Source organism: Enhygromyxa salina, from assembly GCF_002994635.1.
GTDB lineage: Bacteria > Myxococcota_A > Polyangia > Nannocystales > Nannocystaceae > Plesiocystis > Plesiocystis salina_B.
This window is the reverse complement of the sequence record NZ_PVNL01000028.1, coordinates 1-44,445: the sequence shown is the minus strand read 5'-3', so window position 1 is coordinate 44,445 and position 44,445 is coordinate 1. Positions and strand designations below refer to the sequence as shown.

The following is a 44,445-nucleotide window of genomic DNA, read 5'->3' as shown; positions in this document are numbered from 1 at the left end:
AGGCGGAGCGGCTCGCGCAGGACATTGTGGCGGCGACGATCCGGCTCGAGATCGCCGAGCGCGAGCTCGACAACCACGCAAAACAAGTCGAGCACGCCCAGGCGGTCGACGCGTACATGCGCACGAAGTTCAGCAATCGTGAGCTCTACGACTGGATGAGCAGTCAGCTGGCGACGCTGTACTTCCAGACCTATCAGCTCGCGTTCGACCTGGCCAAGCGGGCCGAGCGGGCGTATCGGCATGAGCTTGCGATCGATCCGGCCGAGCCGCCGATCATCGAGTTCGGGTACTGGGATAGCCTGCACAGGGGCCTGCTCGCGGGCGAGCGGCTCGGGCATGACCTCGAGCGGCTTGATTTGGCGTACATGGATCGGGACATCCGCGAGCTCGAGCTGCGCAAGAGCGTGTCGCTGGCCGAGGTCGACCCGGAGCAGCTGCGATCGCTCCGCGAGACGGGGCGCTGCGACTTTGGGATCCCGGAGGTGCTGTTTGACCTCGACCATCCGGGGCATTACCTGCGACGGATCCGAGCCGTGAGGCTGACGATCCCGGCGGTGGTGGGACCGTACACCAGCTTGGGTGCGAACCTGCAGCTGCTCACGCACAAGACTCGGTTCGAGAAGACGGCGGGGTACGCCGAAGAGCCGGTCGGCGGTGATCCGCGGTTTGCCTACGGCACCGGATCGGGACAGTCGATCGCTACCAGCACCGCCGTCAGCGACGGCGGGCTGTTCAACCTCGACTTTCGTGACGAGCGCTACCTGCCGTTCGAGTACGCGGGAGCGGTCAGCACTTGGGCGCTGGAATTGCCGGGGGAGGTGCGGCAGTTCGACTATCGGACGATCGAGGATGTCGTGATCCACATCGACTACACCGCCCGGCCAGGTGGCGTCGACCTGCGCGGCGAGGCCGAGGAGGCCTTGGTCGACGGACTCAACGCGACCCAGGGCGAGGGGCAGCCGTTGGCGCTGCTGGTCTCTGTTCACGACGCGTTCCCCAACGAGTGGAAGCAGTTCTTCGAGGTCGACGCGGACACGGGTGACCACGTGCTGACGTTGCCGATCTCGGCCGAGCACTTTCCCCACTTCGCTCGTCACAAAGGGTTTGGGATCCTCAAGGCCAGCGTTGCGCTGATCCTCGAGCCGAGCTTGGGCAGCGAGACGATACCAGAGCTCGAGGCGCGGCTGGACGTCGCGCAGTCGCCCGCTGAGCTCGTGCAGGCGCAGGGCGACGCGTTCATGAGCGCGAGCTTTGCCCTGAACGGCCCTGCGCAGCCTGGTGTCTGGACGCTGAAGGTGGCGGATAGTGTGATCTCTGCGCAGCTGCAGACCAACGGCAGGCTCGATCCCAACAAGCTCGCGGGCCTCGTGCTGGTCCTCCGTTACACGCTGAACGAGGCGCCATGAACGACGAACGCGACAATGGTCCGAAGCTCACGTCGGGCCCCTCGCTGCCGATCCAGGGGCCGCGGCCAAAGCAGCCATTCAACGCCGGCGTGACGCCGGGTCGAGACGCTCCCGGGGCGGGCAAACAAGACGACCCGAACCCGTTTGCGCAGGTGTTTCGGTCGCCGTTTGGGGGCGACCAGGCGTCCGATCCACGCTCGACCTTCGCGCCAGCGATCTCGCTGCCAACCGGCGGCGGTGCGGTACGGAGCATCGGCGAGAAGTTCTCGTCGAATCCCTTCACTGGGACCGGCTCGACTTCCGTACCGGTCGCCACGTCGCCGGGCCGCGGTGGCTTTGGGCCCAGCCTCGCGCTGAGCTACGGGTCTGGGCAAGGTAATGGACCGCTGGGTCTCGGGTGGTCGCTCGGCGTGCCGACGATCTCGCGCAAGACCGAGAAGGGCTTGCCCGAGTACTGGGACTCGAACCCGGATCCAAAGCAGAACGACACGTTCATCTTGGCGGGCGCCGAGGACCTGGTCGAGGTGGGCTTCGAGCAGCGTGATGGGCACTTGATCAGCCAGTTCCAGCCACGCGTCGAGGGTGGGTTTGCGAGGATCGAGCGCTGGCAATCGAAGGCTACCCGACAGGTGTTTTGGAAGACGATCTCGCGCGACAACGTCACGAGCTACTTCGGCAAGACCGCGGCGGCGCGGGTTGTCGATCCTGCGGTTCCGAATCGTTTGTTCTCCTGGCTGCTCGAGGAGTCGCACGATGACCGCGGGAACATCATCGTCTACGAATACAAGCAGGAGGATCTCGCGGGCGTGGATACTCGTGCGCCGGAGGAGCAGCCGCGCTTGGTTGGCGACGGCGTGCAAGCGCAGCGCTACCTCAAGCGGATCAAGTATGGCAACGCGGCGCCGTTCGTCGCGGGTGGGTGGATGTTCGAGGTCGTGCTCGACTACGGCGAGCACGGGACGTGGCACGGCGAGAAGCTCGAGATCAGCCCCGTCGAAGATCGGGCCTGGCCGGCACGCATGGACACCTTCTCGAGCTATCGGGCCGGGTTCGAGATCCGCACGCGGCGGCTGTGTCGGCGGGTGTTGATGTTTCATCACTTTGCCGAACTCGGCGAGGCGCCGTATCTGGTCGCGTCGACGGATCTCGTGCACGCCGAGGATCCCGCGATGACGCGGGTGACCGGCGTGGTTCAGCGTAGCTACCGGCTCGATGAAGGTACGGGGTGGTTCGACGCCGCGGCCCTGCCCACGTTGGAGTTCGAGTATAGCGACGCGTCGGTGGATCCCGTGCTGCACGAGATCACCGACGCGGCCACGCTGAAGAACCTGCCCGCCGGGATCGACGGCCGCATGACGCGGCTGGTCGATCTCGACGGCGAAGGCGTGCCGGGGTTGGTCACCGAGGCCGCCGGGACTTGGTACTTCAAACGCGGACTTGGCGATGGTCGTTTTGGCCCGATGGTGGCGATGCCCTCGCGGCCGACCACGCTCGGCGCTCCGGGTGTGCAGCTCATGGATCTCGACGGCGACGGTCGCAAGGAGCTGGTCAGCTTCGTGGTGCCTGCGCCCGGGTTCTTCACGCGGACCGAGGACGAGGGCTGGGGCAACTTTCGCAAGTTCTCGACGGTGCCCAACATCGACTGGCAGGACCCGCGGGTGCAGCTGATCGATCTGGCTGGCGACGGGTTCCCGGACGTGCTCGTGGATCGCGGCGACAACTTCGGCTGGTATCGCAGCAAGGGCGTCGATGGATTCGAGGCGCCCAAGCAGATCCCGAATACCCACGACGCCGCCTCGCGGCCGATGCTGGTGTTCAACGACGCGCGGATCTCGATCCAATTCGCGGACATGACCGGCGACGGACTACCGGACTTGGTTCGAGTTCGCAACGGTGAAGTCGCGTATTGGCCATGTCTTGGCTTCGGGCAATTCGGACGGATGATCCGCATGGGCGGGCTGTCGAGCTTCGCGTCGGCGAGCGACCTGTTTCACCCGAGTCGCGTTCGGCTCAGTGACGTCGATGGCAGCGGTACGACTGATCTGATCTATCTTGGGGATCGCGGCGCGACGATCTACCGCAACCTGTCTGGCAATGGCTTCGCGGCTGGCGAGCACCTGTCGCAGTTTCCCAGCGTGCGTAGCGTCGACTGGGCGGAGGTCGTGGATCTGAAGGGCAACGGGACGGGGTGTCTGGTGTGGTCGACATCGCACTCGGCGGGGCGCGGGGGCGTGCTGCGGTATATTGATCTGACGAGCGGTACGAAGCCGCACCTGCTCGTCGCCACCAAGAACAACATGGGCGCCGAGACGCGGGTTCGCTACGCGCCGTCGACGAAGTTCTACTTGGCGGACAAGGCCGCCGGGAAGCCCTGGGCGACCAAGCTGCCGTTTCCGGTGCATGTCGTGGATCGGGTCGAGCAGATCGATCACGTGACGCGCCAGCGCTACGTGCAGCACTTCGCGTATCACCACGGGTACTTCGATGGTGGCGAGCGCGAGTTTCGGGGCTTCGGCATGGTCGAGACCTGGGACACCGAGTCGTTCGAGAACTTCTCGGGGGATGGGCTGTTTGCGTTCGCGCAATTCGACGCGGTCGAGGAGCACCTGCATCAGCCGCCCGTGTACACGAAGAGCGGGTTTCACACCGGGGCGTATCTGGCGGGGAGCAAGTTCTCACGGTTGTTTGCGGGTGAGTATTGGAGCGGTGATCCTGTCGCGTGGACCTTGCCGGATAGCAGGTTGCCCTCGTGGCTGAGCGGCGACGACAGGGCCGAGGCCGTGCGCGCTCTGGCGGGGCGGACGTTGCGAACGGAGGTGTACGCGCTCGACGGGTCCGAGCTCGAAGGAGTGCCGTACACGGTTAGCGAAGCGACCTTCGAGGTTCGGCAGCTGCGGGGGCGCGGCGACAATCGACACGGAATCTACCTCGCTCATGATCGGGAGTCGCTGAGCTACCAATACGAGCGAGATGTCGCGGATCCGCGGATCGGTCACAGCTTCGTGCTCGAGGTCGACGACTACGGGACGGTGCTGCGCTCGGCGGCGGTCGCCTATCCGCGGCGGGAGACGGTCGAGCCCGCGGAGCAAGCGGCGCTGCACGTCACGCTCAGCGAGGCCGAGGTCGCGCATGTGGACGGTGACCCGAATCAGCTGCGGCTCGCGGTACCGGTCGAGTCTCGCAGCTACGAGGTGCACGGTTTGGTGGCCGCGCCGACGGGCTTCACCTGGCAGGCGGTGCGCGACGCAGCCGATTCGGCGACTCCGGTCACCTACGATGGCGAGCTGTCAGACGGCATCGACAAGCGGCTGCTCAGTCGCTCGCGCGTTCGCTACTTCGCCGATGACCTCTCGGGCCCGCTCCCGCACGGCAGCGTCGAGAGCAAGGCGCTGGCCTACGACAGCGACGCGATGGCGATGACGCAGACTCAGCGGCAGTCGGTCTTTGGTGAGCTGACCGGCGCGCCCACCGACGCCGAGCTCGAGGACGTGGGCAAGTACGTGCTCGCGGACGACGCGTGGTGGGTCCGCACGGGTCATCCGACCTATGACGCGAGCAAGTTTTACGCGGTCACTGGCGTCACGGATCCCTACGGCAACATCTACTCGACCACCTACGACGCGCACGCGCTGCTGACCGTGAGCAGCACGGACCCGCTCGGCAACACCGTCACCGCCGAGCACGACTTCCGCGTGCTCGGGCCGTGGCAACTCACCGACGCCAACGGCAACCGCAGCCAGGTCGCCTTCGACGTGCTCGGGCTCGTCACCGCCAGCGCGGTGATGGGCAAGGTCGGCGACAGCGATGGCGACACCCTCGACGACCCAACCAGCACCTTCGAGTACGACCTCTTCGCCTGGCAAGACTCCGGCAAGCCCAACTGGGCCAAGACGCGTGTCCGCGAGACGCACCAAGACCCAGACACTCGCTGGCTGGAGCAACGCGCGTACTTCTCTGGGGGTGGCGGCGTCGTGATGGTGAAGGCGCAAGCCCGCCCTGGCCTCGCGCCGCAGCGCGACGTCGACGGTCAGCTGGTCTTGGTCGACGGCGAGATTCAGTACGAGGACACCAGCCCGGACGTGCGCTGGGTGGGCAACGGCCGCGTCGTCTTCGACAACAAGGGCAACGTGCTCAAGGCCTACGAGCCGTACTTCTCCAGCACGCCCGAGTACGAGGACGAGGCCGAGCTCGTCGAGCAGGGCGTCACATCGCTCAACCACTACGACCCGCTCGGTCGAATGATCCGCACGGACCTGCCCAACGGCACGTTCTCCCGTGTGGAGTTCACGCCGTGGCAGCAGACCAGCTGGGACGTCAACGACACCGTGCTCGACAGCCACTGGTACGCCGAACGCATCAGCTACCAAGGCCCAGACGTCGCCCTCGAGAAGGAGCACCGCGCCGCCCAACTCGCGGCCAAGCACGCGAACACGCCTAGCAAGGTGCACCTCGACACGCTCGGTCGGCCGTTCCTCAGCGTCGCCCACAACAAGGACCTGGTCGGCAACGACGAGTTCTTCGAGACCAAATCCGTGCTCGACATCCAAGGCAACGTGCTCGAGGTCGTCGACGCTCGCGGCAACTCGGCCGAGACGCGTACCTACGGGATGCTTGGCCAGTCGCTGTTCGTCGGCAGCGTCGACGCTGGCGATCGCCGGCACCTGCTCACCGCGCTCGGTCAGCCCATGCACAGCTGGGATGCTCGCGACCAGCGCTTTTACTTCAGCTATGACACTCTGCGCCGCCCGGTGGACCGCACTGTCAGTGTCGGCGGCGGCGCTGAGAAACTGCTCGGTCGCGTCGTCTACGGTGACCTGCTCGCATCGCCCGAGGCCGCTAATCACCGCGGCCGCGTGTACCGGGTCTACGACGGCGCAGGAGTTGCCACCTCGCTCGCCTACGACTTCAAGGGCCAGCCAACACACGAGCAGCGCCAACTCGTCGCCAGCAAGACCACCCAGCCCGACTGGAGTGCCCTGCTCGGCCAAAGTACAATTCCCGCGATGGCCACCGCCGCTGCACCGCTGCTCGACCCCGAGATGTTCTCGGCGTCCAGCGAACGCGACGCGCTCGGCCGCGTGCTGAAGGCCATCTCCCCCGACAACTCCGAAGTCACGTACACCTACGATGACGGCGGCGGTCTTCGGCGTGTCGAGCTCAAACACCGCGGCAGCGCCACTGTCGAGACCGTGGTGGGCGACATCACCTACAACGCCCGCGGGCAACGAGAGCGTGTCATCTACGGCCTGGCCCATTCGCCGACCACAACGACCTCGTATACCTACGACCCCAAAACCTACCGCCTCGCGCGGCTGTCCACGCTCCGCGGCAGCGACAACGCCTCGCTTCAGGGCCTGCACTACCACTACGAACCGGCAGGCAACGTCACCGACATCCGCGACACCGCTCAGCAGACGGTCTACTTCAACAACGCCGTCGTCGAGGCCGCCAACTCCTACACCTACGACGCCACGTACCGCCTGATCGAAGCGACCGGCCGCGAGCACGCCACCCAAGGCACGACGCAGCGTACCCACGAGCAACTCCCCGTCGGCCCGCAGCCGATGACCAGCGATCCGTCGGCGATGCGCCGCTACACGCAGCGCTACGCGTACGACAGCGTCGGCAACATCCTGAAGATGCAACACGTCCCCGCCGCGGGGACCGGCTGGACTCGTCGCTACGAGTACGCCCACGACGGCAACCGCCTGCTCGCCACGTCAGCCCCAGGCGACGCCGCCAACGGCCCATACACGCACACGTACAGCTACGACGTGCACGGCAGCATGACAACCATGCCGCACCTCGCGGCGGTGGACTGGAACCACGATGACGAACTTCAGCACGCAACTACCGGAACAGAACAGGTCTACTTTCAGTACGCGGGAGGCATCCGCAGCCGCAAGTTCACCGCGAAGCAAGGCAGCACGACCGAGGAACGCATCTACCTCGGCCCGTTCGAGATCTACCGCAAGCGCGTCAACGGCACGCTCGACCTCGAGCGGGAGTCGCTGCACATCAGCGACGGCAGCGGGCGTATCTGCATGGTCGAAACCAAGCGCATTGACGGCGGCTCCTCGGTTCGGAACCTGACCTGCATCTGGCGCTACCAGCTGAGTAACCACCTTGGTTCAGCCGCGACCGAGGTCGACGGCAGCGGCGCGGTCATCTCGTACGAAGAGTATCATCCGTATGGAACGAGCGCGTATCGGGCCGTCAACGCCAGCATCGACGTGTCGGCGAAGCGATACAGCTACACGGGAATGGAGCGCGACGAGGAGACCGGGCTTGAGTATTGCTCGGCGCGCTACTTCGGAAACTGGTTGGGGCGATGGATTGGCCCAGACCCCGCGGGGCTAGAAGCAGGAGTAAATCGCTTCCAGGGTGCCGATGCAAATCCAGCCACCAAAGCCGACCGAAATGGGAAAACAGCATTTGCTGCACGAGTCGGTCAAATGGCGACACAGGCAGTGGACGAGGCGAGGAACACCACTCCGGCACCTGAAGACTACGATGCACTCAAGCAGGAACTGGTTGATCTCGAGATTGCTCAGCTAGAGTCGCCCGAGAGTGATGATTCATATGCTGCGCAAGAGGCACTCGAAAATGAAATAGCAATCATCCGCGAGTCCCTGGCTGACGAGAAAGAAGCATGGTCTGAACGCGGACACCCGTTTGGCCCAACGCTGGCACCACAGGGTGGCCGCGTCAATGCACAGGAGTACATCGGGCCCGGTTACAGTCTGAGCCAAGACGAACTTCGTGTGCGAAATTTCGCTCGGGGGGGAACAGCCGGCACCGGCCCCACGTTCAAACAACTAACCGGGATTGCAGGGGCCTCAGCAGAGCGGCCAATCCAAGAGTTCTCCGAAAACCTGGTGCCCGTGGTGGGGCACGTCATGAGGGGACTTGAGTTGGTGGCGGTGGTCGACGGTGCGGATCCGCTGGCTGCGATGGAGATTTCCACTCTCGGCAGCCGCGGGGCGACTCCTCGAGGTCCCACAGTGGAGGGGACAGGGGCCTCTCAATTTGTCTCCAATGGAGACGATGTCACAGATGAACTGGTCCGGCAAGCAATGAAGAATGCCCCCCTCAAGTCCAACCAGGAGGCTGTGTCACTCCCTGTGATTCGCGCCTACGTTGACCGGCTTGCGGCCGGCGATGTCGCGCCAGCCATCTCCGTCAGCGGTGGTGTTATCACCGAGGGCCATCACCGCTATATTGCGGGCCGCTTGTTCGGCTCAGAACCGGCGCAGCGAGCGGGCACTCGAGTCGCAAACCAGGCCACAAAGCCCGCCGTTGCCTGGGAGAACGTCATCCTGGACATGGCAGATTGGGGGAATCGATGATCATCGAGTGCGCAACTGGTCGAATGGTCTTTGTGGCAGGCGAAACGCTTGAAGGAGCCAACCTGCGAGGGTTGGACCTTCATCGGGCCCAACTTGGAGATGCGATCCTCCGCGGCGCTCACCTTGACCGTGCGACGCTGCGAAACGCCTACCTTCAACGCGCAGACCTTTCCGAAGCGAGTCTCATTGACACTGCACTAATGCTTGCCGATCTCACCGCGGCAAGCCTGCGAAGGGCAAACTTGCGAGGTGCTGGGCTGAATGCTGCTCGCCTCGATCGCGCCGACCTACGTGGCGCCGATCTCACAGGTGCAGACGTAGGACATGCAAATTTTAGTGGCGCAGACCTTCGCGGGGCCGTGCTCCTTTCCAGGAGGATTGATCTCGCGAATTGGCAGGGAGCCATGGCGGACGAGGGAACCGTCTGGCCGCAAGGTCATAGCCTCAAAAGTGCCGGCATTGTATTTCAGAAGTAATAGCTGGGCAGGGCGTGGATTGCAGCCTGATCAAGCTGGCGCGACTTGTGCGATCAAGCTCGCCTGATGATGCAGAAAAGCCGCATCGAACCGCCCAGAGAGTTGCAACCCACGAGCCGTGATGACACCACGCAACCCGGGCACTTCCCACTGAGAGCCCGGATGCTTGACGCGCAGTTGATGAAGCGCGCACGTCGACTCGGTTGCCCCGCTGCCGATCGCCATCCCCTGCTCACGCGCGGCTTTGTATTTCATCAGCGGCCTTCGCTTCTTGAAGTAGGTCAGGGCCGAATGGAGGGCGGCTGCGATTGTGGCCTCGAGGTCGGGTTTGTCTGCCTCGCCCCGGAGATGACGCACGACTCGCTGTGCGCCGTCCCCCTCGTTCAGCAGCCAGTTGCGGTAGGTACGACGCATGTCGTAGGGGGCGCCGTCATCGCACGCGACGATGACCGCATCGAGGTAGGCAATCGCGTGATGGAAGTCGACGAGCTGCGAGCGAGGGACACCTTCGGGAAGACGCTCACGCAGCTCACGAGGGAGGGCTTCGAGCTCCGCGGCGCCGTCCTGGATGGTCACTACGGGGACATCCCGTCGGTGTTCGATGTGGTGGATGACTTCGTCAGCCATGCGCGCGACCAGCTGTGCCGTTTCACTTAGATGGCGTGATGGAAGGGTCGCGCGTCGCCGCGAGCGCGGTTGGCGAATCGGCGATTCGGGCCGGCGCCGTATCTGGTTGGGTCGACGGATCTACTGCATGCGGAGGATCCGGCGATGACGCGAGTGACAGGCGTCATCCAGCGCAGCTATCGGCTCGACGCCGACTCGGGCTGGTTCGACACCGCCGCTCTGCCCACGCTGGAGTTTGAGTATAGCGTCGCGTCGGTGGATCCGGTGCTGCACGAGATCACCGACGCGACCACCCACAAAATCTCCCGGCGGGGATCGACGGGCGCATGACTCGGCTCGTGGATCTCGACGGCGAGGGCGTGCCGGGCTTGGTCACCGAGACCGCCGGGACTTGGTACTTCAAGCGGGGCCTCGGCGACGGGCGCTTTGGGCCGACGGTAGCCATGCCGTCGCGGCCGACCACGCTCGGTGCTCCCGGCGTGCAGCTCATGGACCTCGACGGCGACGGTCGCAAGGAGCTGGTCAGCTTCGTCGCGCCCGCGCCGGGGTACTTCACGCGAACCGACAGCAAGGCCGTGTTTAACTTGCCGCAATCGTCGCAGGAGATCTCCACGCTCATCTCCTCCGCATCGACGTCGTGACCCACCAAGTACTCCCACTCCATTCCGGCATGGTCGTCGGCGTATCCACGGAGGTTCTCACGGTAGGGTCTAAAGGCTTTCACGCTCGTACCCGAGTTGATCGCGTCGCCGACGTTCGGCTGTCCGCCCGAGTTGCTGGCGTTGCCGTTGTGCAGCGCGGTGATCGGCCGGCGAAGCACGCGGGGTCCGAGTAGAGCAGCAACCATTTCATGGCGAGTCGACAACGGCAGGAACGGCCCCAGACGCACCTGACGACGCGACTCCAACCTGATCGGCGCTCTAGCGAATGCCAAACCCAGCCTCGAGCGAGTCGAGGGCTTCGTGCCCGAGTTGATCGAGATCCTCGACGCCCCCAGTCGCGTACCAGTGGCGCATGGTCGCGCGCACGGTCCCCATCATCGCCCCGGCCAAGACTTCGGCGCGCCGCTCGGACGCGGAGCCCGGCGGGAGCTGGTTGATGAACACCGCGGCGATGTCCTGCTCCCACTCACGATCGATCGCCGCCTCGCGAGCCAGCAACGCCGACGATGATCGGATCAAGCTCTGCGCGACCAACAGCTGCTCGCGGTTCTCGCTGTACTCGACGCTGAACAGTCGGGTCAGCCGACGAAAGGTGTCGAACGGCGACTCGTCCGGCGGCGCGGCGCTGAGGATCTCGACGAAGCGCTCGCGCCTGCGCTCGCGGTTGGGGAACACCAGGCTCTCCTTGTCCGGAAAGTAGCGGAAGAAGGTTCGCTTGGAGACGTCGCTCGCGGCACAGATGTCTTCGAGCGTGGTCGAGTCGAACCCGTGCTCGTGGAACAGCTCGTGGGCGCGGCTGAGGATCCGCGATCGCGTCTCGGCCTTCTTCTGCTCGCGCGTCTGCTCGGACCCGGTCACGGCCGGAATTTATACGGCATGTCGTGTGAGATGTGCCACTCAGTGGCATCGGGCGCTCGGACGGGTGCCTCACGGCCGAATTTGGCGCTCGTGTGGGTGATCTCTGCGCGATGAGCACGGCCGCTGAGGCGCCGATAACGGGGTTCGTTACACAACTAAGACAGAGAATTCGGACGTGGGCGCCGCACGCAGGGAGACGAAACCGCCACTGGGTGGCACCTTCCGCCCTGGCTTCCCCAAATGTCCTCCGAACACGATTTTTCAGCGGGCTTCTGGCACGACGCAGACACGGCTCCAGCGTTCGCTGGCGCGGCGATCGTCGACGCGTGCGCGCGGGTCCGAGAGCCCGCGTTCGTGATCCGTCACCCGGAGACAGGCGCGATCGGTGTCGCGGTTGGCGGTCGAGTCGGCGCCGATCCAGTGGCACTCGGCCGCCCGGGGTGGCCGGTGTGGGGCCGGCTGCCGCCGCTGTATCCGGAGTGGCTCGGCGACCGTTCGTTCGCGCAGACCCACGGGGTTCGGTTTCCTTATGTGACCGGCGCGATGGCCAACGGGATCGCCACGACCGAGCTGGTCGCCGAGGTCGGCCGCGCGGGGTTCCTGGGCTTCTTTGGTGCGGCGGGGCTGGCCTACGGTCGGGTCGAGCAGGCGGTCGCGCAGCTGAGCGCGGAGCTCGGGGACACGGCCGCGTGGGGCTGCAACTTGATCCACTCGCCGCAGGAGCCGGCGCTCGAGGACGCGGTCGCGCAGCTGTACATCGAGCGCGGGGTTCGGCGGGTCTCGGCGGCCGCGTTCATGGCCTTGACCCCGGCGATCGTCCGCTACGCGATCGCGGGGATCCATCAAGATCAGCACGGCCAGATCGTGCGGCCGCGCCACGTGTTCGCCAAGGTCTCGCGGCTCGAGGTCGCGCGGCACTTCCTCGAGCCGGCGCCCGAGAAGATCCTGCAGGTGCTGCGCGAGCGCGGGCAGATCACCGAGCACGAGGCCGCGCTGGCCCGGCACGTGCCGATCGCCGAGGACATCAGCGTCGAGTCCGACTCGGGCGGCCACACCGACAACCGCCCGCTCGCGGCGCTGCTGCCCAGCATGCTCGCGCTGCGCGACGAGATCGTCGCGGCGCGCGGCTACACGCGACCGATCCGCGTGGGCGCGGCCGGGGGCATTGGGACCCCGAGCGCGGTCGCCAGCGCGTTCGCGCTGGGGGCCGCGTACGTGCTGACGGGCTCGGTCAACCAGGCGTGCGTGGAGTCGGGGCTCGACGCGAGCGGCAAGCAGATGCTGGCCGAGGCCGGGATCGCCGACGTGATCATGGCCCCGGCCGCCGACATGTTCGAGCTGGGCGTCGAGGTCCAGGTCCTGCGCCGCGGCACGCTGTTTGGGGTCCGCGCCAAGCGGCTCTACGAGCTGTACCGGGCCCACGCAAGCTGGGAGCAGATCCCCGCCGACGAGCGCCGCAAGGTCGAGCAGCAGCACCTGCGCGCGAGCTTTGACGCGGCCTGGGAGTCGACGCGCAGGTTCTGGGCCGAGCGCGATCCGGCCGAGATCGCCAAGGCCGACGCCGATCCTCGCCACAAGCTCGCGCTGGTGTTTCGCTCGTACCTCGGCCAGTCGAGTCGGTGGGCGATCATCGGTCAAGAAGATCGTCGCACCGACTTTCAGATCTGGTGCGGCCCGGCGATGGGGGCGTTCAACGCCTGGACCGCCGGGAGCTTCCTGGCCGCGCCCGAGGCCCGCACGGTCGTGCAGGTCGCCCGGAACTTGATCGAGGGCGCGGCGGCCATCTCCCGCGCTCAACAGCTGCGCAGCTACGGCGTGCCGGTCCCGGCGGCCGGCTTTGACTTTCGCCCCCGGCCACTGGCCTGAACCCCTGGGCCTGAACCTTGGGCCCTGAACCTTCACCTGACGCTTCACCTGACGAGGTCCGCATGACTACTCAATCGCCCCGTTGTCCCCTCGCGATCGTTGGTGTGTCCGCCCTGTTCCCTGGCTCGCAAGACGCCACCGGGTTCTGGACGGACATCCTGGCCGGCCGGGATCTGCTCAGCGACGTGCCGACCACCCACTGGCTGCCCGAGGACTACTATGATCCCGATCCGCGCGCGCCCGACAAGACCTACGCCAAGCGCGGCGGGTTCCTGTCGCAGGTGGACTTCGATCCGATGGCGTGGGGCGTGCCGCCCAACATCATCAAGGCCACCGACACCTCGCAGCTGCTGGGGTTGATCGTCGCCGAGCAGGTGTTGCGCGACGCGGCGCGGAGCCAGTTCGACGCGATGGACCGCTCGCGGATCTCGGTGATCCTGGGCGTGACGTCGGCCCAGGAGCTGCTGGCTTCGATGATCAGCCGGCTGCAGAAGCCGGTGTGGGTCAAGTCGCTGCGCGAGCAGGGGCTGGGCGAAGACGAGGTCCAGGCGGTCTGCCAGCGGATCGCCGATCACTACACCCCGTGGGAGGAGAGCTCGTTCCCGGGCTTGCTCGGCAACGTGGTGGCCGGGCGGATCGCCAACCGGCTCAACCTCGGCGGGACCAACTGCGTCGCGGATGCGGCCTGCGCCTCGACCTTCGCGGCGCTGAGCATGGCCGCGCAAGAGCTGTACCTGGGCGACTCGGACCTGGTGATCACGGGCGGGGTCGACACGCTCAACGACATCTTCATGTTCATGTGCTTCTCGAAGACGCCGGCGCTGTCGGCCTCGGGCGACTGCCGGCCGTTCTCGGATCAGGCCGACGGCACCATGCTCGGCGAGGGTCTGGGCATGGTCGCGCTCAAGCGCCTCGCCGACGCCGAGCGCGACGGCGATCGGATCTACGCGGTGTTGAAGGGGATCGGGGCGTCGTCGGACGGGCGCTCGAAGAGCGTGTACGCGCCAGTGTCGGCTGGGCAGGCCCAGGCGCTGCATCGGGCGTGGGGGCACGCGGGGATCGAGCCGGACACGATCGAGCTGATCGAGGCCCACGGGACCGGGACCAAGGCCGGCGACGCGGCCGAGTTCGAGGGCCTGCGCCAGGCGTTTGGCGTGCGTGACGAGGCGCAGTGGTGCGCGCTCGGATCGGTGAAGTCGCAGATCGGGCACACCAAGGCGGCGGCCGGGGCCGCGGGGCTGTTCAAGGCCGTGATGGCGCTGCACACCAAGGTGCTGCCGCCGACGATCAAGGTTGATCGGCCCAACCCCAAGCTCGAGATCGAGACCTCGCCGTTTTATCTGAACACCCAGGCCCGCCCGTGGATCCGCGCCAGCGATCACCCACGCCGCGCGGGCGTGAGCGCGTTCGGGTTTGGCGGCTCGAATTTTCACCTGCTGCTCGAGGAGTACGGCGGCGAGGCGACGGCCGAGCGGCTGCGCACGCTGCCGGTCGAGCTGATTGCGATCTCGGGTGAGAGCGGGGCGAAGGTGGCGGAGCAGGCCCGGGCCTGGGCGGGGCGCTGCGACGAGCGGGGGCTGCTGCGGCTGGCCGCGTGGGACAGCCAGCGCAGCTTCAATGCGTCGGCGCCGGCTCGCCTGTGTGTGGTTGCGAGCGACGAGTGGGACCTGCGGACCAAGCTCGAGCGGGCGGCGACGCAGATTGAGGCGGATCCCGCCGCGGCGTTCGAGAGCCCCAACGGGAGCGCCTACGGGGTCGGGCCGCAGGTCGGTCAGATCGGGCTGTTGTTCCCGGGGCAGGGCAGCCAGTACGTGGGCATGACCGCCGAGCTCGCGATGAGCTTTGATCACGCGCGCGGGGCCTGGGATCGCGCGGCCGAGCTGCGCTTGGGGCTGGGTGAGCGTCGGCGGCTGGATCAGCTGGTGTTTCCGATCCCGAAGTTCGACGACGCGGCGCGCGAGCGCGACGAGCTCGAGCTGCGCGAGACCGAGTGGGCCCAGCCGGCGATCGGCTGCGCGAGCGCGTCGCTGCTGGCGATCCTGCGCGAGCTCGGGCTCACCGCGCACGCCGTCGCCGGGCACAGCTTTGGCGAGGTCATGGCGCTGCACGCCGCGGGGGTGCTCGGGGAGGCGGACATGCTTCGCGTGGCTCGGCGCCGCGGTGAGCTGATGGCGGCCGCCGGCTCGTCGGAGCTGCCGGGGGCGATGAGCGCGGTGACGGCCTCGGCCGAGCAGGTCCGCGCGGCGATCGAGGGGCTCGACGACGTGGTCCTGGCCAACCTGAACGCGCCCAAACAGACGGTGATCAGCGGCCCGGTGCGCGCGATCGAGGCGGCCGAGCAGGCTCTCGGTCGCGCGGGGCTCGACGCCAAGCGGCTGCCGGTCGCGTCGGCGTTTCACTCGCCGTTGGTGTCGGCGAGCGTCGAGCCGTTCGCCAAGTTCCTGGATCAGCTCGAGTTCGCGCCCGCGCAGCTGCCCGTGTACTCGGGCGAGTCGGGGGCTCCATATGAGCCTGAGGCCGCTGGGGCGCGCGCGCGCCTGGGTCGGCAGATCGCCCAGCCAGTGCGCTTCACCTCGGTGGTCGAGGCGATGGCCGACGCGGGCGTCCACACCTTCATTGAAGTTGGACCCGGATCGGTGCTGACCAACCTGGTGGGCAAGATCCTCGACGGTCGGCCGCACGCGGCGGTCGCGTTGGATCGGCGCGGGACCGGCAGCGTGATCACGCTGGCTCGCGCGCTGGCGCGGCTGTGTGCGCTGGGTGTGCCGCTGCGCCTGGACGCGCTGTGGCAGGGCTACCGGGTGCCCGAGGATCGCAGCGGCCAGCCCGCGCCCAAGCTGGCGGTGCCGCTGTGTGGGTCCAACCCGCAAAAGCCGTATCCGCCGGTTGGGGGCGCGAAGGACCTGCCCGCGCCGAACCCCTCGCGGCCGCTCGCCGCTGCTTCACAGACGCCCGCCACCCGTCCCGCCCGGCCGGTCGCGGCCGCAGCACCGACGCCCGCGGCCACCAGTCCCGCGCGGCCGGTTTCGCAGCGATCGACCTCAACCCCGGCGCCGGTCGCCGCAACTCCGCAGCCTGCTCTGCCTCAGACGCCGATGTCCAAGCCTACCTCTGTCCCAAGTCCCACCGTTGCCGCTCCTCCCGTCGCCCAGGCGCCGTCGTATTCGGTGGCTGGCCCGGCATCCGCTGCGCCCGTTGGCGACGCCTGGCTCGCGGCCTGGCAGGAGGCCCAGCGCCAGACCGCGCAGACCCACGCGATGGTGCAGCACTCGATGGCCAGCTCTCACGCGGCGTATCTGCGCGCGACCGAGTCGAGCCTGGCGGGACTGGCCGCGATGGCTGGAGTCTCGCTCCCGGCGGTGGCTGGGGTCGCGGCGACGATGCCCGCGGCGCCGACCATGCATGCGCCCGCGTTTGCTTCGCCCGCGCCTGCGCGAGCGCTCGCAGCCCCGGCGGTGAGCCAGCCTGTCGCGCCCGCGCAGCCTGTCGCCGCGCCACAGCCTGTCGCGCCCGCGCAGCCTGTCGCGCCCGCGCAGCCTGTCGCCGCGCCGAAGCCAGTGATCGCCGCGCCGGTCCAACCTGTCGTCGCGCCGCGACCGATCGCCGCCGCCGCGCCCAAGGTCGACCTCGAGGCGCTGATGCTGACGGTGGTCGCGGACAAGACCGGCTACCCGGAGTCGATGCTGGAGCTGTCGATGGACATGGAGGCCGAGCTGGGGATCGACTCGATCAAGCGGGTCGAGATCCTCGCGGCGGTCCAGGAGCAGGCGCCCGGGCTGCCGGCGATCGACGCGGGCCACATGGGCTCGCTGCGGACCCTGGGCGAGATCGTCGAATACATGCAGAGCCTGATGGGGCAGGGGGGCGGCGCGGCCGTGACCTCGGCTCGTCCGGCTGCGCCCGGCGTCGATCTCGAGGCGCTGATGCTGACGGTGGTCGCCGACAAGACCGGCTACCCGGAGTCGATGCTGGAGCTGTCGATGGACATGGAGGCGGAGCTGGGGATCGACTCGATCAAGCGGGTCGAGATCCTCGCAGCCGTCCAGGAGCAGGCACCCGGGCTGCCGGCGATCGACGCCGGTCACATGGGCTCGCTGCGGACCTTGGGTGAGATCGTCGAGTACATGCAGGGGCTCATGGGTTCGGTCGCGGCCGCGCCTGCAGGTCAGACCGCAGCCGCACCCGGGGTCGATCTCGAGGCGCTGATGCTGACGGTTGTCGCGGACAAGACCGGCTATCCGGAGTCGATGCTGGAGCTGTCGATGGACATGGAGTCCGAGCTGGGGATCGACTCGATCAAGCGGGTCGAGATCCTCGCGGCGGTTCAGGAGCAGGCGCCCGGGCTGCCGGCGATCGACGCCGGTCACATGGGCGCGCTGCGGACCTTGGGTGAGATCGTCGAGTACATGCAGGGGCTCATGGGTCCGGTCGCGCCCGCACCCGCAGCCCCCGTCGCGGCTGGCGTGCCAGCGGCGCCCGGCGTCGACCTCGAGCGGCTGATGCTCGCGGTGGTAGCGGACAAGACGGGCTACCCGGAGTCGATGCTGGAGCTGTCGATGGACATGGAGTCCGAGCTGGGGATCGACTCGATCAAGCGGGTCGAGATCCTCGCGGCGGTCCAGGAGCAGGCGCCCGGACTGCCGGCGATCGACGCGGGCCACATGGGCGCGCTGCGGACCCTGGGCGAGATCGTCAACTACATGCAGGGTCTGCTCGGCCCCAGGCAGGCCCCGGCCCCGATCGTGGTCGGTGCCGTGTCATCCGAGTCGACCGAGGCGCCGGCGATCGACGCCCCGCCGCTCGGTCGCTTCGCGCTGGAGTTGGTGCCCGCGCCGGCCGTCGGCCTGGCGCAGCCAGGTCTGCACGGTCCGAGCGGCGTGTTCGTCACCGGGGCCCCCGAGCTCGCGCCCGCGCTGGTCGCCGCGCTCGAGGCTCGCGGCCTGCGAGCGCGCAGCGGCGACGTGGTCCCCGCGGACGCGACCGCGGTCGTGTACCTGGGTGGTCTGCGCGAGGTCGCCGACGAGGCCGAGGCGATCGCGATCAACCGCGAGGCCTTCCGTGTCGCCCGCACGCTCGCGCCCCGGTTCACGACCGAGGGCGGGCTGTATGTGACCGTGCAGGACACGGGCGGCGGGTTCTGCCTCGAGCCGTCGAGCGGCGTCCGGGCGTTCCTCGGCGGGCTCCCGGCGCTGATCAAGACGGCGAAGCAAGAGTGGCCGGCGGCCAGCCTCAAGGCGATCGACATCGCCCGCGGACTGCGAACCCCAGCGCAGCTGGCCACGGCGATCGTCGACGAGCTGCTGCTCGGCGGCGGTGAGCTCGAGGTCGCGATCTCGGCCGACGACGAGCGCCGCACGCTGCGTTCGTTCGCCGCCCCGCTCGACCCCAGCGCGACCGACCCCAGCGCCGCGCCGATCGGCCGCGGCGACGTGGTCGTGGTCTCCGGCGGCGCGCGGGGGGTCACGGCCGCGTGCGTGATCGAGTGGGCGCGGCGCAGCCAGGCCCGGTTCGCGCTGCTCGGCCGCAGCACCCTCGAGCCCGAGCCGGCCTGCTGCGTGGGGATCGAAGGCGACGCGCAGCTCAAGCGCGCGCTGCTCGACCAGGCCCAGCGCGAGCGCAACAGCCTGACGCCTGCATCGCTGTCACGCCAGGTCAAGGCGGTGCTCGCCGGTCGCGAGATCCGGGCCACGCTCGCCGCGATCACGGCGGCCGGCGGGGAGGCGCTGTACCTCAGCGTCGACGTAGGCGACCGCGCGGGCGTGGCCACGGCCCTGAGTGACCTGCGCTCGAGCTGGGGGCCGATCGTCGGGCTCGTGCACGGCGCGGGGGTGTTGGCCGACAAGCTGATCGCCGAGCTGACCGATGAGCAATTCGGCTGGGCGTTCGACACCAAGGTCGAGGGCCTGCGCGCGCTGCTGGCCGCGACCGCCGATGATCCGCTGCGGGTCCTGTGCACGTTCTCGTCGGTCTCGGCGCGGTGCGGCAACAACGGCCAGTGCGCCTACGCGATGGCCAACGAGATCCTCAACAAGGTCGCGCAGGCGCAAGCCCGGCGGCGGCCCGAGGCGCTGGTCAAGTCGCTGGGGTGGGGTCCGTGGAAGGGCGGCATGGTCAGCCCGCAGCTCGAGCAGCACTTCGCGGCGCTCGGGGTCCCGATGATCCCGCTGGCCGAGGGCGCCAACATGCTGGCCGACGAGCTGGCCGGCAGCGAGCCCGAGCGGGTCGAGCTGGTCTTGGGTGGTGAGCCGCGGCCCGAGGCGCTGCTGGTCAAGGGCAGCGAGGCGCGGGTGCTCGAGCTCGAGGTCCACCTCGATCGTCGGACCCACACCTATCTGGCGGACCACAGCATCGCCGGCACCGTCGTGGTCCCGGTCGTGCTCGCGATCGAGTGGTTCTCGCGCATGGCTCGGGCGTTTCGGCCCGACCTGCAGCTGCTGTCGATCACCGACGTCCGGGTCCTGCGGGGCATCAAGCTGCACGGATTCGAGGCCGCGGGCGACCGCCTGATGCTGCGCTGTCGCCAGTTCAGCAACGGTCGCGGGGTCGTGCTCGAGCTCGAGATCCTGGGCGCCGAGGGCACGCTGCACTACCGGGCCAAGGCCAAGCTCGACGCGCCGGGCTCGGCCTCTAGCGTGGGTCAAGAGCCGAGCCAGGAGCCCGTGCTGCGATCGTGGGGCGACGCGTCGATCTACGGCGACGTGCTGTTTCACGGGCAGGACTTTCAGGTGATCGAGACGCTCGAGGGCGTGGGTGACGACGGCATCGCGGGCACGCTCAAGGGCGTGCGTCGCCAGGCCGGCTGGAGCTCGGAGCCGTGGCAGGTCGACGTCGCCGCCCTCGATGGCGGGCTGCAGCTCGCGGTCTTGTGGGCGCGCGAGCGGCTGGGCGGGGCGACCTTGCCGATGGGGATCGGCGAGCTGCGGATCGGCCACGCGCCGGTCAGCGAGGGGCCGATCCGGGTGGTCGCCAACTGTCGCAAGACCAGCGACTCGCGGGCGACCGCCGACGTGATGTTCCTGGATCAGGCCGGCGTGCGTCTGTCCGAGCTGCGCGGCGCCGAGCTGGTGCTGCGACCCGACCAGGCGCGTACGCTGCAGGGCTCGTAGGAGCGCCAATGACAGACTACGAGCCGATTGCGATCGTGGGGCGGTCGTGCGTGCTGCCCGGCGCGCTGACCCCCGAGCAGCTGTGGTCGTTGGTGATCGAGGGCCGCAGCATGGTCGAGTCGATCGATGCGGTCGACCCTGGTCGCTGGCGGCTCGCGGGCGCGGACGTGCGGGGCGAGGGCCCGGACCAGACCTGGAGCGACCGCGGCGGGTACGTGCGCGGGTTCGAGAGCGTGTGGGATCCCGAGGGCTTCGCGGTCCCGGCCGCGCAGCTGAGCGGCCTCGATCCGCTGTTTTGGTGGGTGCTGCACTGCGCCCGCGAGGCGCTGAGCGACGCGGGCGACGCTCGTCGGGGTGAGGTGGCCCGGCCGCGCGTGGGCGCAATATTCGGCAACCTCGGGTTTCCGATGGCGCAGATGAGCCGCCACGCCGAGTCGGTGTGGTTTGGCGAGGGCGACGGGCCCGTCGATCCGCGCAACCGGTTCATGAGCAGCGCAGCCAAGCTGCTCGAGCGCGCGCTGGGGCTCGCGCCCGGGGTGTTTTGTCTCGACACGGCGTGCGCGAGCTCGCTGGTGGCGATCAAGCTGGCCTGTGATCAGCTGCATGATCGGCAGGTGGATCTGGCGCTCGCTGGCGCCGTCAATCGGGCCGACGATCTGTTCTTGCACGTTGGGTTTTGTGCGCTGTCGGCCCTCAGTCGCAGCGGTCGCAGCCGGCCATTTCACGCCGACGCCGACGGGCTGCTGCCGGCCGAGGGGGCCGGCTTCGTCGCGCTCAAGCGCCTGGCCGACGCGCGCCGCGACGGCGATCACGTCTACGGCGTGATCCGGGGCGTGGGCCTGTCCAACGACGGCCGCGGTCGCGGGTTCCTGGCGCCGGCCCAGGCGGGGCAGGTGAGGGCGCTGCGGCAGGCCTACGCGCTCGCTGGCGTGGATCCGAGCGAGGTCTCGCTGCTCGAGTGCCACGCGACCGGGACCGTGGTCGGCGACGCGACCGAGCTGCGCAGCAGCGCCGAGGTGTTCGCGGATCGCAAGCTGAGCGGGCCGCTGCCGATCGGATCGCTCAAGTCGAACCTGGGTCACGCGATCACGGCGGCCGGCGTCGCGGGGTTGATCAAGGTGCTCGAGGCCATGCGCCACGAGCAGCGTCCGCCGACCCTGCACATCGACGCCGCCGCGCTCAACCCGACTTTGGCCGACACGCCGTTTCGGGTGCTGGATCGGGCGGAGCCGTGGCCGGAGGGGGCGCCAAAAATTGCTGGAGTCTCGGCGTTTGGATTTGGAGGCAACAACGCGCATCTGGTCGTGAGCGAGGACGACCCGACGTTGGTTGGTGACGGTGGGACCTGGGCGCCCGAACCCGAGGAGCCGCTCGCGGTGATCGGTGTGGGTGCGGTCGTCGGCTCGGCCCACGACGCCGACGCGTTCACGCGCGTGCTGCTGGGCGAGCACGAGCTCGACCGGCAGACCGGCAGCTTCACGCTCGAGCTCGCGGGCCTGCGGTCTCCGCCGAATGATCTCCGCGACACCCTCGCGCAGCAGCTGCTGGTGCTGGCCGCCGCGCGCGAGGCCAGCGTGGGGCTCGAGGCCCAGCTGTCGCACGATCGCAGCGGGGTGTTCATGGGGATCGAGCCGGATCCCGAGATCTGTCGGCACGGCGCGCGCTGGCGCCTGGCCCAGCGCCTGCGCGACGCCGGCCTGGATCCCGACGGCCAGCGAGACTGGATCGCGAGCGCGGGCGAGGCCCTCGTCGGCCCGCTGAGCGCGGCTGGGGTGGTCGGGACCATGCCCAACATCCCCGCCAACCGGATCAACGCCCAGCTCGATCTCGGCGGCCACAGCTGCACCGTGTTCGACGGCGAGTTCTCCGGGGCGCGGGCGCTGTCGCTCGCGAGCCGAGCCCTGCGCAGCGGTGAGCTCGACACGGCGGTGGTCTGCGCGGTCGACCTGAGCTGCCAGGAGGTCCACACGCGGGCGCTGGCGGCGGTCGAGGGGCGAGACAGCGACCCCGGCGACGCGGCCGTGGCGTTCGTCGTACAGCGTCTGAGCGTGGCACGCCGCGCGGGTGCGCGGGTCCTCGCGGTGCTCGAGCGCGACGCGGGTGACGGGCAGCTCGCGCTCGGCGAGCTCGGGCTGCGTGCGCGCCTGGGTCGCTCGTGGGCGGCTGGGGATCTGCGTGATCTGTGCGCGGCCGTGCTCGCGGGTCGCCGCGGCGCGCTGCCTGACGCGCGGCCCTGGTCGGCGCCGCGTCAGATGCGAGTCGAGGGCCCCCCGGGCAGCGCGGCGCTGCTGCTGCGTCCGCAGCTGGCCGCGCCCGGGCTGACGATGTTCGCGGGCGCCGACGCAGCCGAGCTCGAGCGCGCGCTGGTCAGCGGGCGAGCGGGCGGGGACGGGCCGTGCCGAGCCGTGATCGTGGCGAGCAACCGCAGCGAGCACGCGCGGCGCGTGGATCGAGCCGTCCGACACCTGCGCGACGGCGGACCGACGGGACCCGGCGTGTTCATCCGCCGCGCGCCGATCCATGGCGAGCTCGCGCTCGTGTTCAACGGCGCCGGGGCGGCCTACGAGGGCATGGCCCAGCCGCTGCTCAACGCGCTGCCGAGCCTCGGCCGCGAGCTGGCCGCGCGCAGTCCGGCCCTGGCCGCCGCGTACGAGGCCGCGTGGATCGACGTCGAGCCGCTGCAGCAGCTGTGGGCCAGCTCGTTCGTCTCGCAGCTGCACGCGCGGCTGAGCACGGAGCTGCTGGGGCTGCGGCCCAGCGCAGTGATCGGCTACTCGTCGGGCGAGAGCAACTCGCTGTTCGCGACCGGGATCTGGACCGACCACGACGCGATGGTCGCCGCGTGTCGCGACTCGGGCGTGTTCATCGAGCAGATCGGCGGCGCGCTGCAGGCCGTCGAGCGGGCGTGGGGTTCGAGCGCCCCGGCGTGGGAGACCTGGACCGTGGTCGCCCCGATCAGCGAGATCGAGGCCGCCGTCGAGCCCGAGCCGCGCGTGCACCTGTCGGTGATCCACCACGACGGCGAGGGCATCGTCGCTGGCGATCCCGAAGGTTGCGCGCGGGTGCGGGCCCGACTCGGCGCGGCCCGCTGTCTGCGACTTCACTACGACCTCGCCGTGCACGTGCCCGAGCTCGCGCAGATCCGCGAGACTTGGCTCGACCTGCATCGCTGGCCGGTCGCGGCGCGCGAGGACCTGCGGGTCTACTCGTGCGCGCACGCGGGCCCCTACACGCCGAGCACCGAGGCCTGCGCGGCGGCGATCCTCGGCCAGGCTGATCGCCGCCTGGATTTTCGCGCGGTGATCGAGCGGGCCTACGCCGACGGCGTGCGGGTGTTCGTGGAGCAGGGGCCGCAGGGCGGGTGCAGTCGGTGGATCCGCGAGATCTTGGGCCCGCGCGACGCGGTGATCGTGGCGCTGGATCGCAAGGGCGGCGGGGTCGAGGTGATCATCGAGGCCGCCGCCGCGCTGCTCGCCGCGGGCGTGGACTGCTCGATCGATGCCCTGCTCGAGCGGCCGCAGGCGCGCGCCAGCTCCGGGCACGCACTGCAGTTCGAGGCCCACCCGCCGGCGGTGTCCGTGCCGCTGCCGACAACCCCCCAGGCGCCGCCGCGGCGGTCGCTTGGTCGGGACGAGAACGACAACATGAGCGCTTCGCAGCCGATTCAGATCATGGTCCCCGCGCCCACGCTACCGCCGGTTGGCGCCGAGCCACCGCCCGCGCTCCCCCACGTCCCGGCACCGTCGCCTGCGTCCACGCCCGCGCCGAGCTCGAGCTTCGCCGCGTCGGTGATGCAGGCCCAGCTGGCCGAGCTCGGCCAGGCGCAGCGAGCCTTCATCGAGAACCAGGCCAGCCTGCATCAGCAGTTCTTGGCGTTGCACGAGCAGAGCATGGAGTTGCTGGCCGCGGCCGCGCGCACGCGATCGGGCGGCACGGTTCCGGGATCCGAACCCGTCGCTCCCGAGCCTATGCGTCAGCAGCCCGCGCCCGTCGGTGCCGAGCCGCCGCGCCAGCCCGCGCCCGTCGCCGTCGAGCCACCGCGCCCGCAGCCCGCGCCGGTTCAACGATCGGCAGCCCCGCCTGCGAGCGCCTCACCTCCGCCCTCGCGCCCGCAACCCAACGCCCCCGAGGCCACCGGTCCACGCACACCGATCGGCCCGACCTTCGATCGCGCCGCCCTCGAAATCCACGCCAGCGGTCGCATCTCGGACATCCTCGGCCCCGCGTTCGCTGGCCAGGATCAATTCGAGCGACAGGTCCGCATGCCCGAGCCGCCCTTGCTGCTCGCCGATCGCGTCACCGGCCTCGACGCCGAGCCGATGTCGATGAAGCTCGGCACGATCTGGACCGAGACGGACGTCCGCGCCGACGCCTGGTACCTGCACGACGGCCACATGCCCGGCGGGATCATGATCGAGTCCGGCCAGGCCGACCTGCTGCTGATCAGCTACCTCGGCGTCGACGCCGAGAACCGCAGCGATCGGGTCTATCGCCTGCTCGGCTGCACGCTGACCTACCACGGCGGGCTCCCGCGGATCGGCGAGACGCTCGCGTTCGACATCCACCTCGACGGTCACGCCAAGCAAGGCGGGACTCGGCTGATGTTCTTTCACTACGACTGCCACATCGACGGGGCGCTGCGCCTGTCGGTCCGCAAGGGCCAGGCCGGGTTCTTCACCGACGCCGAGCTGGCCGCCTCGGACGGCTGCCTGTGGCGCCCCGAGGACCAAGAGATCGTCGCCGAGCCGCGCCTGGATCCACCCGCGCTGCGCTGCGAGCACGCGTCGCTGAGCGCGGCGCAGCTGCAGGCGTTCGCCGACGGCCGCCCGTGGGACTGCTTTGGCAGCGCGTGGAGCTGGGCGAAGACCCACACTCGCACCCCGCGGATCCAGGCCGGGCGCATGTTGTTCCTCGACAGCGTCGAGCGCATCGAAGCTCGCGGCGGCCCGTGGGAGCGCGGCTACCTGTCCGCGACCACGGCGATCACTCCCGATCACTGGTTCTTCGACGGCCACTTCTACAACGACCCCTGCATGCCGGGCACCTTGATGTTCGACGGCTGCCTGCAGGCGATGTCGGTGTTCCTCGCGAGCTTGGGCTTCACCGTCCGCCGCGACGGCTGGCGGTTCGAGCCGGTCCAGGGCGAGCCGTTCCTGCTCAGCTGCCGAGGCCAGGTCACCCCCAAGGCCAGGCAGCTGCGTTACGAGGTGTTCGTCGAAGAGGTGATCGCCGGCCCGATCCCGACCGTGTACGCGGACTTGCTGTGCACCGTCGACGGCCTCAAGGCGTTTCACGCCCGCCGGGTCGGCCTGAGCCTGGTGCCCGGCTGGCCGCTCGACGAGGGCCACCCGCTGCTCGAAGCCGGCACGGTCGCAACCACTGGCCCGATCGCCAAGGCCGGCGAGTTCGCGTTCGACTACCGCTCGATGCTCGCGTGCGCCCAGGGCCGACCGACCCACGCGTTCGGCCCGGTCTACGCCCGGTTCGATAGCGCCGAGTCGGTCGCGCGCCTGCCCAACCCGCCGTATCACTTCATCAGCCGCGCGGTGCGAGTCGACGGCCCGATCGGCGAGGCCCGATCCGGCGCCCGGGTCGAGGTCGAGTACGACATCCCCGCGAGCGCCTGGTACCTGGCCGAGAACGGCGATCGCAGCGTCCCGTTCGCGGTCTTGCTCGAGGCCGCGCTGCAGCCGTGCGGGTGGCTGGCGAGCTACATGGGCTGCGCGCTGGCGTCGACCGACTCGCTGATGTTCCGCAACCTCGACGGCAGCGGCACGCTCCACGCCGAGCTGCTGTTGCGGTCGCAAGCCGAGCACGCGACCACGCTCACGACCCGGGTCACCAACACCTCGCTGTCGAAGACGGCCTCGATGATCATCGTTGGCTTCGAGGTCGAGTGTCGCCTCGGCGAGGCGCTGATCTACTCGATGACCACCGTGTTCGGGTTCTTCCCGGCCGCCGCCTTTGAGAACCAAGCTGGCCTGCCGACCACGTCCGATCAACGCGAGCTGCTCGAGCTACCCAGCACCCGCAGCTGGGCGCTCGACGGCGGCAAGCCGACGCCCGGTCGCGCCCGCATGGCGCGGCCGATGCTCCTGATGCTCGATCACGTGACCGCCTTCGACCCCGAGGGCGGCGCGGCAGGGCTTGGGTTCGCGCGGGCCGAGAAGCGCGTCGACCCAGACGAGTGGTTCTTCAAGGCCCACTTCTTCCAGGACCCCGTGCAGCCCGGCTCACTCGGGATCGAGGCGATGTTGCAGCTGCTGCAGTGGACCATGCTCGAGCTGGGCATGGACGCGGGCATGCAGGCGCCGCGGTTCGAGGCGATCGCTGTGGACCAGGCGATCACCTGGAAGTACCGCGGCCAGGTCGTGCCCAGCAACAAGCTGATCCAGACGACCCTCGAGATCACCGCGCGCGACGACGACGAGCGCGGCGCGATCGCGTTCGCGACGGCTTCACTGTGGGTCGACGGCAAGCGGATCTACGAGGCGTCCAACGTCGCCATGCGGATCGTCGATGACGAGGCCGCCCCGATCGGCAGCGGCCGCACGATCACCCTGGATCCCGCGCGCGACAACTGGCTGCGCGACCACTGCCCGACGTGGACGGTTCCGGCCCTGCCGATGATGTCGATGGTCGATCTGCTGGCCCAGGCCACCCGCGCCGACGAGCGCTTGATCGGCCTGCGCGACGTTCGGATCAAGGGCTGGCTGGTGCTCGACGAGGCCCGGCAGCTGCGGGTCGAGCGAGACCGCGAGCGGGTCGAGCTGCGCGTGATCGAGGCCGATGGCAGCGAGCGCGAGGTCGCCAGCGGTCGGCTGGTGATCGCCCGGCGCTACGGCGAGCGTCCGACCCCGCTCGAGCCGCTCACGGGTGACCCGGTCGAGCTGCCCTACGCCAACGGCCAGCTGTTTCACGGTCCCGCGTTTCAACTCCTCGAGCAGCTCGTGCGGACCACCGACGGCGCGTCGTCGATCGTCCGGGTCGAGAGCGAGGTTCCACGCGGGGTGCTCGCGCCAGCGCTGCTCGACGTCGCCACCCACGGCATCCCGCATGACCGCCTGACCGAGTGGACCTGGCCGGGCGGCCAACCGCCGAGCGCGGACAAGGTCGCGTACCCGGCGTGGATCCCCGAGATCGATCTCTACGGCCCCACGCCCGACGCTGGCCAGCTGCGCTGCGAGGTCCGCCCGGTCGGCACCGTCGGCTCGCCCGACTTTCCTGCGTTCGAGATCCAGCTGATCGGCGACAAGGGCGTCTGGTGTCGGATGCGGCTGGTCGAGGCCTGCTTTCCCAAGGGCCAGCTCGGCAGCGCCGCGCCGCTGGATCGCCGCGCGTTCCTGCGTGATCACGAGCCGGTCGCGGGGCTCTCGCTCGCGCGCACGGGCCCCGACAAGACCACGCTCGCGCTCGCTGATCTCGACGCCAGCGACTGGCTGCCGGGCACCGTCGCCGGGATCTACGGCACCCGCGATCCCCAGGCCGTCGCTCGCAAGGAGCACATCGCGGCCGCCCACGCTCTGCACCCCAAGCAGCTGCCCGAGGCGCTCCCGCTGACCCGGTTCGAGCTGAGCACCCAGGTTCACGAGGGCGAGGTCAGCGTGTCCGGGGCCGGCATCGGCGAGCTCGACATCACGCCGGTCCGCGAGTTTTGGACGCAGTGGTTCGCGCGGGATCCATGGCCCGTCGAGGATCTGTACTACGGGCTGATCGAGCGATTCGTGCGGCGCGTGGTCATTGAAGACCCGGCCGCGTTCGCCCAGATCCAAGGTCGCAGCACCATGTTCTTGGCCAACCACCAGGTCGGCGTCGAGTCGCTGTTGTTCTCCGTCATCGCCTCGGCTCTGGCCAAGGTGCCGACCGTGACGCTCGCCAAGATCGAGCACAAGCACACCTGGCTGGGCCGCCTGATCGCGCACTGCTTCTCGTACCCCAACGTCCGCGATCCGGGGCTGATCACCTTCTTCGATCGCGAAGACAAGTCCAGCTTGATGACCGTGATTGGCGAGCTCGCCGCCGAGATGCGCGGGGTCGGCCGGTCCGTCATGGTCCACGTCGAAGGCACCCGCTCGCTGTCGTGCGCGACCGGGGTCCAGAAGATGAGCGGCGCGTTCTTGGACATGGCGATCGCCGTTGGGGCTCCTGTCGTCCCGGTTCGCTTCGTCGGCGGGCTGCCGGTCGAGCCGCTCAATGATCGGCTCGAGTTCCCGGTTGGCATGGGCCGACAGGACATCTGGATCGGCCGACCGTTCATGCCCGAGTTTCTGGCGAGCATGACCTACGGTGATCGTCGCAACCTCGTCGTCAAGGCGATCAACGCGGTGGGGCCAGCCAACGAAGACGAGCGGCCGCTGCCGGGTGATCCGGCGTTCGCCGCCGAGGTCCAACAATGGGAGGCCGCGCGTGGCGTCGAGGGGCCTCACGCGACGCTGTATCGGATGTTGGCCAATCTGGAGGAACCCGGCGAGTCGGTGCGTCGGCTGTTGTCGGTCGAGCGGGCCGAGCAGCTCGCGGGGGATGACTCGGCCGAGGGGCAGTGGTTGCTCGAGCTCGGGCGACGGCTGCTCGGGTAGTCGTCGAGGTCGCGCCCGTTCACCGAAGCCACGGTGAGGGCCGGGTCTGTGAAACCCGGTCCCCATCGTGGAGCCCAGCTGGCACCGCTACGGGGCGCTCAGGACCGACGCCGCCAGGGGCTGGAGGATCACGACATAGCGCTTGGCGATGTCGTCGATCCAGCCGGGGTTGGCGGCCAGCCACTGCTGCTGTTGCTCGATGACCAGCTTTCGCTCCACCGCCAGCCGGCTCCGCGTACAAGCCTCGACCTCCATCAGCGCGACGTCGAGATCCCCACGCGCGTCGACCAGCGAAGTGAGCGCCCGCTTGGCGTCGTCCCTCGAGAGCGCTTCGGCGTGGACCGACGCCATGATGTCGACGACCGCCCTGTCCTCCTCCGCCAACGCGGCGACACCGTAGTCCGCAAACGTGCTCTCGCTGACACACGCTCGCTCTTGTCGCATCGCCGTGATCATCTCGGGGTGTTTCTCGAGCTGGCGAGAGATGCTCATGGTGGCGTCATTGAGGAGCAGCGCGAGCTCATACTGGGGATTGATCGCAGCCTCCGCGCGCTCGAGACACTCGACGATCTGCGTTGGGTGGGCGCCGACATCTGCCCACGGGTCGCCCTCGTCCAGCTGCGCGAGCGAGACCTCTAGCAGCGAGGCGGCCTCCAGGGTGTCGAACGCGACGATATCCTGGACCTGCGCGGTGCCGAGCGGGTAGCCGGCCGCGCCGAGGCAGCGCTGCACGGCGTCGGTTCGGGCCGAGAACACGGCCTCCCGAACCTGCTCGACCGTCAAGCCCACACGCCGGTCGATGGCGACCTGAAATGGCTCCTCGAAGGTGTCGAGGTCGGTCGACTGTGCGCGCAGCTGTGTCGCCTCACCTGATTCCGAATCCGTACTGCAGCCCGCGAGCAGCAGCCCGGTGACCAGCAAAGCCGCGATTTGTTTGCCCGGTTGAATGTGTGTCATCAGAATCCCCAGTTCGTTCCCTGCGAGGCACAAATGCCGTCGCTGCGACAGATATTGTAGTTGGTCGATTTGTCGTTGTCCCAATAGCTGTAGTAGTAGTTGACGTTGAGGCCGTTGGTGTAGTTCGTGTACGAATATGAGCTCGAACCATTGATCCAACGGGTCCTGATTCGGACCAGTTTGCCGTCGACGACTTGATCTCGATAGAGTCCATTGTAGTCACCGAGCCCATCACAGGTGAGGTTTTGCGCGCCCTCGTATCCCCACCCCGAAGAGGAGGGGTAGCTCGCCCCCCCGTGGCAGGCAGCCAAGGCCGTCGGGGCCCCGGTCAGGACCAACACCGTGGTGCATGCTGCGATCGCCGTTGTCGCGAGGAACGCCGCGTAGGCTTTTTTCCGTATTGTCATCCCCGACTCCATGGCTCCAGCTCCACGGCCCTTCACACAATTGCGCAAGCAAGGCTCTCGGGACGTCCGATTGTCCGTTCGAACAGGTTACAAACATCCCAACAACGGTCCATTCGATCACACATTGGCCCAATGTGCACACGGCCCTTGGTCGTTGGGCCAGGGGCTAAAGCGAGCCAATCCCCCCACGTGTCCACTCGAGGGGTGGGCTTGGGTTCGGCGACTCCTCGCACCGGGCCGCTGACCGAGTGTGAGTCGAGCTTGCCCGAGCCACAGAGCGCGCGCTGGTACTCGGAGCTCGCTCGCCGGCATGCCCAAGCGCGGACGACGGCTTCGAAACCAGCACGAGTGTCGACGACCTGCGAGCGCAGCTCGGGGCGTCAGCGCGAGAATTCGAGGCTATCGAGGCCAGGTTGCTGCTGGCGGTAGACCGAGGGCGGCTGCTCGAACCTGCGCTTGAAGCTGCGGCTGAAGTGAGCCGCGTCGGCAAACCCACACACGTAGCCGATCTCGGTCACGCTCAGCGAGGTCTCGCGCAGCAGCCTCGCGGCTTCGTCATTGCGGATCCGATCGATCAGGTCGCTGTAGCGCTCCCCCACTCCGGCCAGCGTCCGCTGAAGCGAACGCGGGGACATCTCGAGCGAGGCGGCGACCTCGGCCAGCTTCCAGGTCCGAGCGAGATCTCGTCGCACGACGCGCTCGACCTCGGCGGCCGGACCCACGCTCTCGCGAAGCTCGCGCTGGTCGGCGAGCAGCAGCTCGTCGAGCCCGGGCATCGGCTTGCGCGTGGGCTCGAAGCTCGCCCAGCGCAGGTGCCAGCGCTGGTAGCCCCCGCCAGGTGCCGGCGCCCGGAACCGACCGGCCTCGTAGACCCAGCGCTGCGGCTGCGCGCTGTCCGGGAACCGGCAACACAGCTCACGACAGCCGATCTCCTCGAACACCACCAGATACTGCCCGCAGGCGGCGAGATGTTCGGCCGGCTCTGGTGGTGTGTCTTCGCTAGATACGTGCACGAGGGTCATCTCCCTCGCTCCGATGTGCTCGAGGACCAGGTGGTGACGCGAGTGGATGAACGCCGCGAGTCGGACCTGTTTGTCGATCACCGACTCGGGGGAGTCCGAGTTGAGCAGCACGAACAGTAAGGGGTGGCTCCGCTCCCGCGCGAGCTGCCCGGCCGAGAGCAGCGCGAGGCCGCCATCATGCGCATGGGCGACTTGAAGCAGACGTCGATAGCCGACCAGGTCGACGCCTTCGCGCTCGTCAGCCTCGGCGATCTCCCGTAGGACCTCGACGTCGAATGGGATCTCCGGCGCGACGTGCCGGAGTCCGTCGACCACGAGCGAGGCGATCACGTGATGGATCCGGCCGGACACGCCGGCGAGGATCGCAAGCGCCTTCGAGCGACGCAAAGTCAGGCATCGCGGAGCCGACGAGCCAACAACCTCGGCGCCAGGCGATGAAGCACCTGCGCCAGCCGGGCCTTGCCGATCGCCACGACCGAAGCATCGGCGCGAAGCCCCTCGATGCAGGCGTGCGCGACCGCCGACGCCGAGATCGCGCCAGCGTGGCGACCCTCGGTCATGGGCGTAGCAACCACCGGAGGGACCAACTCCATCACCCGCACACCATGGCCCTCGAGCTGAGCACGCAGCGAGATCGTCCACGAGCGCAGCCCCGCCTTGCTCGCGCAGTAGACCGGCGCGCTCTGTTTGGGCGTGAGCGCCAGGACCGAGGTGACGTTGACGACCGCGGCCGCAGGCCCGGCCAGCAGCCTCGGCATCAACGCCTGGGTCAGCAACATCGGCGCGAGCAAGTTGATAGCGAGCTCGTGTTCGATGTCGCTCGCCAGGACCTCTCCCCTCAACTCCAGCTGCTGCTGAATCCCGGCGCAGTTGACGAGGATCTCGAGGCCACCGAGCCGAGACCCAACCGCAGCGACCAGCGCCCGCCGGTCCTCGGCCTCGCTCAGGTCGCAACACTCGACCGGGATCCCCTTCGCATCAGACAGCGCGCGCACACGCCCAGGGTTGCTCCCACACCCCAACACCCTTGCGCCCGCGTCATGGAGGCACAGCGCGATGGCCCGGCCGATCCCGCTGGTTGCCCCCGTCACGAGCACTCGACTGCCTTCGATCTGCATGCCCGAGGTCTCGCACGACGCGCTCGGTCCGGCTTGCAGCCTCGCGCCATTGCGCTTGGATCATCGCGCCAGGGTCAACGACGAGCGCGCACGATGAACCAGCCGTTGGATCAGCGGAAGGATCGTTCGTAGGCGTATTCGATGTCTGCGTCGAATGCGTCGCCGTCGAGCAGCACGGGCACCCGCCCGTGATAGCGCACCACCTGGTCACTCTCCAGATCGAGCTCGATGCGGATCGGATCGATGCCCAGGCGGACGAACACGCCGGACGCGACCATCGTGACCACCGCGCGGTCGACCCGGCGCTCGGCGAGGTGCAGCTCGAAGCCGTAGGTCCGGCCCGTCGTACCGAAGCGCACGGGGATCGTATCGCCGCGGGCGAGGGTCGCCCAGTGCGAGCGGATGAAGCCGAACAGCGTCGGGCCCACCACGATCGGATCGCCCGGACCCTCGTGGTGGCGGCGGACCTTGGCCCCGCGGTGGACGGTGAAGTCGACGCGGCCGTCGTCCCGAACCTCGATCGTGGAGCGGATGCCGGTCTGGGTGTGCACCGACTCGAAGCGGCGCAGGCGATAGCCGGAGTCGTGCCGTGCGCGGTGGAGGAGGACGGGCGTGCCGTCGAGCCCGAGGGTCACATGCGTCGAGGTCCGGTCGTCGCCGCTTCCCGAGACCCAGCGCTCATACCGGTAGGCCGCGAGCGCCCCCCCCCTGCGGAACCACCGTGCCGACGTAGACACGCTGGGCGTGGTCCTCGGGTCCGCGCGCCAGAGCCTCGCGCGCCTCGTCGGGCAGCACGACGGGCGCCCGTCCGCAGCCGAGCAACAGCGGGACCAGGAGCAGGAGGGCGCCGAACGTATTGCCTTGCATGCCGACAACGTGCTCTCGTTGGTGGCGACGGTCAGTGTCCGCCCCGCCCAATCCACTGTCCGATGGCGACATCGACACCAGCAACGTGCGCCCCGCGTACGAGGCCTCGCTCGTGTTCGGGGCGACCGAGGCCGAGCTCGAGGCCGCACTCGGGTGGACGCGAACGCAGATCGAGACCGTGGGTCAGAGCGTGTCGGGAGCATCCACCCACGCGCACTTCGAGCTGATGTACCGCAAGCCGCGCTACGCCGAGTTCGTGCTCGATGCGGTGCGCCGCCACGATGCGTCGACTCTCGGAATCGTCGGCCTCGCCTGCAAGACCGCGCCGAGGGTCGCGGACGCGCTCGCCTGCCACGCTCGCTTCCAGCACCTGACCAACCGCAGCGCCCGCTACAGCACCGAAGTCACCGGAGAGCGGGTCGTGATCATCGAGCGCCGGTTCGGCCCGGCGAGCCTCGGCAGCGTGCTGCTGTCGGACTACGCGATCCTGGTCGCGCGGCAGCTGCTCACGACGCTGTCGCGCGAGCCGCCGCCGGTCCTCGGGGCTCGCTCGCGACGCGCGTGTATGCCCGAGGCCGAACGCGAGCGCTTCGAAGCGTTCCTGGGTGCGTCGATCACCGTCGGAGCCGACGCGGCGGCCCTCGAACTCGACGCGTCTTTCCTCTCGACGCCCACCGCGGTCGCCGACCCGGAACTCGAAGCCTACTTTTGCGGCGTCCTCGAGCGCGTCCCCCCGGCGCCGAGCCCCGAAGCGCGACTGATCGAGGACGTCCGCGCCGCGATCCGCAGCCGCCTCGTCGACGGTACGCCCACGCTCGCACAGGTCGCCCGCTCCCTGGCTATCGGTACCCGGACGCTCCAGCGCCGCCTGGTCGCGCACGACACCACCTTCGCGGCGGTGCTCGACTCGACCCGCTGCCGCCTCGCCGAAGCGCACCTCGCCGACTCCAGCTTGTCGCTCGCCGAGGTCGCGTGGCTGCTCGGATATGTCGAGCAAGCCTCCTTCTACCGCGCGTTTCGCCGCTGGCACGCGACCACGCCCGAGGGGTGGCGACGCAGCGCCACCGCCCGCTCGTGACGGCCCGTCGTCACCCCGCGGGAACCCAGCAGCCACCCGCCTCGCGCTCCGCCTCGAGCTGCTGCGCGAAGCTGTTGGCCTCGCGCACGGCTGCGTCGAGATCCGCGTCCAAGCCGATGCCGGAGCCCAGACTCCACCTCACGATTCCATGACAGTCGACGACGACCAGCATCGGGAGCCAGTACGTCGGCAGGTTGACGGTCAACAGCAGCGTGGACCTCGAGTCGCGCTCTGGCGTGACTTCGATGATCCCGGGCGGCGGAAAGCTGCTCTGGGTCCGACCCGCCGCCTCGCTCAATTCATGGTTCACGTCCACGAACAACGGGACGCTGAGGCCCGCGACGGTCGGTGCTTCCAGCACGCCACTCCCAGCCAGGAACATCCACGTTCCACCCCACGGATCCGCGGGGATCCGCCAGCTGTCGGTCGAGCTGTGCAGATCATCAAAGGGAAAGCGATGCCCCCACGCCTGGCCTCGAGCGGCGAGCGGCGTGGTATTGAGCGCATCGAGCGAGACCAGCGAGACTTCGGTCGGCTGACTCGACTTGTAGCGAATGGTCACGTCTCGCACGTCCGCGCTCGCGTCGTTCGAGACCGTGAGTTCGTGGCGGCGGCGAGTCGCCAGCAGCTCGTACGCGTCCCTGGTCTGCTTGGGCTCGACGCCATCGATCGACTGGATCACGTCCAGAAACCACAGATCACAGCGACCGCAACTACCTGGGTCAGCGACATGGATGCCCCGGACGGTGGCAGCTTGCCATTCCCGTTCGCCGAAATAGCAGATCATCCCGCCGCAGCCCGAAGACACCACGCAGGCGGACAGCGCGAGCACCCGGCACAGGGGGGGAAGCGACGCGCCACCGGTCAATGATAGCCGAAGAGCGAGGACTCGTCCGAGCTGAAAAGGTACCTGCGTGAGCGGCTTGCCCAACCCTGGCGCATCCGTTGGTACCACAAGCTCTCCCTCATCTGTCGGGACCGCTACCGCACGGCAGCGTGGAGATCAGGTCGTGCTGCGGACAGAGTCCGACTGGGCGAGTACATCACATAGCCACGCGACGCGTTGGGGGTTGGGTGTTGGGCATTACAATGCCTCAACGTGCTCGGAAAACAGCTGGGTCAACGCCGTGGCCATCGCACGCATGCGTGGCACTCGCTTGAGGTCCTGGTGCATCACCACATAAAAGGGGACTGACGGTGCCGCGACATCGAGCACCAGCGCTTCGAGCCCCGCCGGGGCGACGCCGGCCGCATACATGACGATCCCCATGCCGGCTCGTGCTGCCTCGAGCCGCGCCTCGATCGTGTTCGCGCGAAATGGGAACACTGTCGCCCCCCGAGCCTGCCCGGCTGCGTCCACTCGAGACACGGCTCGACCATCACGGCCTGATCAGGGGCGGGTCGGTCACGCGGCGAGGTCGAGCTCGAGCTGGCCTTTGGGAGGTGGCCGCGGCCGAGGTGGCGGTCGAGCACCGAGGCAGTGGTAGCGCAACATGTGAAACCTCGCTGCTCGACATCGACAAGCCCATGACGCTGGGTTATGGGTTTCCGATGGGGCCGCTGAAGCTTACCGACCTCGTGGGCCTCGACGTGCGGCTGAGCATCGCCGAGTACCTCGCCGGCAAGCGCGAGTAGGGGCCCACTTCGAGCCGCCGCAGCTGCTGCGGGACATGGTCGCGTAGGGCAAGCTCGGGAAAGAAGTCGGGGAGCGGCTTTTACGAGTGGTAGCGGCTACTTCAGGCCGACGATCTCGCGGACGACCGCGGGGTCCATCTCGACGATGGTCGCGCAGCCGTCGATGCTGAAGTACTTCATGAGCGTGTAGAGCTCGTCTTGCTTGCCCTTGAAGCTGACGAGCTTGGGCTTCACTGCGTCGATGTAATCAATCAAATCGTCAAAGTCCTCCCGAAAGCGCTTGTCGCTCAGCAGAAGCTTGCCGTAGTCGCTCGCCTTAAACGTGTCGAGGCACGCAACAATGTAGGCCGCAGTACCGGGGCCGCTCATCGCCTCACGATAGCCGATCGCAGCGACGACCGCACACATCGAGAGAATGCTGCCAAAGGCCATCACGCCGCCCCACACCGCCGCGGATGCTCCAAACTCGATGACGAACCAAGCGCCAACGGACGCGATGGTCCCCGCAGATCCGGCTATGTCGATCACGTCTCCGACGTCGATGTCTTTATCTTGATAGGCCTCGGCGATCTCCTTCCCGAAGACCCACACGGCAAGGAAGAACGCCAGCGCACCAGCGAACTGAGCAACCCTATTCGCGGAACCAAGCACCTTCAGAGACGCGTTGGTTTTCCCCTTTTTGTCGAGGAGCGCACCCGCGATCTCTGCCAACGGGACTGCCAATTGAGCGCCAGATTGAACGAGCTGGACGAGCGCCTCTCGTGACCGATCGTGGTCCGACGTGATGATCGACAAAAACGCCGCAAGGTTGGCTAGCGCATAAACACCGGCCCACAAGCTGCTCGACATGAGCTTGTGAGACCACTTGACCTTCTTGATGGCCGCCAGGTCTGGTGGGGTCTTCCCCGCTGGGAGGATCGCCTCGAGCAAGTGATCGAGATCCGTGTCACTGGCCATATCCGTGACACGCATGAGCACTCGGATGGCAAAGGTCGCGCCCACCGTGCCCGCGTTGCTCAGCTTGAGAGACCGATGAGCGATATAGCTCGAGAAAACCGGCCCGCCTACCATGACGAGGGAGACCGCGAGCGACGCAGGACCCCGAGAGTTTCCGATCGCCCCAGCGCCGATCGACCCAATGGCTCCGATCGTCGCAAAGATCGAGTCTTTGGTCTTCGGTGTCATGGTTCGCCACCCCTTTAGGATGGCGTCTTTGAACGGCTCGGACTGAACTCGGTCGACGAGCCGCTGCACGTCAGCCTTTTCAGCGACCCCTTCAAAGAAGGGCATTAGGTGTTGCTCGACGAAGTCATCGCCTCGATTGGAGCGGACCAGCGCGGATGTCGCCCGAATGAGTGCAGATTCGAGCGCCGCCCAGTTGTCGCGCCGGTCGGCCACGTCGTAATACGGCGCGAGCTTTCGAATTCGTTCGATATTGTCGCTATCGACAAACTCCGCTATCAGCTCAGCGGCCGCCGAGCTGATGGATTTGTGCAGTTCTCTGTCAAATAGGGCAGGCTCGTCGGTCATCAACCTCGCACCGTGCTCGAGGAGTTGGCCCATGAAATCGATGAGGTCTAGATGGTCGTTTACATGATAATCAACAGTAGCCTTCGGGGTGTTAGGGATCACGTCGTACATCATGGTAGCGAGACGCTGCGCCGAGACAATATATGCGAGGCTGTCATGTGTTCGGGTGACGACTTTACCCTCTAGTTGATTGACCAGAGCCTCCAGCTTGCTCGCAAGTTGGTCGAGATGCTGCGCGAGTAGCTCGATTTTCGCAAACTCGGGGCAATCGATAGCGAGCTTGATGTACCGCGACGCGACGGCCGCGTCAGCCTCGATCAGAGCTGCGCCCGCGGCGGCTTTGGGCAAGCGGATCACGACGCCCTTGGGGATCGTCCAGTTGAGAAATGGGAGATCCTGCTTGGCGATGCCGTCCGTGCCGCCATGAGCCTGATGCCAATATTGAGCTGCTTGCTGCGTCAACTCGGTATAACTTGTCAGCCATGGGTTCGCCTTCATAAACACCTGGTACAGATCATGAAACGCTTTTCCGTTTGTGCCTTTCGCGCGGTATACTTCGATGAGCACATCATAGGCGTTGACATGAAACGCTGCGGCCAAGACGGCGTAGGTGATATCCTGGCCAAACACCCGGCCGATGTCGACCTTGGGTCCGAGGTTTGTCATGACGACTCCGTCGATGTGTGTCATATCCCCGGCCTCGCTGCCAGCAGTGCCCAAACCCAGACTCCGACGAGAACGGCGTCGAGAGCTAGAACCGGGGCGAGCTCCCGCCCAACAAGCCGAAGCGCGACGGCGCGAAGCTCCGCGCGGGGCGTCAGCTTCATGGGTTTGGGTGGGATCACCCAGCCAGTCGTCAGCGTGCTCGATACAATGGCAGGCTCGCCATCGACGAACTGACAGGGCCCCTCGCACACCCACTGTTGTTCGAAGTCGACGATTGTCTCGGATACTGTGACCTGTTGGTCCAGAGTGTCAGCTGGCAGCTCGTGGCAGGCCAGCAACTCGAGCGCCACCGCGTGAGCGCGCTTCGCCAGGTGACTCGAGGTCGACGTCTCCGGGCTGCCGTAGACCAGCGAGATGGCGCTCGTGGTTCGCCCGGCCGCCCGCAGCAACCGCCATGGCGGGAGCAGCATCGGGAAAGCCTTGTAGGGCATGGAGCTGTCATCGCCGGGATGCAGCACAATGCGCGTTTTCGAGTCCTCACCAGCGAGCCAAAACGAAGCGGCACTGTATTTGTGGTAGCGAGCCGGAGCGAGCCCGAAGGCCCCGACGTGGAACTCGAGCGTCACCTGCCAGGCCGCGCACGGTGATTCGGTCAGTGGCGAGACGAGCTTCTCAAGACCTACCTCAGGGCGGCCGGTCACACAGAGCCTCGGATCCTGCGGCGTGCCTGTCGACCATGTGCCCGGGACGTTCATACGCAGCCCGCGTCGAACCGAGGTGACGACCCAGAGGTGAATGAGTCCGAGAAGGGCGACAAGCACACCGACGAAGGCGTTGAGGGAGATGGTCATGGATGCTCCTCTGGCGGCCACCCCGCCGTTTGGACGTGGACGCTCATCCTTCCTGCCCCCTCCGACCCGCTGGCGAGATCAACCCATTCCACGGATACAACGCCAACACATGCAGCCCGCCCGCTTCGGCCGCCACCTGCTGCAGCCCCTGCTGCCCAGCGAAGCGGGCGTATGACCCGTCCGAGAGCAACGCGATCACATCGCGCTGCGCGTCCCCAACCAGCACGATCCGATCGAGCCGCCGCCCCGGCGGGGTCGAGTAGGCCCAATCGCGACCGAGCGTGATCTTGAACGTGGGCACCGGCAGCCCCTCGATCTCCGGTGCGTCGGGATCCGTCTCGAACCACTGCCGCGGATCAAACGGATCAAACCCCTCGGGATCCCACAGCGCGTAGCAGACCCCGTGCCGGACCAGACCCGCAGCGCGACCGAGCTTGCGAAGCTCGGTCCCCGCGTGCCCGCCCGCCGCCGAGCTTGGCGGTGGCGAAGGCAAGCCGCCGTCCGCGATGCCGATCTCGAACTCGACGTCGTCGGTGTCGGGCGCGGTCGTCAGCGCGCTGAGGTGGATCTTACCGGTCGGCGTGCGCAACCACGCGAAGTCGAACCACTCGACGGCGACCGCGTCGAGATCCCGAGGCGCGACCGCGTGGCGAAAGAATCGGCAGCGCAGGCCGTCCTCGCGGTCGAGCGTGCACGCGCCGCTGTCTCCCTCGACGCAGGGGAGGTCGCTCGTCCGCGGAGCCTTGGCTGGATCCGTGAACACAGCCAACGTGACCCGCCGCGCCTGGGCGGGCGAGGTCTTGACATCGTTGAACTCGCGGCAGCCGCTAGCGACGGTCCCGAGCAGCCGGCTGGGATCGAGACCGAGCCCGTATTCTTCTACGTAGGCGCTGACGATCGCCCGCTGGGTCTGCTCGTCGAGCGACGGCCCCTTGCTGGGCGGGAGCCCGCTGAGCCAGCGCTCGGCGTTGGCCTCGACGAAGGCTTCGATCGCGGCGTCGGTCATCGGCCCACTCGTGTCATCGATCGCGCCGGGGATGAACCCCAGCCCGCGCAGCATGGCCTGGTACTCGTCGAGTCCCCAGCGCTCGTGGTCGGCGATCTCGAACAAGACGTCGGCGTCGGAGCTCGCCAGCGCGCGCATGGCCGCGGCGCGCCGCTCGGACAGGGCCTTGTTGTCAGCGCCCGAACCTGATGGATCGCTGTGACCAAACAAGCCCAGCTGCGAGGAAACCTGCTCGAGCTGACCTGCCGTGCTCCTTAGCGCGATCGCCAAGCCCGGGCTGACAAACGACGAGCCCGCGCGAAAGCCCACTGCGGCGTGGGCCGCTATCGGCGAGGGTTGCAGGCGAACGCGATTGTGCACCAGCGTGGGCAGCGTGAAGCTGGGCAGCCGTCCGCTAAAGGGGGGGCGCAGCTCGAGCAGGCGCGACGCGGGCGGTGCTGCTGGGGCCTTTGGCGTGTCCATGTCAGGCAAGTCCGGCCACCGGCTGAGGGTGAGCTCGAGCTTGCAGTGACCGGGAGCGAGCTGCTCGATGAACACGCGGCCGCTGGTGTCCGAGCGGCCCTCGACGATCGAGAGGTCGGGCAGCGTGAGGCGATGCTCGACGTTGGCGAGCACGCGGCCGAAGTCGTCCTCGAGGATCAGCTCGAACCATGCCTGCTGGTCCACGATCGGCTGGGGAGCGTCGGGCGCGGGCGCGGGCGCGGGCGCGATGTCGATGTGCGAGTAGGGCGACAGCACGCGGGGGCGCTCGACGACACGCATCTGCCCGAGTCGCAACAGCTGGGTGATCTGCCGCCACTTTTGGCTTGCCGTGCGCGCGCGCAAATCACCGACGCCATGCGAAGCCATGAACCCCCCGATACGCCGAAGATCACAGCCCAGCGTCATCGTGGCGCGGCGCAGGACAGCTAGCGCTCGCTCGGGCGAGGCCACCGTGCCGTCCACGACCGGCCCGATGCACAGCCATTGTTCGGTCGGCCCAAGCGTTGGCAACTCGAGCGATCGACCTCGTCTGCGCGTCGACACGGGCCACTCTACCACATGACCACCTCGTCGGGCTACCAGAGCCGGACCAGCTTCGAGTCGCTATAGTCGGCGCACGGCAGACCAGGTCTGGGCCAAGATGGCGCTCTCGTCACCTATGCTCGCATGCAGATTAGATCTGCCGCGTCGATGCGGACTCGCAGCTCGGAGCTGTAGACTCGGCAGGGGCGCCCTCGCAGGGCGACGCTCAGCTCGGTGACGACGGCGGCCAGCAACGCGGCGCGCTCCGGCGTGCCCTCGGGCATCGCGTGGACCTCCCCGCGGAGGTACTCATGCTTGGTCGAGCTGAGTTCCTCGGCGGCGAGGTAGGCGGCGTAGGTCATGCGCTGGGGCTCTGGCACGCCCACACGGAGGACCATAGCACGTGGGATGCGACACCAGCGGGCAGATCGCGGCTGCGCCGTGCAACCGCAGGGAGCCGGCCGAAGGCGTAACGCAGCCGTCGCCGCGCTACGCCTTGAAGGTCAACAGCGGTCGCATCCGAGCCACCGGCCCGACGATCCCAGCCTCGACCTGCACATCGATCACCGGCGCGATGTCCTTGTACGCCGCCGGTGCCTCTTCGCGCAGACGCTCGGCATGCAACGCAATACATTCGACCCCGGCGAGCCCAGCGTCTCGCTCATCGAGGTGGCGCGCGCGATGCCGGGTCAGCGCGCGGCCGGCCCCGTGTGACGCCGACGCGAGCCAGTGCTCGCTGCCGAGTCCGACCATCAGGTAGGAGGGCTGACCCATCGACCCGGGGATCAGTACAGGCTCGCCCGCGCGGGCAGGCGTCGCGCCTTTGCGGTGAACGTTGAGCCCGCGCTCACGGCTGACGAGGTTGTGCGGCCCGTCCCACACCAGCGGCGCCGCGAGATCGCCGTAGTGCTCGCGCAGGCGCAGGCGGACCAGCTCGGCGAGCAGCAGGCGGTTGACCGCGCCGTAGTTGGCCGCCGTCGACATCGCCTCGAGATAGGCTTTGGCGGCCTCGCCATGGACCGCGAACACGCCGCTGCTCGGGTGGGCGAGGCCCGTTGGCCATAGATCGCGGGCACGCTCGCGCCAGTGCTCGCCAACCGCCACGCCGACGGCTCGCGAGCCCGAGTGGACCATGAACGCGAGCTGGCCCTGACGGACGCCCCAGGCGTGAGCCATGCGCCCGTCGAGGATCGCATCGACGACCTGGATCTCGACGAAGTGGTTGCCGCCGCCGGGGGTCCCGAGGCACGGGTCGCGGATGATCTCGCGCTCGCCACCGCGGAACCATGTGGTGGAGCCTTCGAAGCTGCCGAGCTCGTAGCAGCGCTCGAGCTCGGTCTCGATCTGCTCGCAGTCGGCCAGGGCCATGCGCCCGAGCGGCGTGGCCCTGACCTGCTCGAGCCAGGCTGGCGCGCCTGCGCGGTACAGCGCCCGGAGGCTGCGGTAGTCCATCGGCAGGTCGCGGGTTCCGAGCAGCAGGTCGCCGCGCAGGCTGGCCACGAGCTTGGGTTTGGCGGCCAAGAAGCGCTCGTAGTCGAGGTCGACCACGTGCAGGCGCATGCCGCAATTGATGTCGGTCCCGATCGCCTCGGGCACGAGCATGTCGGGGCTGGTCGCAACGACGGCGCCGACCGGGACGCGGGCGCCCGCGTGGAAGTCCGGGGTCGCGCGGGCGGCCACGACCGTGCCGCCAGCCGGATGTGTCGCGCTGGCGAAGCGCTCGAGCTGGACGGCGGCCTTGCTCGACAGCGGGAAGCCGTCGGGCAGCAAGACCTCTGCTCGGGGGGTGTCGGCACGCTCGGGTCGCGCGAGGGTCCAGACCGATCCGGTTCGGCTGACCGCGAGCCCCTGGCGGGCGAGCGCGGCGACGATCCGCTCGATCTTGGCGGGTTTGCCCGGTGTGGGCGCTGATTTGGACATGACGTTGATCTCTGGCTGAGGCGCAAACGTGCAACGTGCGACGTGCAGACGTGCGCGCGAACGGGGTCGATGAAGTTGTCGCCCGGGGTCAGCAGCCAGCCACCAACGAGCAGCGGCGAAGATAGCAGGCTCACCGCGTCGAGCCAGGAATTATTGTCGGCGCGGCGACGCCTTCGACCCCGCCCAGATGTGGTTCACGCGAAGCGGAGTGGGACAGCTGGGCTGGGATCCCCAGGCTCACCGGAATCCGCCGGGTTGGGATGTTCAACGGCATCGAGGACAGCGTGCGTGCGCTGCCTTCGAACGAGCAGGTAAGGTGCTGGGCCACGTTCAGGGGGCCGAGGGGGAGCCGAGCATCCGCGTCGGATCCCGCTGTGACTCACAAGTCCGCACAGGTCCGTTGATTTTTCGTGCTGGATGCACGAACGTCGGCACGATGAAAATCAGTACGAACTCGCCGTCGTTGGTCTTGCTGGCGACGCTCTGCTCGGTGCTCGGCTGTGGGGACAGTGGTGGTGGCGACGTCGCGGGGGATTGGGACGGAACCGGGAACGGAGATGGCGATGGTGATCCAACCGGCGACGGCGATCCGACCGGCGATGGCGACGGCGATCCAACCGGCGACGGCGATCCTACCGGCGACGGTGATCCAACCGGCGACGGCGATCCAACCGGCGACGGCGACCCGACCGGCGACGGCGACGGCGATCCTCCACTCGATCCCGCGACCCAGTTCGAAGCGGCGACACAGTGGTCGGTGCCCGACGGTGGTTGGATCGGACAAGGCTTTGTGCGCTTGTTCGGAAGCGCCTCGGATGCGGGTGACCAGGACTGGACGACGACGGATCTCGACGGGGACGGCCAGCTGGATCTGGTCGTGACGTCGGACTGGGACGGGGTCGACTTCGACGTGCTCGGCTACCCGAACGCGCCGCACTGGGACGTCTACAAGGGTGGCGCGAACGGGTTTGCGAACAGCGCGACGGCGTGGACGGTGCCGAGCGGCGGCTGGACGGGGCAAGGGTTCGTGCGCCTGGGCGGGAGCGCGTCGGATGCCGGTGATCAGGACTGGACGACGACGGACCTCGACGGCGACGGCCAGCTGGATCTGGTCGTGACGTCGGACTGGGACGGGGTCGACTTCGACGTGCTCGGCTACCCGAACGCGCCGCACTGGGATGTCTACAAGGGTGGCGCGAACGGGTTTGCGAACAGCGCGACGACGTGGACGGTGCCGAGCGGCGGCTGGACTGGGCAAGGGTTCGTGCGCCTGGGCGGGAACGCGTCGGATGCCGGTGATCAGGACTGGACGACGACGGATCTCGACGGGGACGGCCAGCTGGATCTGGTCGTGACGTCGGACTGGGACGGGGTCGACTTCGACGTGCTCGGCTACCCGAACGCGCCGCACTGGGATGTCTACAAGGGTGGCGCGAACGGGTTTGCGAACAGCGCGA

The 44,445-nt window shown here is 68.2% G+C and carries 23 protein-coding genes and 2 pseudogenes; 11 read left to right on the top strand and 14 right to left on the bottom strand.

Going from position 1 to position 44,445, the window contains the following annotated elements; genetic code table 11:
• The 3 genes from ENSA7_RS43185 to ENSA7_RS46065 form a co-directional block, all read left to right on the top strand.
• Positions 1-1,406, top strand: a 1,406-nt coding sequence (locus ENSA7_RS43185; RefSeq protein ID WP_219907910.1) for a Tc toxin subunit A-related protein, incomplete at its 5' end; no start/stop codon positions are given.
• Positions 1,403-8,755, top strand: a complete 7,353-nt coding sequence (locus ENSA7_RS04770; RefSeq protein WP_106088003.1) for a SpvB/TcaC N-terminal domain-containing protein — start codon at positions 1,403-1,405, stop codon at positions 8,753-8,755. The genes ENSA7_RS43185 and ENSA7_RS04770, both read left to right, overlap by 4 nt.
• The gene (locus ENSA7_RS46065) at positions 8,752-9,231 is read left to right on the top strand and encodes a pentapeptide repeat-containing protein (protein WP_106088002.1); all 480 of its coding nucleotides are present in this window, start codon (positions 8,752-8,754) and stop codon (positions 9,229-9,231) included. Before ENSA7_RS04770 ends, ENSA7_RS46065 begins: the two co-directional genes overlap by 4 nt.
• A 30-nt stretch (positions 9,232-9,261) precedes the next feature.
• Here ENSA7_RS46065 and ENSA7_RS42050 read toward each other — a convergent pair whose 3' ends face one another.
• The gene (locus tag ENSA7_RS42050) at positions 9,262-9,858 is read right to left on the bottom strand and encodes a hypothetical protein (protein WP_146157338.1); all 597 of its coding nucleotides are present in this window, start codon (positions 9,856-9,858) and stop codon (positions 9,262-9,264) included.
• A gap of 144 nt (positions 9,859-10,002) precedes the next feature.
• Here ENSA7_RS42050 and ENSA7_RS04755 point away from each other — a divergent pair, with 144 nt between their 5' ends.
• Positions 10,003-10,188 (top strand): hypothetical protein, encoded by a 186-nt coding sequence (locus ENSA7_RS04755; RefSeq protein WP_106088000.1) that lies wholly within the window; start codon positions 10,003-10,005, stop codon positions 10,186-10,188.
• Positions 10,185-10,499, top strand: a complete 315-nt coding sequence (locus ENSA7_RS04750; RefSeq protein ID WP_146157337.1) for an FG-GAP repeat domain-containing protein — start codon at positions 10,185-10,187, stop codon at positions 10,497-10,499. The genes ENSA7_RS04755 and ENSA7_RS04750 overlap by 4 nt, the downstream gene beginning before the upstream one ends.
• Positions 10,500-10,778: 279 nt before the next feature.
• Here ENSA7_RS04750 and ENSA7_RS04745 read toward each other — a convergent pair whose 3' ends face one another.
• The gene (locus tag ENSA7_RS04745; protein WP_181233158.1) at positions 10,779-11,378 is read right to left on the bottom strand and encodes a TetR/AcrR family transcriptional regulator; all 600 of its coding nucleotides are present in this window, start codon (positions 11,376-11,378) and stop codon (positions 10,779-10,781) included.
• Between the two features lie 240 nt (positions 11,379-11,618).
• Between ENSA7_RS04745 and ENSA7_RS04740 the strand changes: the two genes are divergently transcribed.
• The 3 genes from ENSA7_RS04740 (at position 11,619) to ENSA7_RS04730 (ending at position 28,926) form a co-directional block, all read left to right on the top strand.
• Positions 11,619-13,244 carry a PfaD family polyunsaturated fatty acid/polyketide biosynthesis protein gene (locus ENSA7_RS04740; protein ID WP_106087997.1) on the top strand — a complete coding sequence of 542 codons (1,626 nt, stop codon included), beginning with the start codon at positions 11,619-11,621 and terminating at the stop codon, positions 13,242-13,244.
• 62 nt (positions 13,245-13,306) lie between these two features.
• Positions 13,307-20,350: a type I polyketide synthase gene (locus ENSA7_RS04735; RefSeq protein ID WP_106087996.1), complete on the top strand. Its 7,044-nt coding sequence runs from the start codon at positions 13,307-13,309 to the stop codon at positions 20,348-20,350.
• 8 nt (positions 20,351-20,358) lie between these two features.
• Positions 20,359-28,926 (top strand): beta-ketoacyl synthase N-terminal-like domain-containing protein, encoded by an 8,568-nt coding sequence (locus tag ENSA7_RS04730; RefSeq protein ID WP_106087995.1) that lies wholly within the window; start codon positions 20,359-20,361, stop codon positions 28,924-28,926.
• Positions 28,927-29,013: 87 nt separating this feature from the next.
• Here ENSA7_RS04730 and ENSA7_RS04725 read toward each other — a convergent pair whose 3' ends face one another.
• From ENSA7_RS04725 to ENSA7_RS04705, 5 genes are all read right to left on the bottom strand, one after another.
• Positions 29,014-29,883: a hypothetical protein gene (locus ENSA7_RS04725; RefSeq protein WP_146157336.1), complete on the bottom strand. Its 870-nt coding sequence runs from the start codon at positions 29,881-29,883 to the stop codon at positions 29,014-29,016.
• Positions 29,883-30,302, bottom strand: a complete 420-nt coding sequence (locus ENSA7_RS04720) for a hypothetical protein (protein WP_146157335.1) — start codon at positions 30,300-30,302, stop codon at positions 29,883-29,885. Before ENSA7_RS04720 ends, ENSA7_RS04725 begins: the two co-directional genes overlap by 1 nt.
• 368 nt (positions 30,303-30,670) lie before the next feature.
• On the bottom strand, positions 30,671-31,663 hold the full coding sequence (locus ENSA7_RS04715; RefSeq protein WP_181233154.1) for a helix-turn-helix transcriptional regulator: 993 nt from the start codon (positions 31,661-31,663) through the stop codon (positions 30,671-30,673).
• Positions 31,664-31,701: 38 nt separating this feature from the next.
• Positions 31,702-32,430, bottom strand: a complete 729-nt coding sequence (locus ENSA7_RS04710; protein WP_106087991.1) for an SDR family oxidoreductase — start codon at positions 32,428-32,430, stop codon at positions 31,702-31,704.
• A gap of 110 nt (positions 32,431-32,540) precedes the next feature.
• Positions 32,541-33,167: a hypothetical protein gene (locus ENSA7_RS04705; RefSeq protein WP_146157334.1), complete on the bottom strand. Its 627-nt coding sequence runs from the start codon at positions 33,165-33,167 to the stop codon at positions 32,541-32,543.
• A 164-nt stretch (positions 33,168-33,331) separates the two neighbouring features.
• On the opposite strand from ENSA7_RS04705, the gene ENSA7_RS04695 reads away from it, so the two are divergent.
• Positions 33,332-34,375: a helix-turn-helix domain-containing protein gene (locus ENSA7_RS04695; RefSeq protein ID WP_244923713.1), complete on the top strand. Its 1,044-nt coding sequence runs from the start codon at positions 33,332-33,334 to the stop codon at positions 34,373-34,375.
• Between the two features lie 10 nt (positions 34,376-34,385).
• On the opposite strand, the gene ENSA7_RS04690 is transcribed toward ENSA7_RS04695, so the two are convergent.
• Positions 34,386-35,057: a hypothetical protein gene (locus ENSA7_RS04690; RefSeq protein ID WP_106087987.1), complete on the bottom strand. Its 672-nt coding sequence runs from the start codon at positions 35,055-35,057 to the stop codon at positions 34,386-34,388.
• A 402-nt stretch (positions 35,058-35,459) separates the two neighbouring features.
• Positions 35,460-35,735 carry a type 2 periplasmic-binding domain-containing protein gene (locus ENSA7_RS04685; protein ID WP_181233152.1) on the bottom strand — a complete coding sequence of 92 codons (276 nt, stop codon included), beginning with the start codon at positions 35,733-35,735 and terminating at the stop codon, positions 35,460-35,462.
• Positions 35,736-35,887: 152 nt separating this feature from the next.
• Here ENSA7_RS04685 and ENSA7_RS46315 point away from each other — a divergent pair.
• Positions 35,888-36,103: pseudogene (locus tag ENSA7_RS46315) on the top strand (3-hydroxyacyl-CoA dehydrogenase family protein); the annotation flags it as partial.
• Between the two features lie 3 nt (positions 36,104-36,106).
• Here ENSA7_RS46315 and ENSA7_RS04675 read toward each other — a convergent pair.
• From ENSA7_RS04675 to ENSA7_RS04655, 5 genes are all read right to left on the bottom strand, one after another.
• Positions 36,107-38,206 (bottom strand): hypothetical protein, encoded by a 2,100-nt coding sequence (locus ENSA7_RS04675; protein ID WP_146157333.1) that lies wholly within the window; start codon positions 38,204-38,206, stop codon positions 36,107-36,109.
• 20 nt (positions 38,207-38,226) lie between these two features.
• Positions 38,227-39,057 (bottom strand): hypothetical protein, encoded by an 831-nt coding sequence (locus ENSA7_RS04670; RefSeq protein WP_146157332.1) that lies wholly within the window; start codon positions 39,055-39,057, stop codon positions 38,227-38,229.
• Positions 39,058-39,100: 43 nt separating this feature from the next.
• Positions 39,101-40,912, bottom strand: a complete 1,812-nt coding sequence (locus tag ENSA7_RS04665) for a peptidoglycan-binding domain-containing protein (protein ID WP_146157331.1) — start codon at positions 40,910-40,912, stop codon at positions 39,101-39,103.
• A 290-nt stretch (positions 40,913-41,202) separates the two neighbouring features.
• Positions 41,203-41,454, bottom strand: coding sequence for a Uma2 family endonuclease (locus ENSA7_RS04660; RefSeq protein ID WP_181233150.1), 252 nt, complete (start codon positions 41,452-41,454; stop codon positions 41,203-41,205).
• A gap of 103 nt (positions 41,455-41,557) precedes the next feature.
• On the bottom strand, positions 41,558-42,988 hold the full coding sequence (locus tag ENSA7_RS04655; protein WP_106087981.1) for an RtcB family protein: 1,431 nt from the start codon (positions 42,986-42,988) through the stop codon (positions 41,558-41,560).
• 436 nt (positions 42,989-43,424) lie between these two features.
• Between ENSA7_RS04655 and ENSA7_RS04650 the strand changes: the two are divergent.
• Positions 43,425-44,445, top strand: a pseudogene (locus tag ENSA7_RS04650) (hypothetical protein); the annotation flags it as partial.

Excerpts from the sequence above, each read along its gene's own strand:
- ENSA7_RS04725 (WP_146157336.1), bottom strand. The coding sequence starts at position 29,883 with ATGACACACATTCAACCGGGCAAACAAATCGCGGCTTTGCTGGTCACC.
- ENSA7_RS04710 (WP_106087991.1), bottom strand. The coding sequence starts at position 32,430 with ATGCAGATCGAAGGCAGTCGAGTGCTCGTGACGGGGGCAACCAGCGGG.
- ENSA7_RS04735 (WP_106087996.1), top strand. The coding sequence starts at position 13,307 with ATGACTACTCAATCGCCCCGTTGTCCCCTCGCGATCGTTGGTGTGTCC.
- ENSA7_RS04770 (WP_106088003.1), top strand. The coding sequence starts at position 1,403 with ATGAACGACGAACGCGACAATGGTCCGAAGCTCACGTCGGGCCCCTCG.
- ENSA7_RS42050 (WP_146157338.1), bottom strand. The coding sequence starts at position 9,858 with ATGGCTGACGAAGTCATCCACCACATCGAACACCGACGGGATGTCCCC.
- ENSA7_RS46065 (WP_106088002.1), top strand. The coding sequence starts at position 8,752 with ATGATCATCGAGTGCGCAACTGGTCGAATGGTCTTTGTGGCAGGCGAA.
- ENSA7_RS04755 (WP_106088000.1), top strand. The coding sequence starts at position 10,003 with ATGACGCGAGTGACAGGCGTCATCCAGCGCAGCTATCGGCTCGACGCC.
- ENSA7_RS04750 (WP_146157337.1), top strand. The coding sequence starts at position 10,185 with ATGACTCGGCTCGTGGATCTCGACGGCGAGGGCGTGCCGGGCTTGGTC.
- ENSA7_RS04670 (WP_146157332.1), bottom strand. The coding sequence starts at position 39,057 with ATGACCATCTCCCTCAACGCCTTCGTCGGTGTGCTTGTCGCCCTTCTC.
- ENSA7_RS04720 (WP_146157335.1), bottom strand. The coding sequence starts at position 30,302 with ATGGAGTCGGGGATGACAATACGGAAAAAAGCCTACGCGGCGTTCCTC.
- ENSA7_RS04675 (WP_146157333.1), bottom strand. The coding sequence starts at position 38,206 with ATGACAAACCTCGGACCCAAGGTCGACATCGGCCGGGTGTTTGGCCAG.
- ENSA7_RS04665 (WP_146157331.1), bottom strand. The coding sequence starts at position 40,912 with ATGGCTTCGCATGGCGTCGGTGATTTGCGCGCGCGCACGGCAAGCCAA.
- ENSA7_RS04740 (WP_106087997.1), top strand. The coding sequence starts at position 11,619 with ATGTCCTCCGAACACGATTTTTCAGCGGGCTTCTGGCACGACGCAGAC.
- ENSA7_RS04730 (WP_106087995.1), top strand. The coding sequence starts at position 20,359 with ATGACAGACTACGAGCCGATTGCGATCGTGGGGCGGTCGTGCGTGCTG.
- ENSA7_RS04655 (WP_106087981.1), bottom strand. The coding sequence starts at position 42,988 with ATGTCCAAATCAGCGCCCACACCGGGCAAACCCGCCAAGATCGAGCGG.